The following is a 57,084-nucleotide window of genomic DNA, read 5'->3' as shown; positions in this document are numbered from 1 at the left end:
GACAGGCCGGCGAACCCTCGCTTGCCCTCCCTCTTGCGCTGCACGTAGCCGAGGTGCTCCATCCGGGTATAGAAGCGGTCCCGGGCCAGCGGGTACTTGACCCCGGCCTCGTTCGCCCACCGGCTGTACGCCGTGTACAGAGCAGTGCGCTCCGTCCACTCCCCCTCACCGACCAGAAGCTTCCCGTCGTCAGCACCGTCGCCGATGAACCGCGCAACGCCGTCGGAGTCCGAGCGGAACCTCTCGGTGGCGAGTCGGACCGCGGCCGGGTCGGCGAGTCCCTCCTGGCGGTACAGCCGCAGCCCTTCGACCGCCCAGGCCAGTACGCCCTCCAGCTCGCTGGCGACGATCTTCGCCTGGAGCTGGTCGTCGCGCCGGGGGTCGCCGGCGAGGAACTGAATGTCGAACGGGATGACCTTGATGCGGGTCCAGATCGCGTCGTCGTCGCCGGTGATTCGCGGCAGCTGGTTGGAGCAGACCATCAGCAGCATCTCGGGCGTCCACGACTCGTTGCCTCGGGCGTAGTTGCCCCGGCTCCGCTGCCCGTCACGTCCGGTGAGCGCCTTGACGAGCGCCTCATCCATCGGCTCACCGGGGCGCGACTCGGAGGTGGTGACGAGGCGAGTGCCTGCCATGTCGTGCCGGTCAGGATCTCGGCCGTCGTCTCCGTGCCCCCGCGGGGCGAGGACCCCCTTGGCGGCAGCGAGTGCGTAGTCGGGTCCGAGCATGGCCAGCAGCACGGCGACGAACAGGGACTTGCCGGTGTCGCTGGGCCCGTAGAGGTAGGCCATCAGCTTCTCGTTGGCCTTGCCCGTGAGCATGTAGCCGGCGAGCTTCTGGAGGTACCGGCGGGTCTCGGCGCCGGCGCCCTGGTCGCCGTCCTTGTCGGGCAGGTTGTCCTTGAGGAACTTCTGCCACATCGGCGCCCGGGCGTGGGGGTTGTACTTGATCGGCGCGACCTTGGTCAGCATGTCTCCGCGTGCGTGTGGTCGCAGCTCGACGGTGTTGGTGTCGAGGGTGCCGTTGAGGACGTTGAGTAGCCCGGTCCCGGGCTGGTCGAAGGCGTCGCTGCTGGTGGCCAGCGCGGGGATGGAGCTGGCTGCCTTGACCATGGCGTTGAGCCGGGGCATGTCCCGGCACTTCTTGGCGAACTTGCGCAGCGCACCGGCAGCCTGGTCGGCCGCGTGCCATTTCCACCAGGCCGCTGCCCAGCTGACCCGGGCAGAGTCCTCGGCGATCCAGCTCAGAGCGTCGCCCGGCTCGGTCTCCATCCAGACGTTGAGCGGTCCGACGAGCGCCTTGGGGTATCCCTCGGGCGCGCTTGGCTGGTCGGGGTCGGAGGCCACCAGCTGCTCGACTTCGTGGTCGACCATGTACTGGGCGACGCCCTTGGCGGCTTCCTGGACTCGGTTGTGCTGGTCGGTGTCCCACCGGTGGCCGTCCCAGATGCGCCACACCTGGTCGTCGGTGACGTACCGGAACCTGTGCCCGTAGAGGTCGAGCAGCCGGTTGCCGTTGCCGATGTCGTCGTGGGTTCGGTACTCGGTGTTCGGCTTCTCGGTGTCCGGGGTGATGCCGCCGGCATCACCGGTGGACCCACCGTCGCCCGAGGCTGCCGCCGGCGCGTCGGTGGTGTCCGCGTCTTGCCAGGCGCTGGGGTTGCACCCGCATCGCGGTCGCGGCGTGGGGTGCTTCTTCGCGGCGAGGCGGATAGCGCCGGAAAGGGCTCGCGCCCACTCTGACGCCACCGCCCGCCGGGGGTCGTCGCGGGCCGCATTGAGGAAGATGCGTCGCAGGTCGGCGAGCGCGGGGATGGAGCCGAGGTGGCCCTCCGCGCCGAGCATGACGAGCGCACGGCTGCCCTGGAGCATGGCGTCGTGGCGTCCACCGCCGGAGCGCACGGCGGTGATCCACCGCCCGGCGGTGCGGCTGACGATGCGGCATTGCTCGCCGCTGGGCAGGGCACGGAGCCAGTCGCTGGCCGCCTCGTCGTCGAGGTCTTCCTTGGCCGCGGGCGGCTGGTTGGAGCCAAGTTCATGTGACCACGCGTCGGGAATTGCCGGCAGCTCGTCGACCGCAGGCACTCGGTCCGCTGGCTGCCCGTCTGGGGTTACCCAGCGGTAGGTCTTGCCCGTGGTCTCGTGGAACGACGGCGCCGCGACCATGTACCGCCAACCGGCGTGGATGATCTCGATGCTGCTGCCGGGGTTGACCCAGGAGACCAGTTCCGCCGGTGCCCGGAACAGCCGGATGCCTGAGGTGCCATCGTCGCGGCTTGTCGAGATCCAGGTGGCCGGCAGGGGCCCGAGGCGGACCTCAAGGTTGGCCAGTTCCTGCCCGCCACTCTTCGTGCCGTAGTCGTCGACGTCGATACCGATGACGCCGGGGGGCAGCCGCAGGCAGATATTGCCGTTCGGCCGGATCTCGGTCCACGTCATGACGTCGGGGTAGGACGGGTCCTCGCCGGCGTACCCGGTGTACCCCGCCGGCGGGTTCGACTTCCGCCGCGCAGGCAGTGGCAGGACGCCCCGCCAGCCAGCGGCCCAGTAGACCGCTGCTGCTGCCTTGTAGGGGCGCAGGTGCGGCCCGGTAGTCCACGACTGCTCCGGGGCCTCGACGTGGTCGAGATCGTCGAGCGTGGCGGTTTCCAGATCGTCGGTATCGATGCTCACGCGGCGACCCCCTGCACTGATGCGCCGCTCACGCGGTACCGGTTGACGAACTTCTCCGCCTCGTGCGCGCTGATCGCAGCCGAGGCCTCACCGGAGGTCCCGGGCACCGGCAGACCGAGCCGGGTCAGCACCCGCTTCTGCGGATCGGTGACCGGCCGGGCGAGCCACTGCGCCGCTGAGGACGCGAAGGCCCGAGCCCTCTCCCCCACCCGCTCTTCGGCGACGCTCTTGGCGCTGTCGAGGTCTAGCCCAGACACGAGGGGCCAGATGCCGGAGGTGCTCATCTCGCTGCTCGCGGCCAGCACCGCCCACCCGTCCGCTTCCTCGACGAGCAGGGCGTAGACGTTCTTCCTCACGGGCAGCGCGAACGCGCCGTCGCCGACCGGGGTCCAGCGCAGCGTGCTGGTCAGGGTTACGGTGCCGGAGTAGCGGGCGAGCTTGAGCGTGGGCTCGTCACCGCCGCCGTCGCCGACGGTCCGTTCCGGTGCCCCGGCCGCGGTGACCTGCTTGGGCGCCAGGCCGAGCGACACCGCGGTGACGATGCCGTGGGAGCCGGAGACGCCGACCACGTCGAGGAGCAGACAGCTGGCCTTGCCGGGAGCGCGCCGCAGGCCTCGCCCGACGCATTGGGTGAACAGCCCGGCGCTCTTCGTTGGCCTGGCCATGACGACCAGGTCGAGCTCCGGCAGGTCGAAGCCCTCGGTGAGGATGGCGCAGTTGGTGACCATCTGGGTGTCACCGCCGCGGAGCCGGCCGAGGATCCCGGCCCGCTCGTCGCGGCCCATGCCGCCGTGCACGGCCTCGGCGGTGACGCCCTGGCCGCGCAGTTCCTCGGCGAGGTCTTCGGCGAGGGCGATCGACGGCAGGAACGCGACACCGCGGCGCTGTTCGGCGTGGGTGGTGATCGCCTTGGCAATAACCGGGATGACGCCGGCCTCTTCCATGGCGTCGGCCAGCTGGCTCTCGACGAAGTCCCCGCCTCGGGTGGTGACGCTGTCGAGGTCCATGTCGGTGCCGACGACGCGGACCTCAAGGTCGGACAGGATGCCCCGGGTGATGGCCTCGGCGATGTCGAGGGTGTAGCAGGCACTGTCGAAGGCAGCGCCGAGGTTCCCGTCGAGTCGGCTCGGGGTGGCGGTCATCCCGATGGTCGGGGTGCCGGCGAACCCTCCGAAGTGGTTGATGATGCTGAGCCAGGTCGGGGCCGCCGCGTGGTGCGCCTCGTCGAGGATGATTAGGTCGAACCGGCCGAGACGGTTGCGCCGGTTCTCCACGCGCAGGGTGGCGTCGGAGGCAATGACCACGTCGGCGTCGCACTCGTCGAGGTCGGCGACGACCAGGCCGACGGTGCGCTCGGGGGTGACGAGCCGGATCTTCTCGGCGAGCTGGTGGAGCAGCTCGATCCGTGGCGCGACGAGCAGTACCCGTCCCTGCGTCCGGGCGACCGCGTGAGCGGCCACAACGGACTTGCCGGTGCCGGTTGGCAGGACGATGAGCGCCCGGTTGTCGCCGGTCAGGATCTGCGTGAACGCTGCGTCGAGCGCGGCTGCCTGGTAGTCGCGCAGCGGGAGCGCCATGGTCGCCGTGCTCATTCGGTGTCCCCGTCGACCGGAGGGGCGCTCATGGCCTGGTCGACGTCAGCGGCGAGCGCCATAGCGGCGAACACCTCGCGGGCTCGCTCGGGGCTGCCGTACAGCTCGACGGCGAGGGAGTACGCGGTGGTGGCCAGTGCGCCGACCAACTCGATCGGCGTGTACGCGGCGAGCAGATCGAAGAACTGCTCGATGTCCTGGTCGGCTGCGGCGAGCAGGATCTTCGGCGAGAGGCCGGGGATGTGGCTCATCGCGACACCCCCAGCTCGGCCTTGCGGGCGACCGCGACCGCGGTGAGGTGATCAGTCCACTGGCCGAGCCCAGCGGCCTGCTCCCAAATGGCGACCAGATGTTCGTAGGTCGGCGCGGCCCTGATGCGGAGATCCCAGAGCGACCCGCCCCAGGCGCGCTCGGTGAGGAACCCCGGTTCGCCGGGGGCCAGGGTTCGGGGGTCAACGGCGTCGGCCGGTGCGCTGTGCTTGTACCGACCGTCGTCCTGGGCGGCGCCACGGTCGTACGGCTTGACGAAGAAGACCCGCCGCCGGTGCAGGTGGGGGCACGCCGACTTGCTGAGGTCGCGCCGCACGGTCGTCCAGCCAAGGATCATCCCCGGTGCGACTTCGTCCCGGATCCGGCCGACCTTGCTGCCCTGGTAGATGTCGAACTGGCGGACGTAGTCATACCGCTCTGGTTGCCGCCGAGGCAGCCAGAGGATCCCGGATTCTTCGCCGATGGCCTCGGAGAAGCCCAGCCGCGCCGACCGCATGGGGCCGACAGCGGCGACCGCGGCCGTGTAGACAGCGTGTCGCTCTCCTGCGTCCATCTTGAGGCCGCCACCGCGGAGCAGTTTGACGTAGGGGTACGGGTCGAGCTGGTTCTGCTGGAGGAACTCGGCCTCAGCCTTCGCGGCCACCGCGTGTGCGTTGTGCCCGCAGCTTGGGCCGACGCCTGTATCGCGGCCCCACGATCCACAGGTGCCGCACCAGACGTGGTCGCACCAGTTGCGCTGGCACTGCTCGTTCGGGCCGATGCACCGGCGCGTGTCGCCCGGCGGTGGTGTAGTGATCCATCCGTTGTCGCTGCCCATCTCGTTGGGCATGCTGTCGTTGGCTGGGAGGGTCTCCTGCTGTAGCATCAATTCACCGCTTTGGATAAATCACCCCGGTCTGGCGCCCACCGCCACCGGGGTGATGGCGTTATGGGGGCAGGTTCAGGCGGCCTGGCGCACGAGGGTGCGCAGGCTGGCCTTACCGGTGGTGTTGGCCCTCTTCGGGGCGGCCAGGACCCGGACGGCGCGGGTGCGCTGCTCGTCGGTAGTCGCGGGCAGGATGTTCAGGGTCGCGTTCACCCAGGCGTCGATCTGCTCGTCGCGGCTCATGCGACGCCGGCCTTGGCGTAGGCGTTGATCACCGCGGCAGCGGCCTGCTCGGCAGCGGCCAGGGCCTCGCGCCGGATTGCCATGGTCAGCGCCTCGCGCTGGAGGCGGTTCCGGCGCCGGGCAGCGTGGCTCGCGCGGGCCATCTCGGAGTACCGGGCGCTCCGGAGCTCGGTGACACGCCGGGCGAGTTCGTCAGGGTCGGCGACGGCGAGGGTGCCGTTCGGGTCGACCTCGCGGATGAGTTTGTTGAGCTGGGCAGCGCGGGCGCGCTTGAGCGCGTCTACCCGCTTGTCCTGCTTCGGAGCAGCCATGGTGGCCCCTTCGAGTGGGGCCCCGGCGACGTGTGACACTTCACGACCTCAATGGGGTCGTTCTTGATGCCACTTCTGCAACGGGATACGGTTGCAGTTGGTCGGCCATGCGGGAACATGAGCCGGCTCTGTTGCCGCCGAGGCGGTGACTGGATTCAAGAGGTCCGATGGGGTCAGCCGGTTGGCTGGCCCTATCGGCGTTTTGGTACCCGTCCGGGAAGACGGTAGAGCTGACTTCCGTGGCTGTAGTTAGCCGTGGTTGCTGTGGGGAAGAGTAGCACTCACGGGACCAATGTTCACGCTGCCACCATCACGCACCGTATTTCGCAGACGAACGCTGGACTTCGCCAATCTTCGCTGCCTCCCATTGCTTCCCGTTCCGTCCCGATGCGCTTGCCGGGTGCCAGCTGAGCCCAGCGGAGCCCAGCTGATTCCAGCTAACACCGGAGCTCCGTTCTCCCCGGAACGAGCGGCCACAAGGCAAAACGTTGCACCCATGCAACCGGGTGCAGGGTGATGCAGGCGTATGCAGTCAGCTTCAGTCCGACCCAGTCCGACCCAGTCCGACTGGCCCACTGAGGCCCACTAGGCCCCACTGAGCCCCACTGAGCAGAAACGCTGTAGCTATACGGAGAGTCACTGTTGATCATTGGTTGGCCCCCTCGGCTAAGTTGCACTGCACACGTATGAGACATTCACTCTGTTCGCTATTCCCAGCGTCGACAGGATGTGAGGCGCTGCCGATGTATCACTAGTGGTACGCGCCCCATGATCGCCGGGTAACGCGCCCTGGTGACGGTCGGTAGATCATGCGTACGTCAGGGCTAATACGTAGCGCTGTAGCCCTCTTGACCTGCACAGACCCTCCGGGCTGGCCCGGGGGGTCGTGGGGGTCAACACTCTTGCTGGCGTGTCGCTCATGACCCCTCCTGCACGTGTGCACGTTTTGCCCCGGCGGGCACGACCTCGACCCGCCGGGGATCGAACCGCCCGAGCCCTCGGACAGCCGGGTGGATCAGGATGTGGCTCACGAAGAGCTGGAGCAGGTTCCGCTTCTGGTCAAGGTCGAGTTCGGGCCACCGAGCCGCCAGGTCTGGCAGATCCTCCTGCGCCGCGGTGGGCATCCCCGTGAGCCGCCCCAGCTCCACGCGGGCATCCCTCAGCCGGCGTCGCACCTGCCTGACGGAGCTGACCACCTCCGGCAGTTCTTCCTCGTCCTCGTCGTCGAGCGCGGCCTTGAGCACAACCAGGCGCCGCTCGTCCGCCTCGATCCGCTCCAGCACGGTCGCCGTCGCGCTACTGGTGTCCGCCTCGCGGGCAGCCAGCTGGCGTAGCGTCGTGGGGTCGGAGAGCTTGGCGACCATCAGCCGGCCGATGAGCTCCTCCAGGTCGGCGAGCCCGACGGATCGGCCGTTGCAACCGCCGGTATCGGATAGGCACTTGTACCGCAGCTGGCCGCGCTGCGGACACACCCTCATCTTCACGGCCTTGTGGAAGCAGTCGGAACAGTAGACGAACCCCGATGGGTAGTGGACACGCACTCGGGAACCGGGGGCTCGCTGGTTGCTGGCGAGCAGTGCCCGGAGTTGCTCGTGTTCCTCTTCGGTGATGATCGGATCCCAGACCGCCTTGGCGACGACCTGGCGGCGGTGTTCCCGGAGGCCGGCGATGCGGCCGGACATCAACATGGCGCGCAGGCCCTGCTGTGACCAACTCCGGCCAGTGCTGGTGGTGATCCCGCTCCGGTTGAGCCACCCGACCAGGGTCCGGAGGGTGTCGCCGGCGAGCGCGCGGCGCGCTAGCTCGCGGACGACCTCGGCCTCCTTGTCGTTCACCTCGTCGCGCAGGATCTTGCGCCGGGGACCGGTGCCGTCGTAGATCCGGGTGTAGCCGAATGGGCGGGCGCCGCCGCCGTAGATGGCGCCGGCCCCGGCCAGCTCTTCCACCTTGCGTCGGATGCGCTCGCTCTTGTGCTCGGACTCGTGGCGGGCAACGGCGCAGTGCACTCGCGCGGTCATCCGCCCGGACGCGGTGGATAGGTCGATGATGCCGGCCTTCACCGTCTGGACCGGCGCGCCAGTGGCCTCGATGAGGTCGATGAAGTCCTCAAGCTCGCGAGGTGTGCGGTGCAGGCGGTCGGTGTGCCACGCGATGACTCCCCGCCGTCCGGGCCGCGCGCGGAGCAGGTCGCAGAGCTGTTCGTAGTCGGGTCGGGGCTTGTAGCGACCCGATCGGTCGTAGGCAGTGAGGTCGTTGTCTACGAGGATGCAGAGGATGCGACCACCAAGGTTGGCTCGCTTGTGGAGGTCGCGTCCGTCCTGCTCCTGCCGCTTGACGCCGAGGCCGGCCCCTTCCCGGTCGTCCGAGATGCGGGCGTAGATGATCCATTCGAAGTCTTCGTCGACCTCCGGTCTTGTGCCTCGTGCTTGAGCCCTGGGCCGGGGTCCAGTTTGGGGGGTGGAGGCATGTGCATTCGGCGTCACGCCATGTATGCTAGCGGAAGAACCGGATGCGCGACCTTCAACACGTCCGCCCGCAACTGGCCGGGCGTGGTCCGCGTCAGCAACGCGTGCTGCTCCTCGGTCTCGGCGTCCCCGGGCAGCAGGATCCGCACTCCACCAACCGTGGCGCGCAACACCAGCGAGTTGTTGTTCGGGTCGGACCTGGTCCCCGCCAGCGGGTACGGCGGGCCGAGCACCAGCAGGTCGACGCCCCCGATCGGGTGGCGCGCGCCGGCCACGGTGGTGAGCAGCGCGGCCCGCCCGACAGTCGCCGCCTCCCGGACCAGGTCCCGGCCGCTCTCCGGATCCGTCGAGGACGGCACCAACACGGCGCCCACCCGTCGCCCCCGGAACACCCCGGCCACTCCACCCACGTGGTCGGCGTGGAAGTGGCTGACCACCAGCAGTGGCACCTCGCGTACGCCGAGTCGACGCAGACAACCGTCCACCGCGCTCGGCTCCGGCCCGGCGTCGATCACCACCGCCCGACCGGGGGCGACCGGCAACACCACGGCGTCGCCCTGGCCGACCGCGCAGACCACCACGACCCAACCCGGCGGCGGCCAGCCGGCGAACACCAACCGCACCGGAAGCGCGCCGAGCACCGAGGCCACGCCAACCACTGCCACCAGCCGGCGCACGAGGGGCCGTCGCACCGCGACCAGCAGCGCGACGGTCAACACCGTCAGCAGCAGGGCGCCCGGCAACCCACCCGGCCAGGGCAGGGTGCCGCCCGGCAACCGCGCGCCCTGGCGGGCGATGACCACCAGCCACCAGGCCGGCCAACTCGCCAGCCATGCGACGAACTCGGCACCCGGCGGCCAGATCGGCGACACCATCGCCGCGAGCACGCCCAGTACGGTCGCGGGCGCGATGGCCGGCACCGCGAGCAGGTTGGCCGGCACCGCGACCAGGCTGACCGTGCCGGAGATCCCGGCGACGACCGGCCCGCAGGCAAGTTGCGCGGCCGCCGGCACGGCCAGCGCCTCCGCCAGGCCGGGCGGCACGCCCCGCCGACGCAACCCGTCCCGCCAGGGTGTGGCCAGCAGCAGCAGGCCACCGGTGGCAAGCACGGAGAGCGCGAATCCGGGATCCCCGGCCAACTCCGGGTCCACCAGCACCAGGACGGTGACGGCGGCGGCCAACGCGGGCAGTGCGGCGCGGGGACGACCGGCGGCCAGCGCGGCGAGCCCGATCGCCCCCATCGTCGCTGCTCGTACGACGCTCGGTGACGGACGGACCAGGATGACGAAGCCCACCAGCGCGACCCCGCAGAGCCCGACGGCGAGCCACGGACCGGCCCGACCCCAGCGGGCCAGCAACAACACCGCACCCACCACAATGGCGACATTGCTCCCAGAAACGGCATTGAGGTGTGTCATCCCGGTGGCCTGGAAGTCCTCCTCGACGGAGGGTGGCAGTCGGCTGGTGTCCCCCACGACCAACCCCGGCAGCAGCCCGCCCGGGTCGTCGGGCAGCGGCGCACAGGCCCGTTGCAGGCCGGCACGCAGGGTGCCGGCGGCGCGCTGCGGCCAGGAGGACGTGCCGTGCCGCTCGGGCGGGTCGTTGGTGCTGAGCACCGCCGCGGTGAGGTCACCACCGCGGGGGACGCCGAGTCGGCCCTCGGTGGTGACGCGCTGCCCGGGCAGCAGCCCACGCCAGGCCGGGTCGGTGGCCAGCACGAGCAGCCGCACCGACGCGTGGAGTCGGCGGCCGTCCGGGCCGGTGAGCCGGACCAGCTCGCTCGGCACCAGCAGCATCCCCGGCCGACCGGCAGAGCGGATCGGGCGTGGATCGTCCCGGACAACCACCTCAGCGGTGACCGGTGCACGCTGCTCGGCCAGGGCACGGATCGGTGGCGTGTCCCGGATGGCGAGCCGGGCCGCGGTGGCCGCCCCCGCGCAGACCACACCGAGGCCGACCGCGACGGCGATCCAGCCGTAACGGCGCGCGGCGGCCCGGGGACGGCCGAGGCGATCGAGCAGGTGCAGGGCGCCGCAGGTGGTCAGGACGGCCGCGATCCCGGCCACCAGCAGAAGCGATCGGGTGCCGAGATGCAGGCCGGCGAGCGCGGTGAGCCAGGCGGCCACGGCGAGCCCGGCGAGCCGCAGATCCGGTGGCGAGGTCTGGTGCCGGGCACCGCTCAACCCGTCGGCGGGCGGCGACGGGTTGCCGGTGGCAGGGCGGCGGTTCACACCGTCACCAGGTCTTTGAGCTGCTCGTACCGCGCGTCGCCGATCCCGTCGACCTGACGCAGGTCGCCGACCGCCTTGAACCCGCCGTGCTGGTCCCGATGGTCGAGGATGCGCTGGGCGAGCACCGGCCCGACGCCGGGCAACGCGTCGAGCTGCGCCAGTGTGGCGGTGTTGAGGTTCAGTGGCCCGACAGCCGGTGCCGTCCCGCCCGCCGCTGGTCCGCCCGGCGGCGGCGTCACCCCGACCACGATCAGCTCGCCGTCGGTGACCTTGCGGGCGGGGTTGAGCAGCGCCACGTCGACCCCGGGGAGCGGGCCGCCGGCCGCCTGCACCGCGTCGGCGAGCCGGGACCCGGCCGGCAACCGCACCAACCCGGGCTTGCGGACCTTGCCGGCGACCGCCACCACCAGCTCACCGGAGCCGGACGCGCTGAGGTCGCCCGCCGGAGTGGCCGCCACGGCCTCGCTGCCCAGCGGGGCGACCGGCTCGGCGTGTGGCCGGGACCGCCAGGCCCATCCGGCGGCAGCCAGCACCACCACCGCCGCGACGACAGCCAGCGCCCGCACACCGCGTCGCCCCGGGTCGAACGCGCCAGGCCCGGACAGCCGCGGGGGCACCGAGCCGTCCACGGCAAGGGGTGTGCCCGCTTCCGGCTCCGCCAACGGCACCCCGGCCCGCGGCGGCAGCACCCCAGCCAGAGGTACGCCCGCGAGCGGTGCCCCGGCCGGGGGTGACGACACGTCCAGCGACGCGTCCGTCAGCCGGCGCAGGCGCTGGCGTACCTCGGTCTCTTCGTTCTGCGACACAGGGCGACGCTAGGGCGACGGCGATGGCGGCGGGGTGTGGCGGCGCGGCCCTGTGGATAACGGATGCCACTGTGGACAACTCCCTGATCAAGCGCAGGTCTGCTAACGGGCTCAGCAGCACCCGGAGCTGGCAGGCCGCGACACGAGGACCGACCCACGGCTACGCCGTCTCAGTCGGGCATTGCCGCCGCGCGACTCACCGCCAGGCTCAGGAGCCGTTGCCGGTCGGCGTCCGGGTCGAACGCGTCCCACAGTGAGATGTCCCGGCTGGCCCGGGTGACTGACCGGTCAAGGGCCGGGACGTCGAGGCCGCTGCGGCGGACCAGCACGAGTGCGGTCGGCAGGTATCCCTCGATCATGGACTTGAGGATGGGGTGGTTCGTCGACAGGTACCGCGCGGTCAACACGTCGACGAATGCCGCGAAGGTGTCCGGGTCGATCTGGTACTCGTCCCGATCGACATCCGGATCGACTCCAGACGGGCACTCGGCAACCGGCGCCATCGCCTCGGTCATGCGGAAGAACAGTTGCGCGACGGTGTTGGACGGGTTCCACAGCACCAGATCGCCGACCTGAAAGCATTGACTCACCGCGCCATGATCGCAGGCGGCCGGAGTGACCGGTCGCGTCCGAGCGGTCCGGGAGCATCACCGTGAGCAGTGATGGTCCTATCTAGACTGGTGCCATGCGGCAGGCGTGGAAAGACCTGACCTTCTCCGAGCACTCCGAGTGGTTCGGCTTGGGTCCGCTGGCGCTCGCCGTCCTGGCCGGCATCCGGGCTTTCGTGGCCGACGAGCCCTTCGCCCGCTGGGCCTGGACCGCCATCGCCGCCCTCATGCTGGTCACCTGCGCCGTCTACGTGGTCTGGACCACGAAGAAGCGCTCCTGAGCCCGGCATGGAGTGCAGCCACAGGCACAGACCGTGGGGCGGGTGGTGCCGGCCCGATGCAATGCGCACCAGGGCCGACACCCTTCCTCGACGAGCGGGTGCGCCGCCGCCGACCTCGGTCACTACAGGTACGGCCGGGTGATGACCTCGATGGCGTGGCCGGCCGGGTCGAAGAAGTAGAAGCCCCGCCCACCGTGCTCGGTGTTGGTCTCCCTCTCCCGCTTCAACTGCGGGTCGGCCCAGTACGTGATGCCGCGCCCCTCGACGAACGCCAGGCACCGCACGAACAACTCGTCGTCGACGAGGAAGGCGTAGTGCTGCATCTGGATGTCCACCGGTGGCTCGGCGAACTGGAGCAGCTGCCCCTCGTCCAGTTGCACGTTGGCGAACGGCCCCCACGAGGGCGCCTCCGGCAGCTCGAACAGATCCCGGTAGAACGCGGCCGACGCGCTCTTGTCCTTGCTGGCGATGATTGTGTGGTTGAACGTGACTGTCATCCGTACCGTCTTCTTCCCGGTCGATCCGTTGACCCGACCGGAGGCCCAGAGCCCTCCGCAGCCACAGCGATGACAAAGCCCCGAGGGCACCGACGCCCCGGATCCCGCACGAGAGACGCGGACATCGCGTCGATCTCGGCGTGGTGGCTGAAGTAGCCAGAACCTCCGGGGGGGTAGGCCCATCTGGGGCGCAAACGGAGGCTAACACAGCGGCCCGGACTGGATCATTCATCGTCGCCGACTAGCGTCGAGCGCGGCACCCGTGTCCCACGGGCGGTCAGCGGGCCTCCGGGTCGAGGCCGAGCACGGCTCGTCCCCCGTCCACCGGCAGCGTCACCCCGTTGACGAAGCTCGCCGCGGGCGACAGCAGGTACGCGACCGCCTCGGCCACCTCCTCGGCCCGCCCGATGCGGCCCACCGGGTGCAACCGGGTCAGCTCGGCGTCGATCCACTGGGCCTGGGTGGGCTCCTGAGTGGCCAGGAATTCGGTGTGCCGTTCGGTGGCGATCGAGCCGAGCGCGACCGCGTTGGCGCGGATGCCGTGCTTCCCGTACTCCACGGCCAGTGCCCGGGTCAGCCCCTCCACGGCGGCCTTCGCCGTCGCGTACGGCAGGGCGCCGGACACGGGCCGGCGGGCCTGGTGCGACGAGACGTTGACGATCGCGCCGCCGGCGGCGCGGGCCAGGAACCGGCGGACGGCCACCGCCGCGCCCACCACGGCCGGGCGCAGGTTCAGCCCGATCAGGTCCAGGACCGTGTCGGCCGACGCGGAGTGCAGCGCGGCGTCGCGGAAGACCGCCGCGTTGTTCACCCAGCCGGTCAGCGGCGCCGCGCGTTCGGCCAGCTCGGCGGCGTGCTCGGCCACCCGCTCGTCGCCGGCGTCGCCGAACACCGCGACGAGCCGGTCGGCGGCCGGGTGCCCGGCCAACCAGTCGGCCGCATCGGCGTCGCGCTCCAACACGACGACTGTGGCACCGGTCGCCACCAGACGTTCCACCACGGCCCGACCGACGCCGCGACCACCGCCGGTCACCACACACGACGTGAGCACCGCTCAGCCCCCCGGTCGGCGGTGGACGACCACGCAGGCCAACCCCGGACCGGCGTGCGCGCCAACGACCGCGCCCGCCTCGGAGACGTACGTGTCGTGCAGCCGTGCACCGAGCCGTTCGGTAAGCGCGGTTCGCAGCGCCTCGGCCCGTTGCGGCGCGGCCAGGTGGTGCACCCCGAGATCCACGTCGTCGTCCCCGGCCGCCTCGACGGCCAGGTCCACGAGCCGGGCCACTCCCCGGCTGGCGGTGCGGACCTTCTCGCGCAGCACGATCGCCCCGTCCGGCATGTGCATGATCGGCTTGACGGACAGGGCGGTGCCGAACAGCGCCTCGGCCGCGTTGATCCGGCCACCTCGGCGGAGAAACTCCAGCGTGTCGACGTAGAAGTAGACGTCGGTGCGGGCGACCGCCGCGAGCGCCGCGTCGCGTACCCCGGCGAGGTCGACGCCGCCCTCGGCGGCGGTGGCGGCCGCGATGGCCGGGAAGCCCAGCCCCATGCCGGCGGAACGGCTGTCCACGACCTCGACCCGGCCGTCCAGGTCGGCCGCGGCCAGGCGCGCGGCCTCAACCGTGCCGGAGAGCGCGGCGGAGAGGTGCACCGAGACGATTCCGTCCGCGCCGGCGTCGAGCAGTTGACGGTACGTCCGGGCGAACTGGTCGGGCGCCGGGCGGGAGGTGGTGGCCGTGACCCGCCGGGCACTCAGCGCCACGGTGGCATCGGCCGGCTGGGTTTCCACCCCTTCCAGCCCCTCCGCGCCGTTGAGCACGACCGTCAGCGGGACCACGGTCAGCCGGTGCGCCTGCAACAGCTCAGGCGGAAGATAGGCGGTGGAGTCGATGACGACCGCGACGGGCATGCTCGGCACGCTAGCCGATCGAGAGCCCCGACGCCGAAGCGCGAGCGCTCAGATCGCGTCGATGGTGACCGGCGCGGTGACCAGGCCGACGTTGTGCGCCCGCAACTGCCAGCCACGGACGTCCTGCGGACGTCCGATCGCCGGCGCGCGGTCGTCGTGCCGTAGTTCGCTCCAGTGGCAGTTGGCCAGGGAACCGATGGTGCGCAGCACGCCGGTGTCCCAGCCGAGCAGGTGACCGATGCCCTGGCGGGAGCCGCCACCGTGGGTGGCGATCACCACAGTGCCGCCGGGTGCCGCGTCGGCTGCTTCCCGCAACGCGGTGCCGACCCGCTCGCCGAGGTCGTGCAGGGGCTCCAGATCCGCGCCCGGATCGGGGTCGCCGGCCCGCCAGCGGGCGTACTCCTCGGGGAAACGCTCGGCGACCTCGGTGAGGTGCAGACCCTGCCACTGACCGAAGTGCCGCTCGCGCAGCCGGGCGTCGGTGCGCACCGGAAGCCCCGTCAACGCGGCGAGCGCGGCGGCGGTCTCCACGGCGCGGCTCAGGTCGCTGGCCACGATGGCGTCGGGCCGCAGCGCCGCGAGCAGCGGCGCGGCGGCGCGAGCCTGGTCGCGACCCAGCTCATTGAGGGGTACGTCGGTCTGTCCCTGGACACGGTTGGCGGCGTTCCAGTCGGTGTTGCCGTGCCGCCAGACGATCAGTCGGGTCATTCGGCGGCGGCGGACCCGCTGGCGTCGGCCTCGACCAGGTCGCGATCGACGAACGGGATGGTGGGGCAGTCCTTCCAGAGACGGTCGAGCGCGTAGAACTCGCGCTCCTCCGTGTGCTGGACGTGCACCACGATGTCGACGTAGTCGAGCAGCACCCAGCGGCCACCACGCTCACCCTCGCGCCGGACCGGCTTGGCCTTGTCCGGCAGCTCGAGCAGGCTCTCCTCGATGGCGTCCACGATGGCCAGCACCTGACGCTCGTTGGGGGCGGCGGCGAGCACGAACGCGTCGGTGATGGCGAGCTGGTCGCCGACGTCGATGATCGTGATGTCCTGCGCCTTCTTGTCAGCGGCGGCCTGTGCGGCCGCCATTGCCAGCTCGTGGGCGCGTTCGGAAACTGTCACCGTTCTCCTTCGATCAAGCGTGCGATCCTCCAAGCGTCTCATACCCGGCGACGCCCCGACCGTGCAGTTCTGGTCGGTTAAATGCACAAAACCGCCGGAATCCGGCGTGGTCAGCGCTGATAGAGGCTCCGCTTGGCGATGTACTGCACCACACCGTCGGGCACCAAATACCAGACCGGCTCACCTCGGGCCACCCGGGCGCGGCAGTCGGTCGACGAGATGGACATCGCGGGCACCTGGATCAGGCTGACGGTGTCCGCCGGAAGGTGCTTGTCGGTCAGCGGAAAGCCGGGCCGCGTCACCCCGATGAAATGGGCCAGCTCGAAGATCTCGTCCAGATCCTTCCAGGACAGGATCCGTTGCAGGGCGTCCGCGCCGGTGATGAAGAACAGCTGCACCTTGGGGCCGTACTCGGCCTGGAGGTCGCGCAGCGTGTCGACGGTGTAGGTCGGCCCACTGCGGTCGATGTCGACCCGACTGACCTGGAAGCGGGGGTTGGAGGCGGTGGCGATGACCGTCATCAGGTAGCGGTCCTCGGCCGGGCTGACCGGCTCGTCGGCCTTCTGCCACGGCTGCCCGGTCGGAACGAAGACCACCTCGTCCAGGCCGAACCGGTCCGCCACCTCACTGGCCGCGACGAGGTGACCGTGGTGGATCGGGTCGAAGGTGCCACCCATGATCCCGATCCGCCGGATATCTTCCTCCACCCGATGATCGTAGGCCGACCGCCGGGCCAGTCAGCCCCGGCCCGGGTGAGGGCCTCGCCACGTCCCGGCCGAGCACCCACCCCGGCCGAGCGCCCCGCCCTGACCCGGCCAAGGGCCTCGCCGACCCGAGCGCCCACCCCTGCCCGGCCGAGGGTCCCGCCCCGACCCGAGTTGAGCGCCCGCCCCGACCCGGCCGAGCACCCACCCCGACCCGACTGAGCGCCCGCCCCGACCCGCCCGAGCACCCACCCCGGCCCGGCTGAGCGGCCCCGCCCCGACCCGGCCGAGCGCCCGCCCTGGCCCGCCGGGACACCGCGACATGCCGGAATCGGCGCCCCCGACGGCGGTGGTCAACTCGCGTTTCAGGAAATCGGTGCGTCGGACCGGCCTTGACACCCCCACTTCGAGGAAACCGAGTCGATCGCCGCGCGTGGGGGGCCGCGGCGCGCGGGATCAAGGCACGAGGACGCAGCACGCGCAAGATCACGGAACGCGCAAGGACACGGCACGCACGAGGACGCGGCACGCGCGAGGACACGGAACGCACAAGGCACGGCACACGCGAGGACACGGCCCGCGCAAGGACACGGAACGCGCGAGGACACGGCCCGCGCAAGGTCACGGCCCGCGCAAGGTCACGGCCCGCGCAAGGTCACGGCCCGCGCAAGGTCGCGACGGGCTACTCGCGTGCATATACTCGTAGACGAGTATTTGGATGCGAGCGAGTCTGGAGGGCACCGTGCCGAAGCGGCGCAAGGTCAGCAACCTGCTCGGGTTGGCCGTGCTGTCCGCCCTGGTCCAGCGGCCGATGCACCCGTACGAGATCGCCACCGCACTGCGCGCCTGGGGCAAGGACCAGGACATGGAGTTCAAGTGGGGCTCCTTCTACACGGTGATCCGCAACCTGGACAAACACCACCTGATCGACGCGGTGGAGAGTGTTCGCGAGGGCCGACGCCCGGAACGCACCGTCTACCGGATCACCGACGCGGGACGGGCCGAGCTGGTCGACTGGGCCCGCGAGCTGGTCTCCACCCCGATGCCGGAGCATCCCCGCTTCCGGGCCGGGTTGTCCGTCCTCGCCGCGCTGCATCCCGACGAGGCCACCGACCTGCTCCGTCAGCGGCTCGACCTGCTCGACGACGCGCTCCGGCGGGACCGCGAGACGCTCGACGCGCACCTGCGGGAGATCCCGCGGCTGTTCCTGGTGGAGTCGGAGTACGACCTGGCCCTGCGGGCGGCGGAGGCGACCTGGCTGCGGGCACTGCTCGCTGAGCTGACGTCGGGCAGCTATCCGGGCCTGGACACCTGGCGGGCCTTCCACGAGACCGGCGAGATGCCGGCCGAGCTGACCGGGCTGGCCGAGAGGACCAGCACCCCGACCGCGGAGACCACCGACTGACAAAGCGGCTCCGGCGGGGTGCGCCAACACCCCGCCGGAGCCCTTACCTCGAACCGACACCTGGGAAGGCACCCGGCCCGAAGCGGCAACCAGAGGATAGCCGGGCTCCCTCCCAGGTCGGTTCGCACGCGCACGAACCGACCACACCCAGGGAGAGACCATGACCACGGTACGAACCGCGATCGTCATCGGCGGCGGCATCGCCGGACCGGTGACGGCGCTCGCGCTGCGCCGAGCCGGCATCACCGCCACCGTCTACGAGGCGTACCCCGCCACGGCCAGCGGAGTCGGCGGCATCGGCGGCACCCTCGCCCTCGCGCCCAACGGCGTGGCGGCCCTGCGCCTGGTCGGCGCGGACGAGGCGGTGACGGCGGCCGCCACCCCGATCGAGCGCAGCGCGATGGCCGTGGGCCGTCGCCGCATCGACCTGCCCACGCTGGCCGGGGTGCCGCCGCTGCGGGTGGTGCACCGGGCCGAGCTGCACCGGGCGCTGCACGACCGGGCGGTCGCCGAGGGCGTCCCGTTCGCGTACGGCAAACGGCTCGTCGACGCCCAGCAGAGCGACAGCGGCGTGACGGCCCGGTTCGAGGACGGCAGCACCGCCACCGCCGACATCCTCGTCGGCGCGGACGGCATCCGGTCCACGGTCCGCGGACTCATCGACCCGGCCGCGCCCGGCCCCCGGTTCACCGGGCTGCTCAGCTTCGAGGCGGTCGCCCGGCACGAGGTGGACGTCGCGCCGGGCACGATGACCTTCGCGTTCGGGCAACGGGGCTACTACCTGTACTGGCCGGAGCCCGGCGGCGGCACCCGGTGGGGCGCGAACCTGCCGCAGCAGCGGCCGATGAGCCTCGTCGAGGCCCGGGCGGTACCGGCGCGACAGTGGTGGGAGACGCTGCGTACCAGCTACGGCGACGACGACCCGGGCCGGGAGCTGATGGCGACGAGCGACGCCGACGGGCTCCAGGTGGCCGGCTCGTTGCAGATCATGCCGCCCGTGCCGCACTGGCACCGGGGCCGGATGGTGCTGGTCGGCGACGCGGTGCACGCACCGTCGAACAGCTCCGGTCAGGGTGCCTCGCTGGCCATCGAGAGCGCGGTGCAGCTCGCCCGCTGCCTTCGGGACCTGCCGGATGTGGCGGCGGCGTTCGACGCGTACGTGCGGCTGCGCCGGGCCAGGGTGGAGAAGGTCGCCGCCCGCGCGGCCCGGATCAACCACGCCAAGGCGCCGGGGCCGGTTGCCCGGACGCTGATGCCGCTGCTGATGCCGCTGATGGTGCGCACGGTGATGGACCCGGAGAAGACCACCGCCCACGAGCAGCGCTACGTCATCGACTGGGACACCCCGGTCACGACGGAGCTCGCGCTGCGCTGAGCCGAGGGCGCGGGGTGCCACCCGCCACCCCGCGCCCGGCCGCACCCGCCCCTACGCCGCCGCGGCCGCCACCGCCGTGCGAGCGACCAGCGCACGGCGCAGGTCGTCGTCGGAGTCGGTGACCACCCGACGCAGGCCGGGAGTCAGGTCGTCGCGGGCCAGCAGCGCCGCGGCCGCCTCCCGGGTCGGCTGCGCCACGGCGTAGCGGGGAAACGCCAGCTTCGCGACCCGGTCGGCCGTCCACGGAGTACGTCGGCGCGCGGCCGCCGGCATGTCGGTGAAGTACCGCTCGACGTACGCGGCCGTCAGCTCGACCTGCTCGGGCTGCCAGAACCCCTCGGCGGTCGCCTCCAGCAGTCGATTGGACAGCTCGGCGTCCCGCACGATGATGTCCCAGGCCGTCTTCTTCGCGACCGGGTCGGGCAGGGCGGCCCGGCAGCGGGCGGCCCGTTCCGCGCCCGTGGAACTGTTGTCGGCGGCTACCTCGACGGCGATTTCCGCCTCGCCGGCGGCACCCAGCACCACCAACCGGTGCAGCACCGCCCAGCGCAGCTCCGCGTCAACCCGCAGCCCGGCTGGCACGTCCCGACCGGCGAGCCAGCCGACGAGCAGGTCCGCGTCGGTGGTCGCGCCGATCCACCCCCGCGCGGCGGCCAACTGCAAGGACTCTCCCGCCGGCGCGCTGTCGAGCAGCCGCTGGCACGCCCCGGCGGCCCGGGCCAACGCCGTGGACCGGGCCAGCGGGTCGAGGTAGCGGTCCACCAACGACCGGCTGAGCGTGAGCACGTCCTCCGCGATGATCACTTCGGTCTCGGTGGGCAGCGCGGCGGCCATCAGGTCGACCAGGCCGATGACGGGCCGCTCCCCGTCGGTCGCCGCGTCCAGTGCCTCGCCCCAGAGGAGCGCGCGGGTGAGCGGGTCGGCCAGGCGGGGCAGCAGCAGCGCGACCGCCTCCGCCGACGCCGGGTCGAGGCGCACCTTGGCGTAGGTGAGGTCACCGTCGTTGAGCAGCAACAGCCGGGCCGCCGGCGTGCCGGCCAACGCCCCCAGCACGGTCCGGCCACCGTCGGCCGCGGGGTCGATGTCGAGGTCGTCGCGGTGCACCGTGCCGTCCGCCGCGTAGCGGCCCACGCCGATCCGGTGCGGGCGCAGCACCGGGTGGGACTCCGGCGCGGTCTGCACCACGGCCACGTCGGTGTAGCGGCCGTCGGCGTCGACGGTGACCTCGGCGCGCAGGGTGTTGACCTGCGGTCGCCGCAACCACACGTCGGCCCAACCGGACAGGTCCCGGCCGCTGGAGGTGGAGAGGCTGACCAGCAGGTCGGCGAGCGTGGCGTTGCCGAAGCGGTGCTCGGCGAAGTGCGCGTTCAGGCCGGCGAGGAACGCCTCGTCGCCGAGCCACGCGACCAGTTGCCGCAGCACGCTGGCACCCTTGGCGTACGAGATGCCGTCGAAGTTGAGCAGGCCCTCGTCGGCGTCGGCCACCTCCGGCGGGGCGACCGGGTGGGTGGAGGGCCGCTGGTCGGCCGCGTATCCCCAGGCCTTGCGGCGCATGGCGAAGGTCGTCCAGGCCTGGTCGAAGCGGGTCGCCTCGGCGGTGACCCGGGTGCCCAGGTACTCCGCGAAGGACTCGTTCAACCACAGGTCGTCCCACCAGCGCATGGTGACCAGGTCGCCGAACCACATGTGCGCCATCTCGTGCGCGATCGTGGTGGCCCGCGACTCCCGCTGCGTGTCGGTGACCGCCGAGCGGAACACGTAGTCGTCGCGGAAGGTGACGATGCCCGGGTTTTCCATGGCACCGGCGTTGAACTCCGGCACGAACGCCTGGTCGTACTTGCCGAACGGGTAGCGCTCGGTGAAGAGCTGGTGGAACCGGTCCAGGCACTGCCGGGTGACGGTGAAGATCTCCTCGGCGTCGGCGTCCAGGTGCTCGGCGAGCGACCGGCGACAGTAGATGCCCAGCGGCACGCCGTCGTGCTCGGCCCGCCGCACGTGGTAGGGACCGGCGATCAGCGAGAAGAAGTACGTGGCCAGCGGCGCGCTGGGGGCGAACTCCCACCGACCCGGGGCCGGCGTGGCAGCCACCTCGGCGTTGCCGGAGACCGTCCACTCCGGCGGCGCGGTCACCGACAGCACGACGGGAGCCTTGAGGTCGGGCTGGTCGAACGCGGCGAAGATGCGCTGCACGTTGTCGAGGAAGCTCACCGCGTAGAGGTAGGTCTCGCCGTCGGCCGGGTCGACGAAGCGGTGCATCCCCTCACCCGCGTTGGAGTACGCCATCTCCGCCTCGACGACGAGCGTGTTGTCCGCGTCGAGGTCGGTGAGCGGCAGCCGGTTGTCGGTCAGCAGGTCGGCGTCGAGATCGCGGTCGTTGAGGCGTACCGCGAGCAGTCTGGCGGGCTTGAGCTCGACGAAGGTCGCGGTGCCGGGGGTGGCCCGGAACCGGATCTCGACGTGCGAGCGGAACAACTCCGCGCCGACGGTCAGGTCGAGGTCCACCTGATAGGACTCGACAGTAATCGCCGCGCCACGCGCGGTCGCCTCTACACGGGTCAGGCTCGGCATCCGCTTATCCTGCCCGATGGGGATCGACTCACGGTCACCACACGACCCTCGGCACTGGAGGAAAGAACAATGGCGCAGCACCCCAAGGGCGACTTCGACCTCTCTCGGGCGGTCTGGCAGCGGGCCGAAGGGGACACCTCCGACAGCGCCGTCGAGGTCGCCTTCGTCGACGACCTGATCGGGATGCGCAACTCGGCCGAGCCCGAGGGGCCGGTGCTGGTCTTCACCCAGGCCGAGTGGGACGCGTTCGTGGCCGGCGCGCAGGACGGTGAGTTCGACCTGGACTGATCGCGCCGACCGGTGTGCGGTGGCCGCCGACCCGGGACGGGTGAGCCGGGTTGGCGGTCAGCCACGGACGGGGCCGTCGCCGTCGCCCCAGCCGAGCCCGCCGGGCCCCGGGGCGTGGTGGAAGCCGGGATGACCGGCCACGTCGACGCAGCGTTCGCCGTCCGGGCCGACCGCACCGCAGAACAGCCGCTCGGCCCGCTGCCAGGCGTCGGCCGGCGACAGGGCCGCCGCGCCGAGCGCCACCTCCGGGCGGAGCAGGGTCAACGCCTCCGCGTACGCCACGGCCAGCTCGCGGGCCTCGACCACGGTGGGCGCGGTGAAGCCCAGGTGCACGGTGAAGAATCGGTGCGGCCGATCGGGTCGCCGAGGCGGCCCGATCAGAGGCCGCCCGTCCCGGCCGCCGCCCGGTGCCCGGACCGTTCGCCGCTGCCGCCAGTGCGGCGATGTGTTGTCGCGCATCCGCCCTCCCCGTGGTTGTCCCACCGGCAGCCAACCAAATTCCGCCGCTCCTGGGAGGGGCCAGCCGGCGTGCCGTCGGCGCGGGGATTCAGCGGCGGCGACGGGGGTACCCGCATCCGGCCCGGCGGTGCCCGGCCGCACCCGCGCGTGAGGAGACCCGATGGCGACCATGCCGGCTGACCGCAGCCCGGACAGCACTCTCGCCCTGCTCCGCGCCGGCTACCGGTTCATCGGCGAACGCTGCGAACGGTACGGCAGCGACGTGTTCCAGACCCGGATCCTGCTCGCCCCGACCATCTGCCTGCGCGGCCGGCCGGCGGCGATGCTGTTCTACGACACCGAACGCTTCCAGCGCGCGACCGCCATGCCGCTGCGGGTGCAGCGGACCCTCACCGGGCGGCGGGGTGTGCAGGGGCTGGACGGCCCGGAGCACACCGACCGCAAGGCCATGTTCATGTCGATCATGACGCCGACCGCCATCCGGCACCTCGGCCAACTCTTCGACGACGAGTGGCAGGCCCGGATCCCCGCCTGGGCGGCTGCCGGACGGCTACCGCTCTACGACGAGCTGGGCCGCCTGCTGACCCGTGTGGTCTGCGCCTGGGCCGGGGTGCCGCTGCCCACGTCGCAGGTCGAGCGACGCGCCGTCGACCTGCACGCGATGATCGAAGGGCCGGCGGTGGTCGGACCCCGGCACTGGCGGGGAAGGCTCGCCCGGCACCGCGCCGAACGCTGGCTCGCCGGCCTCATCGAACGCACCCGGGTCGGTCTCTTCCCGGCGCCGTCCGGGAGCGCCCTGGCCGTGATCGCCGAGCACCGGGACCGGCGGGGCCAGCTCCTCCCCCGGCGGATCGCGGCGGTGGAGCTGCTCAACGTGCTGCGGCCGGTGGTCGCCGTGGACCAGTACATCGCGTTCGCCGCGCTCGCCCTGCACGACCATCCGAGCTGGCGGGACCGGGTCCGCGGCGACGACGAGGCCACCGGGAACTTCGTCCAGGAGGTACGCCGTTACTACCCGTTCTTCCCGTTCGCGGCGGCCCGGGTCAAGCACTCCTTCGAGTGGCAGGGCCACCACTTTCCGCAGGGTCGACGGGTGCTGCTCGACCTGTACGGCACCAACCACCACCCGACCCTCTGGCCGCAACCGGAGTTGTTCCGCCCGGAGCGGTTCGCCGGACGACGCGTGGACCCGTTCGAGCTGATCCCGCAGGGCGGCGGTGACCACTGGGCCGGTCACCGGTGCGCGGGCGAGTGGATCACCATCGACCTGATGAAGCGGGCGGTCACCAACCTGACCAGCGCCATGCGCTACGACGTACCCGTCCAGGATCTGGCCCTGGACCTGCACCGGATGCCGGCGCTGCCGCCCCTCGGCCTGACCCTCAGCAACGTCCGGCGCACCACCTGACCTGCGCCTCGCCGATCGTTCCGGGGTGACCGGCGAGGCGGCTGCGTGCGGCGGGTCAGGGGTGCAGGACGCTGCGAAGACAGCCGTCCTGCTTCTTCTCGAACAGCTCGTAGCCGTGTGCGCCCTGCTCCAGCGAGATCGGGTGGGTGGCCAGGTAGCCGGGGTCGATCTCGCCGGCGGCGAGCCGGTCGAGCAGCATCGGGATGTAGCGCTGCGCGTGCATCTGCCCCATCCGCAGCACCAGGGCCTTGTTCATGGCCGCGCCGAGCGGGAACTTGTCGACCAGGCCGGCGTACACGCCGACGATGCTCACCGTGCCGCCCTTACGGCACGCCATGATCGCCTGGCGGACCGAGGTCGGGCGGTCGGTCTGCGACCGCGTCGCCTGCTTCGCCCGGTCGTACGCGTAGGTCGGCCCGACGTCGTGCGACTCCATGCCGACGGCCTCGATGCACGCGTCCGGCCCGCGCCCGGCGGTCAGCTCCCGCAGCGCCTCCAACACGTCGGTCTCGGCGTAGTTGATCGTCTCGACCCCGACCCGCTCGGCGGCGGTGGCGAGCCGGTCCGGGAATCGGTCGATCATGATGACCCGCTCGGCGCCGAGGAGTTGCGCCGACCGGGCCGCCATCTGACCGACACCGCCGGCACCCCACACGGCCACCACCTCGCCACCGGTGAGCCCACAGAAGTCCGCCGCCATCCATCCGGTGGGCATGGCGTCGGAGGCGAACACCACCGAGTCGTCCGGCACCCCGTCGGGCACCCCGAACGCGCCGATGTCGCCGAACGGCACCCGGATGTACTCGGCGTGCGACCCGGAGTAGCCGCCGGCCGCGTGCGAGTAGCCCAGAATGCCGGCCGGTGAGTGCCCCCACAGCTTCTCGGTGAACACCGGCTGGGGGTTGGAGTTGTCGCAGAGCGAGTACTGCTCGGTGCGGCAGTACCAGCAGCCACCGCAGGCGACCACCGACCCGACCACCACCCGGTCACCGACCTGGTGCCGTCGTACGCCGGGACCGGTCTCCACGACCTCGCCCATGAACTCGTGGCCGAGGATGTCGCCCTCCCGCATCGCCGGCAGGTACCCGTTGATCAGATGCAGGTCGGAGCCACAGACACTGCTGGCCCGGACCCGGACGATGATGTCCCCCTCGGCACGGATCTGCGGCTCCGGCACGTCCCGGACCGCCAGCTTGCCGACACCTTCCCAACACAGTGCCCTCACGCCCGGCCTCCCGTCATCAACTTCTCCCGCACCTTGTCGGTCGCCCTCTCCTGCCTCGGGCTACGGCCGGACGGGTCGTCCCGGGTGTCCATCAGCTGGCCACACTCGATCAGCGCCTTCACCCGCCGCAGGGTGTCGCGCAGCGCCAGATCGGGGTCGTCGCCGCCGATCAGGCCGAACACGCGGCGCACCGGGCCCGAGCGGTACCGCAGCTCGGCCCGGATCTCGGTGCCCCGCCCCTGGGGGGCGTCGGCCAGCTCGATCCGCCCCTCCTGCGGTGCCGGCCCGTCGTCGACCCGCCACCGCAGCGCGCCCGGTCCGTCGACGGTGATCTCCGCGCGCCACTCCGTGTCGCCGCCGGCCCGGTCGCGGGCCACGCACCGCCAGCGCCGGTCGTCGAGCTGCGCCAGCGTGGCCCACCCGGCCAGTGCGCGGTCCAGCCGCTCCCGGTCGGTCCAGAACCCGATCACGCCGTCCCGGGACCGGTCCACCGTCACCCCGCGACGTACCACGTACCAGCCGTCCTGCCGCTCCGGCTGATGCCGGTGCCGACGGCGAGCCACCGCCCGTCCCACACCGACCGCGGTGACCGCGGTGACGCCGAGCACCGCCCATCTCGTTCCGCTGTGTGTCATCTCGTCTCCTCCACCCGGACATCCGGGCATGGACAGCTCTTTCCGGCAGCGCTACCCGGCGACCGGCGGTCGAAACAACATGTCCGTTTGATCGGCGGGAATGCGGGCAGGTGCTGCTCGACCACCGACACACAGCTGTCCTGGTGAGGAGGGACGTCGATGTCCTTGTTCAGCCCACCTGGTGACGCCCGGCCCGCCGCCCGCGGGTGCGGCGTCGCAGACGACCGTGCCGGCACGACGCCGGCCCACCTGCCGATGACGTACGTGCTGCCGCTGCGCTGGCACGCCGACACCGGCCTGACCGAGCTGACGGGTTACCTGCGCTGGCTGGCCGACCGGGTCGAGGTGATCGTGGTCGACGGATCCGCACCGGACGTGTTCGCGCGGCACGCCGACGCCTGGCGGGGACTGGTCCGGCACCTCCCGCCCGACGCCACCGCGCGCGGGCTCAACGGCAAGGTGCTCGGCGTACGCACGGGGGTGCGCGCGGCGGCCCACGAGCACGTGGTGATCGCCGACGACGACGTCCGGTACGACGAGGCCGGGCTGAGCGCCGTGCACCGGCTGCTGGCCCGGGTCGACCTGGTCCGACCGCAGAACTACTTCGACCCGCTGCCCCGGCACGCCTGGTGGGACACCGGCCGGACGTTGCTCAACCGAGCGCTCGGGGATGACTACCCGGGCACCCTCGCGGTGCGGCGCAGCACCTTCCTCGCCATGGGCGGGTACGACCCGGACGTGCTCTTCGAGAATCTGGAGCTGATCCGTACCGTCCGTGGGTACGGCGGTGTCGAGGCCAAGCCGGCCTGGCTGTACGTCCGCCGACTGCCGCCGGACGCCGCGCACTTCCGCGGTCAACGGGTCCGTCAGGCGTACGACGATCTGGCCCAGCCGGCTCGCCTGCTGACCGCGCTCGCGGTCCTGCCGGGGCTGGCGGCGGCGGTCGCGGCGCGCCGGCCCAGGTTGCTGCTCGGCGCGGCGGCCGGGGTGGTCGCGCTGGCCGAGGCGGGCCGCCGGCGCGCCGGCGGGGACCGGGTGTTTCCGCCGACCACGGCCCTGGCGGCCCCACTCTGGCTGGTGGAGCGCGGGGTGTGCGGTTGGCTGGCGGTAGCCCAGCGGGTCCTGCGCGGCGGCGTCCGCTACGGCGACGCCCAGATCCGCCGAGCCGCCAATCCCGCCCCGCACCGCGCACTGTCCCGCGCGATCGCGCGCTTCCGGTCGGGGCAGGACAGCCGGTAGTCGACAACGGCCCAGGCCGATCGGCGCGGCATGGGATGGAGCGCGACAGCTCGCGGGCACCGGGACGGTGGCCGCGAGCTGTCGGCGTGGTGGTGGTGAGGTCAGGGGCTGACCTGGTGCCGGGCCTGCTGGGCCTGGTCCTTGACGTCGTGCGCGGCCGACCTGCCGTCGTCCTTGACCGCGTGCACGGCGTCCTGGGCGGTGGACCGCACCGACTGGGCGGCCTGCTGGGCGGGCTCGCGCAGCTCCTCCTTGAGCTCGCTGGCCACCTCCCCCAGCTTGTCCTTCACCGCACCGGTGTGCTCCCCGACCCGCTCCTTCAGCTGGGTCGCGGCCTGCTGCTCGCGGCGGGAGGCCGGGATCAGCGAGGAGGCCAGCCAGCCGACGCCGAACGCGATCAGACCGGCGGCGAGAGGGTTGCCCTGGGACTTCTGCCGGATCACCCGCGGGGCGCTGTGCGCGGCGTCGCTGACAGTCGTCGCCGCCGAGTGCGCGGCGTCGCTGACGCTGGACGCCGCCGACGAGGCGCGGTCGCCCACCGAGTGAGCCGCCTGGCCGGTGCCGTGGCCGAGGTCAGACGCGGTTCCCATGACCTTGTCCCTCACATTCTGCAGAGCGGAACGGGCCCGCTGCTTGCGGTCGTCGACGATGCGGCTGGGGCTGACCTTGTACGCCAGCGCGTCCACATCGGAGCTGAGGCTGTTACGGGTGGCTTCGATCTCCCGGCGGATCTGATCGGGATCGGTGCTCATCGGGTGACTCCCTCCGGGTGCGGCTTGAGCGCGTCGGGGATCCGCTGCACGCTGTCGTTTGTCTGCTTGAGCCCGCGGACGTGCTGGGCGTTCTTCTTCGCCATGGAGTAGAGGACGGCGCCGATCGCGGCCCAGACGACGGCCACGATCAGTGCGGCCAGGCCGGAGTCCATGACGTTGTCCAGGAACTGCCACACGGCGATGGACACGAAGAGCGCCACCATGTAGCCGCCGAAGCCGGCCCCGCCGAAGAGCCCGGCGGCCTTGCCGGCCTTCTTGCCCTCCTGGCGGATCTCGGCCTTGGCCAGCTCGACCTCCTGACGCATCAGCGTCGACAGGTCACTCGTCACCTGGCGCATCAGCTCACCGATGGAGCTGCCCTTCACCTCCGCAGCGGTGTGCGGGGCACCCGCGTCGGGTTGGTATCCGGAGCCCAGGCCGGACCCCTGCGTCGGCGTGGTCATGCCGTCGCCTCCCTTCGGATGACTCGGCGGCTCACGGACGGGGGGTGCCGCTGGACGGAACGCCCGGCAGCGGGTCGGTCTGCTGTACCGGCGGCAGTGGCTGCCCGGTGCCGGAGTACTCCGAGGCACCGTCCCGGCTCGGGTCGGCATAGCCGCCGGGCGTCGGGTCGGCATAGCCGCCGGAGATCGGCTCGGTGCGCGTGCCGGGGGTCGGGTCGAGGTAGCCACCCGGCGGGACGGCGTCCGGCACCGCGCGGGGCGCCGGCGGCGGCGTCGGGATGACGGCGGTCTGCTCCGGGTCGTACGCCCCCGCACCCCGGTAGGTCGAGGATCCGTTGCCGGAGTCGTGGCCGGCGGCGGAGACGCTCCGGGTCAGCCGGCCGGCCAACACACCGAGAACGGCCGCGCCGACCAGGAAGGTGCCGGGATTGCGCCGGGCGTAGTCGCGTACCTCGGTGATCAGGTCGCCGGGCTCGCGCTGCTCGAGCCAGCCGGCGACGCCGTGCACCCGGTCGGCGGCCTGACGGGCCAGCTCGGTCACCGGGCCGGCCTGACCACCCTGCTCGGCCATCGAACGCATCTCGTCGGCAAGCGAGCGCAGTCCACCGGCGGCCCGACGCTGCTGCTCACCGGCCTGGCTGGCGAGTTGGGTGCGAGTCTCGCCGTACAGGTTGCGAGCCTGCCGGGCCGCCTCGCGGCCGACCTCGGTGCCCTGCTCCTTCGCGGTCTGCGCGACCGCGCCGCCAGCCTGCGCGGCTTCGGAGCCGACCTGGCGCACCTGGTCGCGAACGCCACCGCCGTTCGTCGACTCCTGCCCGTACGTGGAAGACGTGGGTGAAAGATCGTAAGACATGATTTCCCTTCCGCTCAGAAAGTCGTCGCGGTTGTGCTGGGGGATGCGGCGCGTTGCCGCCGCCGCTGACCATTCACCTACCCTGCGTTTCGGCTTCCATACCTCTTCGTGCATTTCTCTGCGCGGCCCACCGGTTGGTCTTCAAAATGGAGGATCGTCGGGCTGCGTCATGTCGCCGCTGCGGACAGTGCGGTTCGCGAGGGCCGGCAGAGCCACGGAGGGGGCAGCGATGGCACGAGACGTGCGAGGTGGCCGACGGGCGGGTCCTCGACCCCGGGTCCAGGTGGCCGCGCTGGTCGTGGCCGGGGTCTTCCTGCTGATCGGCGTGCTCGGCTTCGTTCCCGGCGTCACCACCGACTACGGCGAGCTGAGATTCGCCGGGCACCACTCGGACGCGCGACTGCTCGGGCTGTTCCAGGTGTCGATCCTGCACAACGCGGTGCACCTGCTCTACGGGCTGGTGGGCCTGGTGCTGGCGCGCAGCGTCGCCGGCGCCCGGGTGTTCCTGGCCGCCGGCGGGGCGAGCTATCTCGCGCTCTGGCTGTACGGCCTGGCCATCGAGGCCGTCGACCCGGAGAGCGGGGCGAACATCCTGCCGGTGAACGACGCCGACAACTGGCTGCACCTCGCACTCGGCTTCGGGATGCTCGCGCTCGGGCTGCTGCTGTCGAACCAGGCGGGCACCGGCGGACGCCTGGACAACCCGGCCGACCGCCACTGAACTGGACTTTTGTGGTTTCGCGGTCACGCCCGCCGGGGTAAGTCGACAGGCGGATGGAGGTGCGATCATGCCCTCGTTGGCTACGTGACAACGCCCTGGCCATCGCCATGCTGGGCGCGTTCCTGATCTTCCTGGTGTTGCAGAGCGTCTTCGGCTGGCAGACCCACAACGAGGAGCTGACCGAGTTCGGGGCCGCGCCGCTGAGCTGGCCGGCGTACCTGGGCAGCGGGCACTTCGCCGAGTCGGTCTTCGAGAACTGGGAGTCGGAGTTCCTCCAGATGGGCGGCTACGTGCTGCTCACCGCGTACCTGGTGCAGCGGGGCTCGGCCGAGTCGAAGCCGGTGGACCAGACCGACCGGCCGGAGGACGACGAGCGGCGGGCCACGCCGCAGTCACCCTGGCCGGTGCGCGTCGGCGGCCTGCCGCTGGTGATCTACCGCAACAGCCTCTCCCTCGCGCTGCTGCTGATCTTCGCCGGTTCGTTCGTCGGCCACCTGTTCGGGGGCACCGCCGCGTACAACCAGGAGCAGGCGCTCCAGAGCGGCGCGCCGCCGATCGGCGTGTGGGAGTTCCTCGGCACCAGCGACTTCTGGTTCCAGTCCATGCAGAACTGGCAGAGCGAGTTCCTCGCCGTCGGAGCGCTGATCCTGCTGAGCATCGTCCTGCGCCAGCACGCCTCACCCGAGTCGAAGCCGGTGACCGTCGCGCACGCCAGCACGGGCGCGTAGGCGTCAGGCCGCGACCGGCAGCCGCTTCGCGAAACAGATGCTGTACGGGTTGCCCACGTACTCGCCGTAGACCGGGATCTGGTCATAGCCGGACGAGGTGTACAGCGCGATCGCGGCCGGCAGGTAGGTGCCCGTCTCCAGGCAGACCACCGACTGCCCCTGCCGGAACGCACACTCCTCCAGTGCGGCGAGCAGTTGACGGGCGATGCCCCGACCCCGGTAGGCGGGCCGGACGTACATTCGCTTGATCTCACCGGTGCCGGCGTCGATCGACTGGAGCCCGCCACAGGCGACCGCGCGACCCTGCACCACCGCCGCCAGGTAGCGGACGTCGTCGTGGGGGACGAAGACCTGCCCATCCAACCCGCCATCAGCCGTGAGCAGCTCACGCTGCTGGGCGACGAGCAGGGCGGCGATCTCCGGATCGATGACGGGCCGAGACTCGATCAGCATCACCCCACGCTAGGACGGGTGGATTTCGCGAAGGTTTCCGGAAATCAACCCGATCACAGAGCGCAACGGACTACTCGGCGTCGTCCTCGTACTCGTCGTCGTCGAGATCGTCGGACGAGTCCGCGCCCACCTCGTCCGATCGCACCCGGCGGGCCTTGCGGGCGGCGAGCCGGTCCGCCGCGGAGAGCCGGTTCGACTTCTCCTCCAGCCGGACGTCGGTGCCCCGGTTGCCGGGTACGAAGTCCACGCCGGCGTAGAGCGTCGGCTTCCAGTCGAACTCGCGCTCGCCGATCCGCACCAGATCACCGGGCGCCGCGCCGGCCTTGGCCAGCTTGTCCTCCACTCCGAGCCGGGCGAGCCGGTCAGCGAGGTAACCGACCGCCTCGTCGTTGTCGAAGTTGGTCTGCTTGACCCAGCGCTCCGGCCGGACACCGCGAACGGTGAACGAGCCGTCCGCCTCGGCGGTGATGGTGAAGCCGTCGTCGTCCACCGCGATCGGCCGGATCACGATCCGGGTCGGCTCGGCGGGCGGCGCGGCCTTACGCTGCGCCTCGACCAGATCGGCCATCGCGTAGGTGAGCTCCTTGAGCCCCTCCCGGGTGGCCGCGGAGACCTCGAACACCCGGTAGCCGCGCTCCTCCAGGTCGGGGCGCACGATCTCGGCAAGGTCCCGGCCGTCCGGCACGTCGACCTTGTTGACGGCGACCATCCGTGGGCGGTCGCTCAGCCCGCCGTACTGGCTCAGCTCGGCCTCGATGGCGTCGATGTCGGCGACCGGGTCACGGCCGGGCTCCAGGGTCGCCGAGTCGATGACGTGCACCAGCACGGCGCAGCGCTCGATGTGCCGCAGGAACTCCAGGCCCAGCCCCTTGCCGCTGGCCGCGCCGGGGATCAGACCGGGCACGTCGGCGACGGTGAAGGTGTGGTTGTCCATCCGGACCACGCCGAGGTTGGGCACGAGGGTGGTGAACGGGTAGTCGGCGATCTTCGGCTTCGCGGCGGAGATCACCGAGATCAGCGACGACTTGCCGGCCGACGGGAAGCCCACCAGGCCCACGTCGGCGACGCTCTTCAGCTCCAGCACGACGTCCAACTGGTCACCGGGCTCGCCCAGTTCGGCGAAGCCGGGCGCCTTGCGCTTGGCGTTGGCCAGCGACGCGTTGCCCCGCCCGCCGCGGCCGCCCCGAGCCACCTCGAAGGTGGTGCCGGCGCCGACCATGTCGGCCAGCACGGTGCCGTCGGTGGTCTGCACCACCGTGCCGTTGGGCACCTTCAGCATCAGGGTGCGGCCGTTGGCGCCGTCCCGGTTCGACCCGGCGCCGCCCTTGCCGTTGTCGGCCTTGACGTGCGGGTGGAAGTGGAAGTCGAGCAGGGTGGTGACCTGCGGGTCGACGACCAGGGACACGCTGCCGCCGTGCCCGCCGTTACCGCCGTCCGGCCCACCGAAGGGCTTGAACTTCTCGCGGTGGATCGAGACACAGCCGTGCCCGCCATCGCCGGCCTGCAGGTGCAGAACGACCCGGTCAACGAACGTCGCCACGGCGTCAATCCTTCCAGCGAGGTCCGACCCCGCACTTCGAAAAAAGCTAAGCGGGCCGGGACCCGGAGGTCCGCGGCCCGCTTAGCCGGAGAACTACTGCTGCGGAACGATGCTGACGGTCTTACGACCGCGCTTGGTGCCGAACAGGACCGCACCGGCCGACAGCGCGAACAGCGTGTCGTCGCCGCCACGGCCGACCAGGTCACCGGGGTGGAACTTGGTGCCACGCTGCCGGATGATGATCTCACCGGCGCTGACAACCTGACCACCGAAGCGCTTCACGCCGAGTCGCTGGGCCGCGGAGTCACGACCGTTACGCGAGCTGGACGCACCCTTTTTGTGAGCCATTGGAGGACGACCTACTTCCCGCTGGAGATGCCGGTCACCTTGACCTGGGTCAACGGCTGGCGGTGACCCTGGCGCTTGTGGTAGCCGGTCTTGTTCTTGAACTTGTGGATCCGGATCTTCGGGCCCTTGGTGTGCGCGGCGATTTCGCCGGACACCGCGACCTCGGCAAGCTTCGCCGCGTCGGTCACCAGGTCGTCACCGTCGACGAGGAGCACCGCGGTGAGCTTCACCGCGTCACCGGGGGCACCGGTGAGCTTCTCGACCTCGATCACGTCGCCCTCGGCGACCTTGTACTGCTTGCCGCCGGTCTTGACGATCGCGTACATCGGAGGCGGACTCCCTGTCGTTGAGGCTGCTGGCGGTCGTCCCCGCGGCGGCTCGCCGGGTAGCAGTGCACGGCGGCGCGGGCACACGGGAACTCGGCACACCAAAGGTGGGCCGCAGGCAAGAGTACGCCATTGCCGGCCCGGACCCCAAACCGGCCTGCCCTGGTCAGCGCGCGCAGAGCTCGTCGAGGCGCTGCTGGAGCCTGTCGAGTTCGGTCTCGTCGATGGACTCGACATCGGCGCCGAGCGCGGCGACCTCGGTGCCGAGATCGGTGAGCAGGGTCTTGAGCTGCGGATCGGTGGCCCGCTCCGCCTGTTTCCGCAGCTCGCTCCGCCAGCCGGCCAACGCCCCCTCGGCCCGTACGCGGGCAGCCTCGGCCGTGCCGCTGTCCCCGGCGCCCACCGCCGCGACCATCTGGCCCAGCTCAGCCACATACGTCCGGACGGCGGTGGTGCTGGCCTGCTGGGCGGCGACACAGACCTGCGTGGCGCCGCCCGCCGCGGCACCACTGGCCGGAACGCCGCTCGGCCCGGAGGCCGTGCCACCGGTGGTCACGCCGGCCGGACCGGACCCCACGCCCCCCGGCCGGTCGGCGGCACAGCCGGACACGTCGAAGAGCACAGTGCCAAGCGCGATGAGGGCGAGCAGACGACGCATCTTCTTCTCCTGACCAGGGACTGTCGATCCTGGGCCGGAGTGGCACAACGGCGAGGTCCCTCCCCCGTCACTTTGCCGGAGAAGGGACCTCGCCAAACACTTGGCCGGTCAGGCGGTCAGGGGCGCGTCCGCCGGCGTGCGCCACCCCGGCGTGAACGGCGGCGACCGGCACCACCCTCGGTGCTGTCCTCGTCGCCCTCACCGTCGGCGAGCGCGTCCGGGTCGTCCGCCGCGGCCAACCGGGCCGACTCCCCCTGCTGAGCGTCGGAGATCGCCGGTGCGGCGGCCGTCTCCGACTCGTAGCGGGACAGGTCGTAGCCCATGGTGTCCTGGTAGTCCGCGTCCGGCTCGGCGCTGGTCTCGGTGTCGACGACCTCGACCACGGCCCGCTCGGCCGGTGCGTTCTTGCGCGCCCGGCGACGGGACGAGGTGCTGCCCTGCTCGGCGGCGGCCGGAGCGACGGCCACCGAGGAGGCGACCGCCTTGACCTTCTCCCCCGCACCGGCAACGCGCGCCTTCTCCGGCACCGGCTCGGTGTGCATGATGACGCCCCGACCCTTGCAGCACTCACAGGTCTCGCTGAACGCCTCCAGCAGGCCCGCGCCGATCCGCTTACGGGTCATCTGCACCAGGCCGAGTGAGGTGATCTCGGTGACCTGGTGCTTGGTGCGGTCCCGACCCAGGCACTCGGTGAGTCGGCGCAGCACCAGCTCACGGTTCGACTCCAGCACCATGTCGATGAAGTCGATCACCACGATGCCGCCGATGTCCCGCAGCCGGAGCTGGCGGACGATCTCCTCCGCCGCCTCCAGGTTGTTGCGGGTGACGGTCTCCTCCAGGTTGCCCCCGGAACCGGTGTACTTACCGGTGTTGACGTCCACCACCGTCATCGCCTCGGTGCGGTCGATCACCAGCGAACCGCCGGAGGGCAGGAAGACCTTGCGGTCCAGGCCCTTGATGATCTGCTCGTCGATCCGGTACTCGGCGAAGACGTCGCTCGTGCCGACGTGCCGCCGCACCCGGTCCACCAGGTCCGGAGAGACGTGCGACAGGTACGACTCGACGATGTCGTACGACTGCTCGCCCTCGATGACCAGCTCGCGGAAGTCCTCGTTGAACAGGTCCCGCACGACCCGGATGACCAGGTCCGGCTCCCCGTAGAGCAGCGCCGGAGCGCCACCCTCGGCGGCCTTGGCCTGGATGTCCTCCCACTGCGCCTGGAGCCGCTTGACGTCGCGGGCCAGCTCGTCCTCGCTGGCGCCCTCGGCGGCGGTGCGGACGATCACGCCCGCGCCGTCCGGGACCAGCTTCTTGAGCACGTCGCGCAGCCGCTTGCGCTCGTTGTCCGGCAGCTTGCGGCTGATCCCGGACGCGTTGCCGTTGGGCACGTAGACCAGGTGCCGGCCGGAGAGCGCGATGTGGCTGGTCAGCCGAGCGCCCTTGTGCCCGATCGGGTCCTTGGTGACCTGGACCAGCACCGAGTCGCCGGAGCGCAGCGCCTGCTCGATCGAGCGGGCCCGCCCTTCCAGACCGGAGGTGTCCCAGTTGACCTCGCCGGCGTACAGCACCGCGTTGCGACCCCGGCCGACGTCGACGAACGCCGCCTCCATGCTCGGCAGCACGTTCTGCACCTTGCCCAGGTACACGTTGCCGGCCATCGTGCCGGAGGAGTTGCGGGTGACGTAGTGCTCCACGAGCACCCCGTCCTCCAGAACGGCGATCTGCGTACGGTCACCGCGCTGGCGGACCGCCATCACCCGGTCGACCGCCTCCCGGCGTGCCAGGAACTCCGACTCGCTGAGAATCGGCGGCCGCGTACGCCGCTGCTCCCGGCCGTCCCGGCGGCGCTGGCGTTTGGCCTCCAGCCGGGTCGAACCGGACACGCCCTGCACCTCGTCGACGGTCCGGCGCGGCTCGCGGATCTTCACCACGGTCGGTACGCCGTCGTCGGCGGCACCCTCCGTGTCGCCCGCGCCCCGGCGACGACGACGCCGGCGACGGCGGGTCAGGCCGTCCCCGCCCTCGCTGTCCTCGTCCTCGTCGCCCTCGACCTCGGCGGTCTCTTCCTCGTCGGCCTGCGCCGCCTCCTCGGACTCGTCGTCCTCGGCGTCGTCGGCCCCGCCCTTGCCCCGGCCCCGGCCCCGGCGACCACGCCGGCGGCGGCGGCGCGCGGCGGCGCTGTCCTCGTCGTCCTCATCCGCCTCGGCGGACTCGTCGGCCTCCTCGGTCGGCTCCTCCTCGGCCTCGATCGCCTCGATCGGCTCCACCGGCTCGACCTCGCGGCGACCACGCCGACGGCGGCGGGACGGCTCCGCGGCCTCCTCCACCGCCGGCTCCTCGGCGACGGGAGCGGGCTCGACCGGCCGGGTCACCGGCACGGCGTCCGGCTGGGGAGCCATGAACAGCACGGTGGGCGCGGAGAGCGCGGCCCGCCGACGACGGGTACGCGGCTGCTCCGGCTCGACCTCGGCCGGCTCAATCGGCTCAGCTGTCACACCGGAGACGGCGACACCAGGTGACACCTCGCCGGCGCTGGTCCAGGGCGACTCGGCGGGGGTCGCCGTGGGGATGTCGTTCAGCTCGGCCTCGGCCTCGCGAAGGTCGGAGGCCACCGGTTCCTCGGCGGCGACCGGCTCCTCGACGACCGGCTCCTCGACCGCGGGCGGCTCCTCGACGGCCGCCGGGGTGGCCTTCTTGCGCCGGGTACGGGTCACCTTGACCGGCGGAACCACGTCGGCCGGGGCCACCTCCGCGGAGGACGCGACGAGCGGCTCCTCGGCGGTCGTCTCGACCGGGGTGGCCTTACGACGGCGCCGGGGGGTCTTGGGCGCGACGTCCTGGTCGCCGGAGATCGGGGCGAAGACCTCCGCCTGCGGCGACTCGGTACTGGCGGCCTCGCTGGTGGACGCCTCGGCCGGAGCGTCGGTCTGCTCCGGCTGGCTCAGCGGGGCGGCGCGACGTCGGGTCGCCCGGGCGCGCCGTACCGGCGCGGCGGGCTCGGCGCTCTGCGCGCCGTCCGGCTCCACCGAAGCCGAACCGACGGCCGTGGTGGGGGTCGCGACGGCAGCGCCGTCGGCCGTGGTGCTCTGGTCGGCGGTCTCCCCGGCCGGCTGTGAACCGGTCCGTTCGCCGCCCTCGGGCTCGTTCTCGAGCATGGACGTTCTCCAGTTCTGGCTACCCCGGGCGCGGGTGAGCGCTGCCACGCAGGGTCGCCGCAAAAGTGTTTCCGCCGGGCGCGCGTGGTGCGCGACCGCCGAAGTCTGCCTGCCAGAACACCAACCGTCGGTCAGTGCCCAACGATGGTTGCCCCGTCGCGATCCGCATCCAACGGATCCACGATCGCACCCTGCGCGGTCAACGTGCCCTGAGCCAGCCGGGTCACCCTCGGCGAAACCGGCGGCTCCAGGTCGGCCACCACGCGGAGGCCGGAAAGGACGTCATCGGGCCGTACGGACGGGGTGACCTGCCGTACGACCAGTTCGAGTATCGCACACGGTACGGCCGGCGCCCCGGAAGGCGTCGGCGTTGGTGCGAGGACATCGATCGATATCACTGCGGCGCGGGCGTCGAAGGTGCGTCGACCCTGCTTGGTCATCCGCTCCACCAGCACCTCGTCAGCAGCGAGGAAGGCGTCCACCGCGGCGCGGAGCACCTCGGTCTCGACCTCGGGCAACTCGATGTGCCAGTGCGACGCCTCGATCCGGTCCGGGAGGTTGCCCCCCTCGGCGATCACGGCGTCCAGGACGTCCAGCCCCGGCGAGAGCGCGGCGTCCAACGCGGCGCGCAGCGCCTCCGGGTCGACCTCGGCCTGAAGGGCGATCTCCAGGTACTCCGCCTCGCTCGCCACCCCGGTGGGCGCGGCGCTGGCATAGGAGATCTTCGGGTGCGGGTGGAAACCCTGGGAGAAGGCGACCGGCACGGCGGCCCGGCGCAGCGCACGCTCGAACGCCCGGGCGAAGTCCCGGTGCGAGGTGAACCGCAGCGGCCCGCGCTTGGCGTACCGGATGCGGACGCGCTGGACGACCGGTGCCTGGCCGCCCTCGGGTTGAGGCTTCTTGGCGATCGTGGGCTCCTCGGGTGTACCTGCGTGTCCGACCATCCTGGCCCAGCGCCACCGACGGTACGCAGCCGGGGCGGTCGGAGCGCCCGGACAGGTGGGTACGAACCGCCCGACTGGGTCGTGACCACCCGTCCGCGAAGCCTGATGGCCGGCCGGCGGCCCCGGAAGGTCACCAGCCGGCCATCACGATCAGAACCGGTTACCGCTCTTGCGGCCCAGTGGGCGGAGCTCCGCCCGGCGGGCCGTACCCGGGAGGCAGAAGGTGGCCGGGCGCCGAGGGATGACCGGAAGCTGGGGGGTCGGCGGGAGGCGAGCCGCTACCGGGAGGCGTGGGGTAACCGGGAGGCGAGGGGTAACCGGGAGGCGTGGGGTGGCCGGGGGGCGGGGCATACCCGGGAGGCTGCGCGTAACCGGGAGGCTGCGCGTAACCGGGAGGCTGCGCCTGACCCGGAGGCTGGGTGCACCCGGAGGGCGGGCCGTGACCGGGAGGCGGAGGGTAGCCGGGCGACGCGGCATACCCGGGAGGCGGGCCGTAACCGGGAGGCTGGGCGTAACCGGGAGGCTGGGCATACCCGGCAGGCGGGCCGTACCCGGGAGGCGGAGGGTAGCCGGGCGACGCGGCATACCCGGGAGGCGGCGGGTAGCCAGGAGGCTGGGTATAGCCAGGAGGCTGGGTGTAGCCGGGGGGCGGGCCGTAGCCCGGCGGCGGGGGCGGGTAGCCGCCGGAGATCATCTGGTCCAGCACCTCGTCCGGGATGTCGGCGGCGGCCCGGACCGCCTCCCGCCGGTAGCGCCGGCGGTTCCAGATGAGGAACACCACAAGCGCCAGCAGCAGCACCAGCGCGACGGCGATACCGATGACCACGACCATGACCTGCTGGTCGGTGGGACCACCGCGATCGCCGTGCTGGGAGAGGTCGAACTCCTTCGCGGCCTCGGTGATGATCGGGCCCGGGCTGGGGGTCGCCTCTGGGCCGAGCAGCGGGTTGGTGGTGACCGGCGGTACGTTTGCGGTCAGCGCCTTCAGCGGGTCGATCAGCCCGAAGCCGAACTGCGGATCTCGCCCGGCCCGGCCGGAGTCCCGTGCGGTCCGGATGATCCGGTTGATCACGTTCGGGGCGTTGAGATTCGGATATTTCGCCCGGATCAGCGCGGCCAGGCCGGAGACGATCGCCGTGGCGTCGGAGGTCCCGTCGCCCCAGCCGTAGCCCCCCTCGTTGCTGGCGTTGTAGATGCCGTCGCCCGGAGCGGCGACCACCGCCTCCGGCCCCTGGACCGAGCCGGACCAGAATCTGCCGCCCTTGGTCGTCCCGGTAACCGCGATCACACCGGGGGTGTTGGCCGGTTGCGCGACGCTGACATCGCCCTTGGCCGTGTTGCCAGCGGAGGCAACCACGACGACGTCGTGGTCCAGCGCGTACCTGATCGCGCTCTCTTCCTCCGGGCTGACGACGCCCGGCCCACCGACGGACAAGTTGATCACCTTGGCGCCACCGTCGACGGCCATCCGGATACCGAGAGCGATCACCCCGTCGCTGAAGGTCCCGCTGCCCTTGCCCATCTTGATCGGCAGGATCTTCGCGCCGGGGGCGATGCCGTCCACCCCGTCGCGACCGCCGCTCTTCGCCGCGATGATGCCGGCCATGTGCGTGCCGTGGCCGTTCTCGTCGGCCCGACCGTCTCCGGAGGCGCCGTAGCTGCGACCACCGGCAAGGACCTGACCCCGCAGGTCCGGGTGGCTGGCCTCGACACCGCTGTCGAGCACGGCCACGATCACGCCCCGCCCGGTCGAGATCTTGTGCGCCTGGTCGATCCGGAGCTCGTCCAGATACCACTGCTCGGCCCGCCGAGGCGCGGCGGCCGCCGGCTGGGCCGCACCTACCACCAGGAACCCCGCCAGCAGGCAGGCAGCGGCCGGCCGGATCGCTCCGACGTTCATCCTCATCCGTCTGTCCTCACCGCAGGATGCCCGGGAAGTGCCAGCGTTCATGGAGAAACCGGACATCGCGCTATCCCCCGTCAGCGCCAGTCACCCGCCGAGCACGAGGCCCGGCGGGTGTGGTGTCGACTGTGGAGGCTAGCGGTCACCGCCGCCGGGTGCTGCCCCGGCGGCGGGCGGTCAGGCCGGGTGGTCGGCGGCCGGGACCTTCATTCCGTTGCCGCCCAGCGGCGTGAGTGGCAGCAGCTTCTTGCCGGTCGGGCCGATCTGGATCTCGGTGTCCATCGATGGGCAGACGCCGCAGTCGAAGCAGGGCGTCCACCGGCAGTCGTCCTGTTCGAACTCGCTCACCGAGTCCTGCCAGTCCTGCCAGAGCCAGTCCTTGTCCAGGCCCGAGTCGAGGTGGTCCCAGGGCAGGACCTCCAACTCCTCGCGCTGCCGGGTGGTGTACCAGTCGAGGTCGACCCCGAACGCGGGCAGCGTCTCGGCCGCCGCGTCCACCCAGCGCTGGTAGGAGAAGTGCTCGCTCCACCCGTCGAACCGGCCGCCGTTCTCCCAGACCTTGCGGATCACCGAGCCGACCCGGCGGTCACCCCGGGACAGCAGTCCCTCGATCAGCGACGGCTCACCGTCGTGGTACCGGTAGCCGATGGCGCGGCCCAGCGAGCGGTCCGAGTTGATGGCCTGCTTGAGGATCTTGAGCCGGTGGTCGATGACCTCCGGACGCTCCATCGAGGCCCACTGGAACGGGGTGTGCGGCTTCGGCACGAACCCACCGATGGAGACCGTGCAGCGGATGTCCTTGGAACCGGTGGCGGCCCGACCGGCCCGGATCACCTCGTGGGCCATCTCCGCGATCTCGAGGACGTCCTCGTCGGTCTCGGTGGGGAGGCCACACATGAAGTAGAGCTTCACCTGCCGCCAGCCGTTGGTGTACGCGGTGACGACGGTACGGATCAGGTCTTCCTTCGTCACCATCTTGTTGATGACCTTGCGAATCCGCTCCGACCCGCCCTCCGGGGCGAAGGTCAGGCCGGTCCGCCGCCCGTTGCGGGACAACTCCTGCGCGAGGTCGATGTTGAAGGCGTCCACCCGGGTCGACGGCAGCGACAGCGAGACGTTCGTGCCCGCGTACTGCTCGGCGAGGCCCGAGCACATGTCACCGATCTCGGAGTGGTCGGCCGAGGAGAGCGACAGCAGGCCCACCTCGTTGAAGCCGGAGAACTCCAGGCCCTCGCGGACCATCTGCCCGACCGTGGTGATGGACCGCTCCCGCACCGGACGGGTGATCATGCCGGCCTGACAGAACCGGCAGCCCCGGGTGCAACCCCGGAAGATCTCCACCGCGTACCGCTCGTGCACCGTCTCGGCCAGCGGCACGAGGGGCTTCTTCGGGTACGGCCAGGCGTCCAGGTCCATCGTCGTGCGCTTGTGCACCCGGAACGGCACGTCCGCCCGGTTGGGCACGACCCGCTGGATCCGCCCGTCCGGGAGGTAGTCGACGTCGTAGAAGCGCGGCACGTAGACGCTCTCGGTGCGCGCCAGCCGCAGCAGCAGCTCGTCGCGGCCCCCCGGGGAACCCTCGGCCTTCCACTCCCGCACGATCGCGGTGATCTCCAGCACCGCCTCCTCGCCGTCGCCGAGCACCGCGGCGTCGATGAAGTCGGCGATGGGCTCCGGATTGAACGCCGCGTGGCCACCGGCCACGATCACCGGGTCGGCGTCGGTGCGGTCGGCGGCCAGCATCGGGATGCCGGCCAGGTCGATCGCGGTGAGCATGTTCGTGTAGCCCAGCTCGGTGGAGAAGGAGATGCCGAACACGTCGAAGTTACGCACCGACCGGTGCGCGTCGACGGTGAACTGCGGCACGCCGTGCGTGCGCATCAGCGTCTCCAGGTCCGGCCAGACCGCGTACGTCCGCTCGGCGAGGGTGTCGGGCAGCTCGTTGAGCACCTCGTAGAGGATCTGCACGCCCTGGTTGGGCAGGCCCACCTCGTACGCGTCGGGATACATCAACGCCCAGCGCACGGTCGCCGCGGCCCAGTCCTTGGTCACCGCACCCAACTCGCCCCCGACGTACTGGATGGGCTTGGAAACCTGGGGCAACAGCGGCTCGAGCTGGGACCAGACGGACGGCTCCAGGTCACGGCTCGGCGTCGGAGCCGCCGAGCTGGAGTCGTCGCGAGAGTTGGTCGCGGCCGCGCGCGGCGTCGTGGACGGGGCACTCATGATGCCCAAGGGTACGCGCCCACCCGGCGGTGGCGACGCGGTACTAACCTCGGACCGGCGCGAGAGGAGATTGCCGCCATGCCCGAGCCCCAGCCGGGAGCACGGCCGGCCGACGGGAGCACCCCGGGCGCGGAGCCGGACCGGGTTCCGGCGGCCGCCGATCAGCCGGCCTCCCCACCCGTACCGTCGGACCAGCCGAAACCGTCGGACCAACCGGACCCTCCGACGCAGCCGGAAGCGTCAGACCAACCGGAACCGTCGGACCAACCGGAACCGTCAGACCAACCGGCCCCTCCGACGCAGCCGGAAGCGTCGGACCAGCCGGCACCTCCGACGCAGCCCCAGTCTCCGGATCAGCCGGCAGCCTCGGGCCGGCCCGAGCCCGCCACCACCCCGGAGCCCCCCGCGCCCAGGTGGAGCGGCTCGGCGCCGGTGCCACCCCCGCTGCCACGCCGACCGGTCTGGGGCGAGTCGGCCGAGCCGACCCCGCTGCCACCCCTGCCCGTGGGACCGCCGGAGCACCAGACGCCTGTCGACCCGTGGGCCGGCGTGGACACCGGCGGCTGGGACCTGCCCTCCGCCGAACTGCCGTCGCTTACCCCGCTCCCCCCGACGATGCCGCATCCGACCCCGCCGGCGACGAAGCAGTGGCCCAGCCAGCCTGCTCGCTCGGTCGGGTCGCACCCGGTGTCTCCGGCCGCGGCCCCGAGGCCACCGCAGGCGACCGGACCCAGGATGCCGACCCGGCCGACGCCGCCGCCCACGCCACCGCCCAGCGCGCCGAAGCAGCGCCGGGGCAAGCGGTCCGCCGCGCCGCCCGTGGCGCCGCCGGCGGGGCCGCCGCCGGGCTGGCAGGCCCCCAAGGGGTACGTGCCGGTGCCGGTTCGCCGTCGTCGCCGCTGGCCCTGGTTGCTGCTGCTCACCCTGGCCTGCTGTTGCGGCTGCCCCGCCTACTACGGATTCCCGATCTCAGCCCAGTACCCGGTGCAGGCCGCGCTGCCCGCCCAGGTCGACGATCTGAAGCTGCGGCAGGACGGCCGCAGCGCGGAGGCCGCCCGACAGTTGGAGAAGGAGGTACGCGGGGAGCACCTGCTGGCCGAGGGCACCTTCGCCGGTGTCTACTCCACCTCGGGCGGCAAGCAGGTGACGGTCTTCGGCGGAACGGGTTTCCGGTGGAGCCCGGAGTCGGACGCGGAGGCCGAGATCAGCCGGCTCACCGAGCGGTACGCGCTGGACGCACCCGAGGTTGTGGACACCGGTGTGCGGGGCCGGCACGAGCGATGCGCGGTCGGCCGGTCCAACGGCGGTGACGTGGTGGTCTGCACCTCTGTCGATCACGGCAGCATCGCCACCGGAGTGTTCACCCGGCTGTCGGTCGCCGACAGCGCCGCCCTGTTGAACACCCTGCGGGCCCAGATCATCCAACCCAAGGCCTGAACGCGACCCACCCAGCGTTGATCAGGAGGTCTCCCGCCCCACGAAGGCGGTGGACTTCCTGGTCAACCGGGGTGGGGGTCAGGCCTCGCGAGTCGCGTCCGGGTGGGCGCGCGGCGGGGCGTAGCGGGGGACGTACTCCTGGCCGGTGAGCTTCTGGATCTCGCTCATCATCTCGTCGGTCATCTGCCGCAACGAGGTGCGGTCGGTCGGCCGCCCGGTCAGGTCGATCGGCTTGCCGAACCGAATGATGATCTCGGCGGCGCCGGGCCGGGGCACCCGGGCGCCGATCGGCTGCGCCTTGTCCGTGCCGATCATGCCGACCGGGATGATCGGCACGCCGGTCGAGGTCGCCAGCCGAACCGTGCCGGTCCGCCCCCGGTAGAGCCGGCCGTCCGGCGAGCGGGTGCCCTCCGGGTAGACCACCACCAGGTCACCGTTCTTGAGCACCGGGATCGCCGCGTCGAACGCGGACAGCGCGGCTCGACCGCCGCCCCGCTCCACCGGGATGGCACCCAGGCCGGTGAGGACGAACTTGGAGATCGCGCCCTTCACACCGGTGCCCTTGAAATACTCCGACTTCGCCCAGAACGCCAGGTGCCGGGGCACAACCGTGCCGAGGAACAGCTCGTCGGCCACGGACAGGTGGTTGCCGGCGAAGATCGCCCCGCCGCTCCTCGGCACGTTTTCCAGCCCCTCGACGGTCGGGCGGAACGCCAACCGCAGCGTGGGCCCCACGGCGAGCTTGCCGATGGTGTAGAGCAGGGGCACTGGTCCTCCGGCAGATCAGGTGCGAACAGGCGGTGTCACGGTAGCGGACGCCCGCACACCCCTCGGACGGAGGTGGCGCGGCGCCCGCTACCTGACGATCGTCGCTAGACCCGGCGGACGGAGACCGTCACCCGGTCGCCCTCGCCGACCTCACCGGCGAAGCCGTCGATGCCCTCGGCGAAGTCCACCGAGTCGGCCAGCACCTCCCCGGACACGAAGTCCAGGTACCCGGCCACCGCCGCGCGCACCTGCTCGGAGGCCGACACCGACACCACGATCCGGTCCGACACATCGAGGTCGGCGTCCCGGCGAGCCTGCTGCACCACCCGCACCACGTCGCGGGCCAGCCCCTCGGCCGCCAACTCCGGGGTGACCTCGGTGTCCAGCACCACCACACCCTCACCGCCGGGCAGCGGCGCGGAGTTCTCCGCATCGGCGGCGACCAGTCGCAGCTCGTACTCGCCCTCGGCGAGGGTGACGCCGGCGGCCACCGGGGCGCCGTCGACCAGCTCCCAGTCGCCCGCCTTGACCGCCTTGATCACCTGCTGCACCTGCTTGCCGACCCGCGGACCGAGCGCCCGGGGCACCACCGTCAACACCTGCTCGCAGTACGCGGACAGCTCGGCGCTGAACTCGACGGCCTTCACGTTGACCTCGTCGGTGACCAGGTCGGCGAACGGACGCAACTGCTCCGCCGCCGGGGAGGCCACGGTCAGCTTGGACAGCGGCAGCCGTACCCGCAGACCCTTGGCCTTGCGCAGCGACAGCGCCGCCGAGGCGACCGCCCGGGTGGCGTCCATCGCGGCGACCAGGTCGTGATCGGCCGGGAAGTCCGTCGCCTCCGGCCAGTCGGTCAGGTGCACCGACCGCTCCCCGGTCAGGCCTCGCCAGATCTCCTCCGCGGTCAACGGCGCGAGCGGCGCCACCACCCGGCAGAGCGTCTCCAGCACCGTCCAGAGCGTGTCGAACGCGTTGACGTCACCGGACCAGAACCGATCCCGGGAGCGGCGCACGTACCAGTTGGTCAGGGCGTCCAGGTAGGACCGGACGGTGGCGCAGGCGCCGGAGATGTCGTACGCGTCCATCTGCGCGCCGACCGTGGCCACCAGCTCGTTGGTCTTCGCCAGGATGTACCTGTCGAGCAGGTGCGTCGAGTCGGTGCGACGACTCGCCTGGTGCCCGTCGGCGTTGGCGTAGAGCGTGAAGAAGTACCAGACGTTCCACAGCGGCAGCAGCACCTGCCGGACGGCGTCGCGGATGCCCGCCTCGGTGACCGCCATGTCCCCACCGCGCAGCACCGGCGAGGACATCAGCATCCACCGCATCGCGTCCGAGCCGTACGCGTCGAAGACGTGGTAGACGTCCGGATAGTTGCGCAGGCTCTTGGACATCTTGCGCCCGTCCGAGCCGAGCAGGATGCCGTGGCTCAGGCAGTTGCGGAACGCCGGCCGGTCGAACAGCGCGGTGGCCAGCACGTGCATGGTGTAGAACCAGCCGCGGGTCTGCCCGATGTACTCGACGATGAAGTCGCCCGGGTAGTGGTGCTCGAACCAGTCCGCGTTCTCGAACGGGTAGTGCACCTGGGCGAACGGCATCGACCCGGACTCGAACCAGCAGTCCAGCACCTCCGGCACCCGGCGCATCATCGACTGTCCGGTCGGGTCGTCCGGGTTGGGGCGGACCAGGTCGTCCACCGCCGGCCGGTGCAGGTCGGTCAGGCGTACGCCGAAGTCCCGCTCGATGTCGGCCAGCGAGCCGTAGACGTCCAGGCGCGGGTAGTTCGGGTCGTCGGACTTCCACGCCGGGATCGGCGAACCCCAGAACCGGTTCCGGCTGATCGACCAGTCCCGGGCGTTCGCCAGCCACTTGCCGAACGAGCCGTCCTTGATGTGCCCGGGCGTCCAGTTGATCTCCTGGTTCAGCTCGACCATCCGGTCCCGGAACTGCGTCACCGCCACGAACCAGGAGGACACCGCCTTGTAGACAAGCGGGGTGTCGCAGCGCCAGCAGTGCGGGTACGAGTGGGTGTAGGTGTCCTGCCGGAGCACCACCCCCCGCTCCTTCAGCTCCCGGATCACCGGCTTGTTGACGTCGAAGACCTGCTCACCCTGGTACGGCGGGACCAGCGCGGTGAACCGGGTGTGGTCGTCCACGGTGACGATGGTGGGGATGCCGGCGGCGTTGCAGACGTTCTGGTCGTCCTCACCGAAGGCGGGGGCGAGGTGCACGATCCCGGTGCCGTCCTCGGTGGTGACGAACTCCGCGCCGAGCACCTGGTACGCGTTGTCGCCGGCCTGCTCGACGAGGAAGTCGAACAGCGGCGTGTAGCGGCGTCCGACCAGGTCCCGGCCGTACACCGTGCCGACCTGCTCGAAGCCGTCCAGTTCCTTGGCGTACGCGGCCAGCCGCGCCGCGCCGACGACGTACCGCTCCCCGTCGCGTTCCAGCACCGCGTACTCGATGTCCGGGCCGACGGCGAGCGCCAGGTTCGACGGCAGGGTCCACGGCGTGGTGGTCCAGACGCCCAGCCGGACCGGCCCGCGCACCAGCTCCGGCGCGGACTCGTCAGCGGTCAGCCCGAACCACACCGTCAGCGTCGGGTCGTGCCGGTCCCGGTAGACGTCGTCCATCCGGGTCTCGGTGTTCGACAGCGGCGTCTCGCAGCGCCAGCAGTACGCCAGCACCCGGAAGCCCTCGTAGATCAGACCCTTGTCGTGCAGGGTCTTGAAGGCCCACATGACGCTTTCCATGTAGTCCAGGTCGAGGGTCTTGTAGTCGTTCGTGAAGTCGACCCAGCGGGCCTGCCGGTTGATGTACCGCTCCCAGTCCTGGGTGAACTCCAGCACCGAGGTGCGGCAGGCCTCGTTGAACCGGGCCACGCCCAGGTCGATGATCTCCGCCTTGCTGGTGATGCCGAGCTGCTTCTCGGCCACCACCTCGGCGGGCAGGCCGTGGCAGTCCCAGCCGAAGCGCCGCTCCACGTGCCGTCCGCGCATGGTCTGGTAGCGCGGCACCACGTCCTTGACGTACCCGGTGAACAGGTGGCCGTAGTGCGGCAGACCGTTGGCGAACGGCGGGCCGTCGTAGAAGACGTACTCGTTCTTGCCGTCGTCGCCGGCCGGGCGGGCCTCGACGCTGGCCTCGAAGGTCTGGTCGGCCGTCCAGTGCTCCAGCACCCGGCGCTCGACCGCGGGCAGGTCCGGGCTCGCCGGGACTCCGGCGGCGGTCGGGTCGTGCAACGGATAGGCCATCGGGGGTCGCTCTCCTCATGCAGCTCACTCAACGTGGGTCTGCGAGGACGAACCGTCCCAGGGGTACGCCTCGACGGCGCTCCCGGGTGATCCGCGGTACCACCCCGCTTGGCGGTCACGATCGACCGCCCGCTCATTGACCGGCTGTGACGGGCCGCACCCGTCCGGTTCTACTGGGCCGGTGACCCGGCCGTTCTTCCGGAGGCTCACCGGTGATAGCCGGATCATCGCCAGTCCCAACGATACAAGACCCACCCACCACCACACCGCCGACCAATCCACCCCCACCCCCGACCCACCCGCCCCCAGCCCGACCCCAGCCCGACCCCAGCCCGTTGATCATGAGGTTATTGCTGGCCGCCCCGGCGTGTCGTGACGATAACCCCATGATCAACGGGCTGGGGAGTGAGGTGGGGTTGGTGGGTGGCATGACTGGGGTCACAGGTTTGGCTGTCACGGTGCGACCTCTCCCATCCGTCGTGTCGGTGTCCAACCGATCAGGGGAGGTAGTCATGCAGCGGATGAATCCCGGCGCGGTGGCGCCGAAGGCGTACCAGGCGGTCATGGGGCTGGAGAAGTACGTCCAGTCGAACGTCGACCAGACGGTGCTTGAGCTGGTGAAACTGCGCGCGTCGATGATCAACGGATGCGCGTACTGCGTCGACATGCACAGCCAGGACGCGCTCGCCAAGGGTGAGTCGAGCCGGCGGCTGTTCGCGGTGGCTACCTGGCGGGAGTCGCCGTTCTTCGACGAGCGGGAGCGGGCCGCGCTGGACCTCACCGACGCGGTCACCCGGCTCGGTGAGCACGGCGTGCCGGACGAGGTGTGGGACGCCGCCGCGAAGGTCTGGTCGGAGAAGGAACTGGCCGACCTCGTCGTCGCGATTGCCACAATCAACGTGTGGAATCGGATCGGAGTGACCATGCGGTTGGAGCCTCCGGCCCACGCATGACCACTGAGGCAACAGACGCGGCCGGTGCGCTCCAGGCGCACCGGCCGATGCTGCTCGGGCTCGCGTACCGGCTGCTCGGCAGCCGACACGACGCGGAGGACGTGCTCCAGGAGGCGTACCTGCGCTGGCACGGCGTGGACCGGTCGGCGGTCGAGGAGCCCCGCCGGTACCTGTCCCGGGTGGTCACCCGGCTGGCCCTGGACCGGTTGCGGGCCCGGCAGGCGGCCCGCGAGACGTACGTCGGCACCTGGCTGCCCGAGCCCGTGCCGACCGCGCCCTCGCCGTTCGGACCGTTGGACCGCGCGGAGTTGCGCGACTCGCTCTCCACCGCGTTGTTGCACGTCCTGGAGCGGCTCACCCCGCCGGAGCGTGCGGTGTACGTCCTGCACACCGCCTTCGACCTGCCGTACGCCGAGATCGCCGAGATCCTGGAGCGGACCCCGGAGGACTGCCGCCAACTCCACCACCGGGCGACCAGCCGGGTCCATCAGGAGCAGCGGCGCTTCACCGCGAGCCGGGCCGAACGGGAACGGTTGCTGGACGCGTTCCTCGCCGCCGCCCGCGACGGTGACCTGGCGACGCTCACCGGCCTGGTCGCGGCGGACGCCACGGCCTGGAACGACGGCGGTGGTCGGGTCCGGGCAGCCCGCAACCCGGTCACCGGCGCGGACCGGATCGCCCGGTTCTACGCCGGGATCTACGGCCCGGGCCGTCCCATGACCGTGCATCCGATCGAACTGAACGGGGAACCCGCCGTGTTGATCACGCGCGCGGACGGCAGTCGGTACACGCTCACCATCGCCGCGGCCGACGGACGGATCACCGGGATCTACGTGGTCGGCAACCCGACGAAAGTGCCGCCGGTCGACTGAACCCTCCGGTGCCGTCGGCCGGTCCGGACCGCAGAGCCGGCCCGGACCGCGCAGCGTCAGCCCAACTCGGGAGCGTCAGCCCAGCTCGGGGAACCAGAGCGCGATCTCGCGCTTGGCGCTGTCCGTCGAGTCGGAGGCGTGCACCAGGTTTTCCCGGTTGGACAGCGACAGGTCGCCCCGGATGGTGCCGGCGGCGGCCTTGCGTCCGTCGGTGGCGCCGACCAGCCCGCGGACCACGTCGATGACCTGGTCGCCGGAGAGCACGAGCGCGACAAGTGGACCGCTGGTCATGAAGTCCTTCAGCGGCGGGTAGAACGCCTTGTCCACGTGCTCGGCGTAGTGCTCGTCGGCGAGCGTCGCGTCCATCGTCCGGTGCACCATCGCGTCGATTCGCAGCCCCTTGCGCTCGAAGCGGGAGAGGACCTCGCCGACCAGGCCGCGGCGGACCGCGTCGGGCTTGATCAGAACGAGGCTGCGCTCATCCGGGCTGTTGCTGGACACGCTGGGTTCCTCCTGTGCACGCTGGACGCCTGGGATCGGTACGGTCAGCGTAGCGACCCGGTCCCGGCGCCGGCGCGGCGGCCGGCCTTTCGCCCGGTGGCCGATCCGGCCTAGCCTGGCCCTGACCCCGGGAGGTCCACTGTGGCGAATGGCGGGAACCGACCCATCGCGCCGGTACGCAAGCTGGTCGGCGTGGTGCTGGGCACCGTGGCCACCTTCGTCGTCGTCTTCGGGCTGGGCATGCCCAGTTGGGCCATCGTGGCTCTCGGGGTCGCCCTGCTGGTGCTGGCGATCGCGCTGGCGACCGTACGCGGTGGTGGGCGCACCTGGGTGGTCGGTGTCGGGCACGTGCACAGCGCCTCCGAACCACCCACCCAGTACGCGTTCGGCCGCTGCGAACTGCAACTGGTGCTCGACGCGCCCGGTCTGCCGCCCCGGTCCAAGAAGATCATCGAGCCGAGGGTGCCGGTCTCCAAGTGGCCGTCGCTGGGCCAGACCCTGCCGATCCGGGTCGCGTTGGACGACCAGCGGCACGTGAAGGTCCTCTGGGACGAGGTGCCGACCCACGCCGAGACCGCCGCCGCGGTCGCCGACCTCCCGCCGGAGTTCGCCGAAGCCGAGGCGATGGACGAGGTACTGATCCAGCAGGATGCCCCGCCGTGGGCCGGCCGAGGGCCGGACGACGATTTCCGGGAAGATTTCCGCGACCCGCTCGGCGACCCCTACCGTGACCCGCTCGGCCCCGACCCGGTGCGCGCCGACCCCCTGCGCGATGATCCGCTGCGCGACGACCCGGGCGTCGTGCCCGAGGAGCGCAAGCCCGTGGTGATGCACCAGAGCCCGGGCGGCCCGGTGGTGTTGGAAGGCGTCCTCGTCGAGCAGCAGGCCAGTGGTGGACTGCCCCGGCGGGCCACCCCGGCACCACGCCCGCCCGCCGAGGAGCGCTTCGACGAGCGGTACGACCTGCCGGAGGACGACCGGGCAACCCCGCCCGCCGGAGACGCCTTCGACCCGCCGGCCCAGCGCGTCGACCCGCCGCCCGCCCAGCGGTCCGGGCCGGGCGCGACCGACCCACTGGACCCCCTCGACCTCCCGCTCGACGACCCCTCCCCTGCCGGGGCGGGACGCGAGACGGTCACCGACGAGGAGTTGGACCAGGCGATCTTCGGGTTCGAATCGGGCGCGACCGCCGATCCGGGCGCGCCGATCAGCGGGGTCGGTCTCACCCTGCTGGTGACCGACCTGTCCCGTTCGCTCGACTTCTACCGCGACGTGCTCGGCTTCACCGAGGTCGACCGGGGCGCCGGCAACGCCGTACTCGCCTCCGGCACGACCCGGCTCGTCCTGCGCGAGGTGACCGGCGCGGCGCCCATCAGCCGCCGCCTGGTGCACGTCAACCTTGAGGTCAACGACATCGAAGCGGCGTACGAACGGTTACGCGGGTCGGGCGTCCGATTCACGTACGCGCCCCGGGTGGTCAACCGGGGCTCGAAGCTGGAGGTGTGGGCGGCGGCGTTCCGCGACCCGGACGGCCACGGCATCGCGCTCACCCAGTGGCGCGAACGCGCCGAGGCCTGACCCGGCCCGCCGACCGGTCCGGCGTCAGCCGAGGATGACCCGGCGGACGTGCAGCGCGTACGCCCAGACCAGGGCGAAGATGATGCCCAGGGCGAGCAGCGACCAGTGCAGCAGACCGCCCAGCATCAGCAGGCCCTGGAGCACCGTGCCGGCGTGCCATGCCCAGGGGCGGCGCATCATGCCGGCGACCACGATGGCGGCCACCGCAAGTGCCACCACGGCACCGATGGCGGCGCCACTGAGATCACCGCCGACCACACGGATCGGCTGGATGGCGAGCAGCAGCACCAGCGCCTCCAGGCTGAGCGTGCCGGCCCCGAGGCCGCGTACCGCCCGCTCCGGGTTGCGCAACCCGGAGCGTCGCGGCTGCCCGGCGACGCGCTCCTCCGATACGGACTGATCGGCCGGCGAGCCGGCCGCGCCCTGGTCGGCCGGGTCATCGGTGGCGGAGGGGTCCCGCTGCGGCTCGGTCATCGCTTCAGCAGCCGACGAGCATCGGCGACCGTCACCACCGAGCCGGTGACCAGCACCCCGACCCCGCTGAGCTCGCCGGGGACGTCCTCCTCGGCCAGCGCCACCGCCAGCTCGATGGCGTCCGGCATCTCCTCGGCCAAGTCCACCCGCTCCTCGCCGAAGATCTCGGCGGCCAGCGCGGCGAGTGCCTCGGTCGGCATCGCCCGTGGCGAGCTGTTACGGGTGACCACCACCTGGTCGACCACCGGCTCCAGCAACTCCAGCATGGCCTCCGCGTCCTTGTCGGCGAGTACGCCGACGACCGCCACCAGCTTGCTGAACGCGAACTCCTCCTGGAGCGCGGTGACGGTGGCCTTCATGCCGTGCGGGTTGTGCGCGCCGTCGAGCAGGATCGTCGGCGCGTTACGGACCCGCTCCAACCGACCCGGGGAACTGGTCGAGGCGAAGCCCTCCCGGACCGTCTCGACGTCCAGCTGACGTCGAGCCCCGGCGCCCAGGAACGCTTCCACCGCCGCGAGAGCCACCGCGGCGTTCTGCGCCTGGTGGGCGCCGTGCAGCGGGATGAACACGTCGTCGTAGACGCCGCCCAGGCCCTGCAGGCTGAGGACCTGACCGCCGACCGCGACCGCCCGACCCAGTACGCCGAACTCGGCGCCCTCCCGGGCGATGGTGGCCCCGACCTCGGCGCTGCGATCGAGGAGGGGACCGGCGGCCTCCTCCTCCTGTGCCGCGGCGATCACCGTGGCGCCCGGGTGGATGATGCCGGCCTTGGCCAGGGCGATGTCCTGAAGGGTGTCACCCAACCACTCGGTGTGGTCCAGCCCGATCGGGGTGATCACACAGACCCCGGCCTGGATGACGTTCGTCGCGTCCTCCGCGCCGCCGAGGCCCACCTCGACCACCGCGATGTCGACAGGCGCGTCGGCGAACGTGGCGAACGCCAACGCGGTCGTCATGTCGAAGTACGTCAGCGGCTCGTCCGACCGCGCGTCCACCAGCTCGGCCAGCGGTTTGATCTCCCGGTACACGGCCGCGAACCGTTCCTCGCTCACCGGCTCCCCGTCCAGGCTGATCCGCTCCCGGACGGTCTCCAGGTGCGGGCTGGTGTACCGCCCGGTGTGCAGCCCGTGCGCCCGCAACAGCGAGTCGATCATCCGTGCGGTGGAGGTCTTGCCGTTGGTGCCGGTCAGGTGGATCGCCGGGTACGCCCGCTGGGGGCTGCCGAGCAGGTCCAGCAGCGACTCGATCCGGCCCAGCTCGAAGACCATGCGGGTGAAACCACGGGCGTTGAGCTCGGCCTCGACGGCGGCGAATTCGGTACGGTCGGTCACGAGGAAAGCGTCTCCAGAGCAGCGTCGATCCGGACCAGGTCGGCCTCGGCGGTGGCGAGCCGGTCGCGGATCTTGGCGACCACCGGCTCGGGGGCCTTACCGATGAAGGCCGGGTTGTCGAGCTTCGCCCGAGCCTGCGCGACCTCCTTCTCGGCCGCCGCGCGGTCCTTCGTCAGCCGGGCCCGTTCGGCGGCCACGTCGATCGACCCCCGGGTGTCCAACGCGACACCGACCGCGCCGGGCATGGCCAGCGTGGCGCTGGCCTGGAAATCGTCTCCGGCCGGGTCCAGTCGGACCAGGGAGCGGATCAGCGGCTCGTGGGCGTCGATGCCCGCCCCGGCCAGCCCGTCCAACCGGGCGGCCACCCGCTGGGTCGGGCGCAGCCCCTGATCGGAGCGGAACCGCCTGATCTCGGTGACCACGCGCTGCACACCTGCCAGCTCGGCCTCGGCGGCGTCGTCGACGAGCGACCGGTCGGCCACCGGCCAGGCGGCGGTCTGCACCGTCTCGCCACCGGTCAGCGCGAGCCACAGCTCCTCAGTGACGAACGGGATGACCGGGTGCAGCAGCCGCAGCAGCTGGTCCAGCACGTGCCCGAGGACCCGACGGCTGGTCTCGGCCCGCTCACCGCCCTCGGCGAGCACCGGCTTGCTCAGCTCCACGTACCAGTCGCAGACGTCGTCCCAGGCGAAGTGGTAGAGCAGGTCACACACCTTGGCGAACTCGTACGCCTCGAACTGCTCGTCGACCTCGGCGGTGACGTGCGCCAGCCGGGACAGGATCCACCTGTCGACGGTGGAGAGCCGCTCGGCGGGCGGCAGGTCACCCGTGGTGTGCGCACCGTTCATCAGGGCGAACCGGGTGGCGTTCCACAGCTTGTTGCAGAAGTTGCGCGAGCCCTGGCACCACTCCTCGCTGACCGGCACGTCCTGACCGGGGTTGGCGCCCCGGGCAAGGGTGAACCGGGTGGCGTCGGCACCGAACCGGTCGATCCAGTCCAGCGGGTCGACGACGTTGCCGAACGACTTCGACATCTTCTTGCCGTGCTCGTCGCGGACCATGCCGTGCAGGGCCACCACGTCGAACGGCTGCTTGCCGTCCATCGCGTACAGGCCGAACATCATCATCCGGGCGACCCAGAAGAACAGGATGTCGTAGCCGGTGACCAGGACGCTTGTCGGATAGAACTTGGCCAGGTCAGGGGTCTGCTCCGGCCAGCCGAGCGTGGAGAACGGCCAGAGCGCGCTGGAGAACCAGGTGTCCAGCACGTCCTCGTCCTGCCGCCAGCCGTCGCCGGTCGGCGGCTGCTCGTCCGGGCCGACGCAGACGATCTCGCCCTGCGGGCCGTACCAGACCGGGATCCGGTGCCCCCACCACAGCTGGCGGGAGATGCACCAGTCATGCATGTTGTCGACCCAGGCGAAGTAGCGCTTGGACAGCTCGGCGGGCTCGATGCGGACGCGACCGTCGCGCACGGCGTCGCCGGCGGCCTGGGCCAGCGGTCCGGTGTTGACGAACCACTGCAACGACAGCCGCGGCTCGACTGTCGTCTTGCACCGCGAGCAGTGCCCGACCGCGTGCACGTACGGCCGCTTCTCCGCGACGATCCGACCCTGCTCGCGCAACGCCGCCACGATCGCGGGCCGCGCCTCGAACCGGTCCAGCCCCTCGAACGGGCCAGGCACGGTGATCACGCCACGCTCGTCCATGACCGTGATCGCGGGCAGGTCGTGCCGCTGGCCGATCTCGAAGTCGTTCGGGTCGTGCGCCGGGGTCACCTTGACCATGCCGGTGCCGAACGACGGGTCGACGTGCGCGTCGGCGACGATCGGGATGCGCCGGCCGGTCAGCGGCAGCTCGACCTCGGTGCCGATCAGGTGCTGGTAACGCTCGTCGTCCGGGTGGACCGCCACCGCCGTGTCGCCCAGCATCGTCTCAGCCCGAGTGGTGGCCACCACGACCTCGTCGCTGTAGCGGATCGAGATCAGCTCACCGTCGTCGTCGGTGTGCTCGACCTCGATGTCGGAGAGCGCGGTCAGACACCGCGGGCACCAGTTGATGATCCGGTTGGCCCGGTAGATGAGACCCTCGTCGAAGAGCTTCTTGAAGATCGTCTGGACGGCCCGGGTCAGCCCCTCGTCCATGGTGAAGCGCTCACGGTCCCAGTCGACGGAGTCGCCGAGGCGCCGCATCTGCCCCAGGATCGCCCCGCCGGACTCGGCCTTCCACTGCCAGACCCGCTCGACGAACTTCTCCCGGCCGAGGTCGTGCCGGGACAGGCCCTCCGCGGCGAGCTGACGCTCCACCAGGTTCTGGGTGGCGATGCCGGCGTGGTCCATGCCCGGCAGCCACAGCGCCTCGAAGCCCTGCATCCGCTTGCGCCGCGTCAACGCGTCCATCAGCGTGTGCTCGAACGCGTGGCCCATGTGCAGTGAGCCGGTCACGTTCGGCGGTGGGATGACGATGGCGAACGGGGGCTTGTCACTGTCGGCGGAGGCCCGGAAGTGCCCGGCGGCTACCCACTGCTCATACCGTCGCTGCTCTACCTCGCCGGGCTGGTACTGGCCGGCAAGGGTCGGGGCGTCGGGGCGTCGGGCATCCAGTCTCTCGGTCACCTGACAAGTCTACGGAGGGCTTCCGCGGACCTGACGTGCGCCACCTGTGGTTCGCGTACGGTGTCGGCTATGTCCGACGCACATCTCACCGAGCGGTCGCTCGACGGCGGCCGCGAGCCGGTCGAGCTGACCGAAGAGCCGATCCAGCTGAGCACCCGCGACTCCGGGGGCGACCCCGACGAACGCCCCAGCGGCTGGTCGAGACGGCGCAAGATCGCTTGGACGGTCGCGCTGGTGGTCGGCCTGGCGGGCGCCGGGGTGCTGGGTGCCGCCGGGTGGCGGGTGGCGCAGCAGAAGGACACCGAGCTCACCTCGCCTCCGCAGATCGCCGGCCTGAGCCGGGACGACAGCGAACGAGCGAAGAGCACGGCCGACTACCTGCGCAGCGGCCTGGCGGCGGACATCGAGTTGGACCGCAGCTTCGGCACGGTCTACCGCGACCCGGCCGACGAGAAGCGCTCCGTGCTCATCTTCGGCGGCACCACCCTGCTCTGGCAGCCCGAGCGGGACCTGGAGAGCCTGTTCCGCCTCATGTCCGACGAGACAGGTGCGGTGACCGGCCTCCGCGAGATGCCCGCCGGCGACCTGGGCGGCGTGCTGAAGTGCGGTAGCACCAGCGGCGAGGGTGGCGACTTCGCGGTGTGCGGGTGGGCCGACCACGGCAGCGTGGTCATGGCGATGTTCCCGGGCCGGTCGGTCAGCGACGCCGGTGGCCTGCTGCGCAACCTCCGCGCCGGCATGCAGTCCCGCAACTGACCCCACCCGACCGGCGCCCCCGCCCAGACCAGCGCCCGGCCGCAGGCCGCAGGGTCGCGCAACATCCTGGTTGTAGTGGGGTCAGCACGTCGGGGACAGCACGACATCCTGGTTCGAGCGTGACCTTGCCTCCGGCGCGAGGAACCCGGGTCGGTGAACCCACCAATCGGCAGACGCAGAAAAGGCCACCCCGTGATGGGGTGGCCTTTTCTGGAAGATTGTCCGGCGGCGTCCTACTCTCCCACACCCTCACGAGTGCAGTACCATCGGCGCTGGAGGGCTTAGCTTCCGGGTTCGGAATGTAACCGG

At 71.5% G+C, this 57,084-nt stretch carries 50 protein-coding genes, 1 rRNA gene and 1 pseudogene (1 of these 52 only partly in view); 13 read left to right on the top strand and 39 right to left on the bottom strand.

Annotated features, from left to right (window positions below; genetic code table 11):
* The 10 genes and pseudogenes from AB0A90_RS09285 to AB0A90_RS09240 all read right to left on the bottom strand — a co-directional run.
* A protein-coding gene (locus tag AB0A90_RS09285; RefSeq protein WP_357244273.1) for a phage/plasmid primase, P4 family crosses the window boundary here: on the bottom strand, positions 1-2,672 show its 5' portion. 52 nt of this gene lie to the left of the window's left edge; 2,672 of the gene's 2,724 nt are visible here — the first part of the coding sequence; it begins with the start codon at positions 2,670-2,672; the stop codon falls past the left edge of the window.
* A complete protein-coding gene (locus AB0A90_RS09280) occupies positions 2,669-4,264 on the bottom strand; it encodes a DEAD/DEAH box helicase (RefSeq protein WP_357244270.1) in 1,596 nt (531 codons plus the stop codon). The genes AB0A90_RS09285 and AB0A90_RS09280 overlap by 4 nt, the downstream gene beginning before the upstream one ends.
* Positions 4,261-4,515 (bottom strand): hypothetical protein, encoded by a 255-nt coding sequence (locus tag AB0A90_RS09275; protein WP_357244267.1) that lies wholly within the window; start codon positions 4,513-4,515, stop codon positions 4,261-4,263. The genes AB0A90_RS09280 and AB0A90_RS09275 overlap by 4 nt, the downstream gene beginning before the upstream one ends.
* Positions 4,512-5,399 (bottom strand): DUF6009 family protein, encoded by an 888-nt coding sequence (locus tag AB0A90_RS09270; RefSeq protein WP_357244264.1) that lies wholly within the window; start codon positions 5,397-5,399, stop codon positions 4,512-4,514. The genes AB0A90_RS09275 and AB0A90_RS09270 overlap by 4 nt, the downstream gene beginning before the upstream one ends.
* 75 nt (positions 5,400-5,474) lie before the next feature.
* Positions 5,475-5,642, bottom strand: a complete 168-nt coding sequence (locus tag AB0A90_RS09265; RefSeq protein ID WP_357244261.1) for a hypothetical protein — start codon at positions 5,640-5,642, stop codon at positions 5,475-5,477.
* Positions 5,639-5,953 (bottom strand): hypothetical protein, encoded by a 315-nt coding sequence (locus AB0A90_RS09260; protein ID WP_357244258.1) that lies wholly within the window; start codon positions 5,951-5,953, stop codon positions 5,639-5,641. Before AB0A90_RS09260 ends, AB0A90_RS09265 begins: the two co-directional genes overlap by 4 nt.
* Positions 5,954-6,870: 917 nt before the next feature.
* On the bottom strand, positions 6,871-8,436 hold the full coding sequence (locus AB0A90_RS09255) for a recombinase family protein (protein ID WP_357244256.1): 1,566 nt from the start codon (positions 8,434-8,436) through the stop codon (positions 6,871-6,873).
* A 26-nt stretch (positions 8,437-8,462) separates the two neighbouring features.
* A pseudogene (locus AB0A90_RS09250) lies at positions 8,463-10,601 on the bottom strand (ComEC/Rec2 family competence protein); the annotation flags it as partial.
* Positions 10,602-10,645: 44 nt separating this feature from the next.
* Positions 10,646-11,455, bottom strand: a complete 810-nt coding sequence (locus AB0A90_RS09245) for a ComEA family DNA-binding protein (RefSeq protein WP_357244253.1) — start codon at positions 11,453-11,455, stop codon at positions 10,646-10,648.
* A 170-nt stretch (positions 11,456-11,625) separates the two neighbouring features.
* Positions 11,626-12,045 (bottom strand): DUF6086 family protein, encoded by a 420-nt coding sequence (locus tag AB0A90_RS09240; protein WP_357244250.1) that lies wholly within the window; start codon positions 12,043-12,045, stop codon positions 11,626-11,628.
* A gap of 95 nt (positions 12,046-12,140) precedes the next feature.
* Here AB0A90_RS09240 and AB0A90_RS09235 point away from each other — a divergent pair, with 95 nt between their 5' ends.
* Positions 12,141-12,344 carry a hypothetical protein gene (locus tag AB0A90_RS09235; protein ID WP_357244247.1) on the top strand — a complete coding sequence of 68 codons (204 nt, stop codon included), beginning with the start codon at positions 12,141-12,143 and terminating at the stop codon, positions 12,342-12,344.
* Between the two features lie 122 nt (positions 12,345-12,466).
* Here the strand turns inward: AB0A90_RS09235 and AB0A90_RS09230 are convergent, their stop codons facing one another.
* The 6 genes from AB0A90_RS09230 to nadD form a co-directional block, all read right to left on the bottom strand.
* Positions 12,467-12,841 (bottom strand): VOC family protein, encoded by a 375-nt coding sequence (locus AB0A90_RS09230; RefSeq protein WP_357244245.1) that lies wholly within the window; start codon positions 12,839-12,841, stop codon positions 12,467-12,469.
* 277 nt (positions 12,842-13,118) lie between these two features.
* Positions 13,119-13,892: an SDR family oxidoreductase gene (locus tag AB0A90_RS09225; RefSeq protein ID WP_357244242.1), complete on the bottom strand. Its 774-nt coding sequence runs from the start codon at positions 13,890-13,892 to the stop codon at positions 13,119-13,121.
* 3 nt (positions 13,893-13,895) lie between these two features.
* Positions 13,896-14,750, bottom strand: coding sequence for a DegV family protein (locus AB0A90_RS09220; RefSeq protein ID WP_357244239.1), 855 nt, complete (start codon positions 14,748-14,750; stop codon positions 13,896-13,898).
* A 48-nt stretch (positions 14,751-14,798) separates the two neighbouring features.
* Positions 14,799-15,458, bottom strand: coding sequence for a histidine phosphatase family protein (locus tag AB0A90_RS09215; RefSeq protein ID WP_357244236.1), 660 nt, complete (start codon positions 15,456-15,458; stop codon positions 14,799-14,801).
* Complete coding sequence (gene rsfS / locus AB0A90_RS09210; RefSeq protein ID WP_357244233.1) at positions 15,455-15,862, bottom strand: ribosome silencing factor; 408 nt, start codon at positions 15,860-15,862, stop codon at positions 15,455-15,457. The genes AB0A90_RS09215 and rsfS overlap by 4 nt, the downstream gene beginning before the upstream one ends.
* 110 nt (positions 15,863-15,972) lie before the next feature.
* Complete coding sequence (nadD, locus tag AB0A90_RS09205) at positions 15,973-16,569, bottom strand: nicotinate-nucleotide adenylyltransferase (protein WP_357244230.1); 597 nt, start codon at positions 16,567-16,569, stop codon at positions 15,973-15,975.
* Positions 16,570-17,284: 715 nt separating this feature from the next.
* Here nadD and AB0A90_RS09200 point away from each other — a divergent pair.
* Together AB0A90_RS09200 and AB0A90_RS09195 are read left to right on the top strand one after the other, a co-directional pair.
* Positions 17,285-17,971 carry a PadR family transcriptional regulator gene (locus AB0A90_RS09200; RefSeq protein WP_357244227.1) on the top strand — a complete coding sequence of 229 codons (687 nt, stop codon included), beginning with the start codon at positions 17,285-17,287 and terminating at the stop codon, positions 17,969-17,971.
* Positions 17,972-18,131: 160 nt separating this feature from the next.
* Positions 18,132-19,346, top strand: a complete 1,215-nt coding sequence (locus tag AB0A90_RS09195) for an FAD-dependent monooxygenase (protein WP_357244224.1) — start codon at positions 18,132-18,134, stop codon at positions 19,344-19,346.
* A gap of 51 nt (positions 19,347-19,397) precedes the next feature.
* Here the strand turns inward: AB0A90_RS09195 and pepN are convergent, their stop codons facing one another.
* Positions 19,398-21,914: an aminopeptidase N gene (pepN, locus tag AB0A90_RS09190; protein WP_357244221.1), complete on the bottom strand. Its 2,517-nt coding sequence runs from the start codon at positions 21,912-21,914 to the stop codon at positions 19,398-19,400.
* 69 nt (positions 21,915-21,983) lie between these two features.
* Here pepN and AB0A90_RS09185 point away from each other — a divergent pair, with 69 nt between their 5' ends.
* Positions 21,984-22,202: a DUF397 domain-containing protein gene (locus AB0A90_RS09185; protein WP_030491749.1), complete on the top strand. Its 219-nt coding sequence runs from the start codon at positions 21,984-21,986 to the stop codon at positions 22,200-22,202.
* Between the two features lie 57 nt (positions 22,203-22,259).
* Here the strand turns inward: AB0A90_RS09185 and AB0A90_RS09180 are convergent, their stop codons facing one another.
* Complete coding sequence (locus AB0A90_RS09180; RefSeq protein WP_357244218.1) at positions 22,260-22,661, bottom strand: hypothetical protein; 402 nt, start codon at positions 22,659-22,661, stop codon at positions 22,260-22,262.
* Positions 22,662-22,821: 160 nt separating this feature from the next.
* Here AB0A90_RS09180 and AB0A90_RS09175 point away from each other — a divergent pair, with 160 nt between their 5' ends.
* Entirely contained in the window at positions 22,822-24,069 is a 1,248-nt protein-coding gene (locus tag AB0A90_RS09175) for a cytochrome P450 (RefSeq protein WP_357244215.1), read from the top strand.
* A gap of 55 nt (positions 24,070-24,124) precedes the next feature.
* Here AB0A90_RS09175 and AB0A90_RS09170 read toward each other — a convergent pair whose 3' ends face one another.
* Together AB0A90_RS09170 and AB0A90_RS09165 are read right to left on the bottom strand one after the other, a co-directional pair.
* Complete coding sequence (locus AB0A90_RS09170; protein WP_357244212.1) at positions 24,125-25,294, bottom strand: zinc-dependent alcohol dehydrogenase; 1,170 nt, start codon at positions 25,292-25,294, stop codon at positions 24,125-24,127.
* Positions 25,291-25,929 (bottom strand): cyclase, encoded by a 639-nt coding sequence (locus AB0A90_RS09165; RefSeq protein ID WP_357244209.1) that lies wholly within the window; start codon positions 25,927-25,929, stop codon positions 25,291-25,293. Before AB0A90_RS09165 ends, AB0A90_RS09170 begins: the two co-directional genes overlap by 4 nt.
* 159 nt (positions 25,930-26,088) lie before the next feature.
* Between AB0A90_RS09165 and AB0A90_RS09160 the strand changes: the two genes are divergently transcribed.
* Positions 26,089-27,168, top strand: coding sequence for a glycosyltransferase family 2 protein (locus AB0A90_RS09160; RefSeq protein WP_357244206.1), 1,080 nt, complete (start codon positions 26,089-26,091; stop codon positions 27,166-27,168).
* A gap of 101 nt (positions 27,169-27,269) precedes the next feature.
* Here the strand turns inward: AB0A90_RS09160 and AB0A90_RS09155 are convergent, their stop codons facing one another.
* The 3 genes from AB0A90_RS09155 to AB0A90_RS09145 are packed head-to-tail and all read right to left on the bottom strand — an operon-like array spanning position 27,270 to position 29,237.
* On the bottom strand, positions 27,270-27,920 hold the full coding sequence (locus AB0A90_RS09155; RefSeq protein ID WP_357244203.1) for a DUF3618 domain-containing protein: 651 nt from the start codon (positions 27,918-27,920) through the stop codon (positions 27,270-27,272).
* Positions 27,917-28,384, bottom strand: a complete 468-nt coding sequence (locus AB0A90_RS09150; protein WP_357244200.1) for a phage holin family protein — start codon at positions 28,382-28,384, stop codon at positions 27,917-27,919. Before AB0A90_RS09150 ends, AB0A90_RS09155 begins: the two co-directional genes overlap by 4 nt.
* A gap of 31 nt (positions 28,385-28,415) precedes the next feature.
* Complete coding sequence (locus AB0A90_RS09145; RefSeq protein WP_357244197.1) at positions 28,416-29,237, bottom strand: hypothetical protein; 822 nt, start codon at positions 29,235-29,237, stop codon at positions 28,416-28,418.
* A 229-nt stretch (positions 29,238-29,466) separates the two neighbouring features.
* Between AB0A90_RS09145 and AB0A90_RS09140 the strand changes: the two genes are divergently transcribed.
* Positions 29,467-29,958, top strand: a complete 492-nt coding sequence (locus AB0A90_RS09140) for a DUF4383 domain-containing protein (protein ID WP_357244194.1) — start codon at positions 29,467-29,469, stop codon at positions 29,956-29,958.
* 53 nt (positions 29,959-30,011) lie between these two features.
* Complete coding sequence (locus AB0A90_RS09135; protein ID WP_357244191.1) at positions 30,012-30,686, top strand: DUF6766 family protein; 675 nt, start codon at positions 30,012-30,014, stop codon at positions 30,684-30,686.
* A gap of 3 nt (positions 30,687-30,689) precedes the next feature.
* On the opposite strand, the gene AB0A90_RS09130 is transcribed toward AB0A90_RS09135, so the two are convergent.
* The 9 genes from AB0A90_RS09130 to AB0A90_RS09090 form a co-directional block, all read right to left on the bottom strand.
* Positions 30,690-31,139, bottom strand: coding sequence for a GNAT family N-acetyltransferase (locus AB0A90_RS09130; RefSeq protein WP_357244188.1), 450 nt, complete (start codon positions 31,137-31,139; stop codon positions 30,690-30,692).
* 70 nt (positions 31,140-31,209) lie between these two features.
* Positions 31,210-32,679, bottom strand: a complete 1,470-nt coding sequence (obgE, locus tag AB0A90_RS09125; protein ID WP_357244184.1) for a GTPase ObgE — start codon at positions 32,677-32,679, stop codon at positions 31,210-31,212.
* 93 nt (positions 32,680-32,772) lie between these two features.
* On the bottom strand, positions 32,773-33,027 hold the full coding sequence (gene rpmA / locus AB0A90_RS09120; RefSeq protein WP_007464062.1) for a 50S ribosomal protein L27: 255 nt from the start codon (positions 33,025-33,027) through the stop codon (positions 32,773-32,775).
* A gap of 11 nt (positions 33,028-33,038) precedes the next feature.
* Positions 33,039-33,353, bottom strand: a complete 315-nt coding sequence (gene rplU, locus AB0A90_RS09115; RefSeq protein WP_007464063.1) for a 50S ribosomal protein L21 — start codon at positions 33,351-33,353, stop codon at positions 33,039-33,041.
* Between the two features lie 166 nt (positions 33,354-33,519).
* Positions 33,520-34,011 carry a hypothetical protein gene (locus tag AB0A90_RS09110; RefSeq protein ID WP_357244180.1) on the bottom strand — a complete coding sequence of 164 codons (492 nt, stop codon included), beginning with the start codon at positions 34,009-34,011 and terminating at the stop codon, positions 33,520-33,522.
* Positions 34,012-34,127: 116 nt separating this feature from the next.
* Complete coding sequence (locus tag AB0A90_RS09105) at positions 34,128-37,166, bottom strand: Rne/Rng family ribonuclease (RefSeq protein ID WP_357244178.1); 3,039 nt, start codon at positions 37,164-37,166, stop codon at positions 34,128-34,130.
* Positions 37,167-37,297: 131 nt separating this feature from the next.
* Positions 37,298-38,110, bottom strand: coding sequence for a TIGR03936 family radical SAM-associated protein (locus AB0A90_RS09100; protein WP_357244175.1), 813 nt, complete (start codon positions 38,108-38,110; stop codon positions 37,298-37,300).
* A 160-nt stretch (positions 38,111-38,270) separates the two neighbouring features.
* Positions 38,271-40,016 carry a type VII secretion-associated serine protease mycosin gene (gene mycP / locus AB0A90_RS09095; protein ID WP_357244172.1) on the bottom strand — a complete coding sequence of 582 codons (1,746 nt, stop codon included), beginning with the start codon at positions 40,014-40,016 and terminating at the stop codon, positions 38,271-38,273.
* A gap of 174 nt (positions 40,017-40,190) precedes the next feature.
* Entirely contained in the window at positions 40,191-42,239 is a 2,049-nt protein-coding gene (locus tag AB0A90_RS09090; RefSeq protein ID WP_357244169.1) for a TIGR03960 family B12-binding radical SAM protein, read from the bottom strand.
* 432 nt (positions 42,240-42,671) lie between these two features.
* Between AB0A90_RS09090 and AB0A90_RS09085 the strand changes: the two genes are divergently transcribed.
* A complete protein-coding gene (locus AB0A90_RS09085) occupies positions 42,672-43,676 on the top strand; it encodes a hypothetical protein (protein WP_357244166.1) in 1,005 nt (334 codons plus the stop codon).
* A 78-nt stretch (positions 43,677-43,754) separates the two neighbouring features.
* Here AB0A90_RS09085 and AB0A90_RS09080 read toward each other — a convergent pair whose 3' ends face one another.
* On the bottom strand, positions 43,755-44,444 hold the full coding sequence (locus AB0A90_RS09080; protein WP_357244162.1) for a lysophospholipid acyltransferase family protein: 690 nt from the start codon (positions 44,442-44,444) through the stop codon (positions 43,755-43,757).
* 104 nt (positions 44,445-44,548) lie between these two features.
* Positions 44,549-47,695: an isoleucine--tRNA ligase gene (gene ileS, locus AB0A90_RS09075; protein WP_357244159.1), complete on the bottom strand. Its 3,147-nt coding sequence runs from the start codon at positions 47,693-47,695 to the stop codon at positions 44,549-44,551.
* Between the two features lie 512 nt (positions 47,696-48,207).
* Between ileS and AB0A90_RS09070 the strand changes: the two genes are divergently transcribed.
* Together AB0A90_RS09070 and sigJ are read left to right on the top strand one after the other, a co-directional pair.
* Positions 48,208-48,648, top strand: a complete 441-nt coding sequence (locus AB0A90_RS09070) for a carboxymuconolactone decarboxylase family protein (RefSeq protein WP_357244157.1) — start codon at positions 48,208-48,210, stop codon at positions 48,646-48,648.
* Positions 48,645-49,520: an RNA polymerase sigma factor SigJ gene (gene sigJ, locus AB0A90_RS09065; protein ID WP_357244154.1), complete on the top strand. Its 876-nt coding sequence runs from the start codon at positions 48,645-48,647 to the stop codon at positions 49,518-49,520. Before AB0A90_RS09070 ends, sigJ begins: the two co-directional genes overlap by 4 nt.
* Before the next feature lie 75 nt (positions 49,521-49,595).
* On the opposite strand, the gene ndk is transcribed toward sigJ, so the two are convergent.
* Positions 49,596-50,021: a nucleoside-diphosphate kinase gene (gene ndk, locus AB0A90_RS09060; protein ID WP_357244151.1), complete on the bottom strand. Its 426-nt coding sequence runs from the start codon at positions 50,019-50,021 to the stop codon at positions 49,596-49,598.
* Positions 50,022-50,162: 141 nt separating this feature from the next.
* Here ndk and AB0A90_RS09055 point away from each other — a divergent pair, with 141 nt between their 5' ends.
* Complete coding sequence (locus AB0A90_RS09055; protein ID WP_357244148.1) at positions 50,163-51,599, top strand: VOC family protein; 1,437 nt, start codon at positions 50,163-50,165, stop codon at positions 51,597-51,599.
* A gap of 24 nt (positions 51,600-51,623) precedes the next feature.
* Here the strand turns inward: AB0A90_RS09055 and AB0A90_RS09050 are convergent, their stop codons facing one another.
* From AB0A90_RS09050 to AB0A90_RS09040, 3 genes are read right to left on the bottom strand one after another with little or no spacing between them, the layout of a single operon-like run.
* A complete protein-coding gene (locus AB0A90_RS09050) occupies positions 51,624-52,073 on the bottom strand; it encodes a DUF4233 domain-containing protein (protein WP_357244145.1) in 450 nt (149 codons plus the stop codon).
* Positions 52,070-53,404 (bottom strand): folylpolyglutamate synthase/dihydrofolate synthase family protein, encoded by a 1,335-nt coding sequence (locus AB0A90_RS09045; RefSeq protein ID WP_357244142.1) that lies wholly within the window; start codon positions 53,402-53,404, stop codon positions 52,070-52,072. The genes AB0A90_RS09050 and AB0A90_RS09045 overlap by 4 nt, the downstream gene beginning before the upstream one ends.
* Positions 53,401-56,019 carry a valine--tRNA ligase gene (locus tag AB0A90_RS09040; RefSeq protein ID WP_357244139.1) on the bottom strand — a complete coding sequence of 873 codons (2,619 nt, stop codon included), beginning with the start codon at positions 56,017-56,019 and terminating at the stop codon, positions 53,401-53,403. Before AB0A90_RS09040 ends, AB0A90_RS09045 begins: the two co-directional genes overlap by 4 nt.
* A 69-nt stretch (positions 56,020-56,088) precedes the next feature.
* Here AB0A90_RS09040 and AB0A90_RS09035 point away from each other — a divergent pair, with 69 nt between their 5' ends.
* Complete coding sequence (locus tag AB0A90_RS09035) at positions 56,089-56,775, top strand: hypothetical protein (RefSeq protein ID WP_357244136.1); 687 nt, start codon at positions 56,089-56,091, stop codon at positions 56,773-56,775.
* 220 nt (positions 56,776-56,995) lie between these two features.
* Here the strand turns inward: AB0A90_RS09035 and rrf are convergent.
* Positions 56,996-57,084 (bottom strand): 5S ribosomal RNA (gene rrf, locus AB0A90_RS09030); the annotation flags it as partial.

It is taken from the genome of Micromonospora sp. NPDC049204, from assembly GCF_040647935.1.
In the GTDB taxonomy this organism is placed as follows: Bacteria; Actinomycetota; Actinomycetes; order Mycobacteriales; family Micromonosporaceae; genus Micromonospora.
The sequence above is the reverse complement of the archived record's forward strand: the minus strand, read 5'-3'. Positions and strand labels throughout refer to the sequence as shown.

Coding starts and splice junctions, on each gene's coding strand:
- AB0A90_RS09260 (WP_357244258.1), bottom strand. CDS start 5,953: ATGGCTGCTCCGAAGCAGGACAAGCGGGTAGACGCGCTCAAGCGCGCC.
- AB0A90_RS09100 (WP_357244175.1), bottom strand. CDS start 38,110: ATGGTCGGACACGCAGGTACACCCGAGGAGCCCACGATCGCCAAGAAG.
- AB0A90_RS09270 (WP_357244264.1), bottom strand. CDS start 5,399: ATGCTACAGCAGGAGACCCTCCCAGCCAACGACAGCATGCCCAACGAG.
- AB0A90_RS09280 (WP_357244270.1), bottom strand. CDS start 4,264: ATGAGCACGGCGACCATGGCGCTCCCGCTGCGCGACTACCAGGCAGCC.
- ileS (WP_357244159.1), bottom strand. CDS start 47,695: ATGGCCTATCCGTTGCACGACCCGACCGCCGCCGGAGTCCCGGCGAGC.
- AB0A90_RS09110 (WP_357244180.1), bottom strand. CDS start 34,011: ATGCGTCGTCTGCTCGCCCTCATCGCGCTTGGCACTGTGCTCTTCGAC.
- AB0A90_RS09160 (WP_357244206.1), top strand. CDS start 26,089: ATGTCCTTGTTCAGCCCACCTGGTGACGCCCGGCCCGCCGCCCGCGGG.
- AB0A90_RS09145 (WP_357244197.1), bottom strand. CDS start 29,237: ATGTCTTACGATCTTTCACCCACGTCTTCCACGTACGGGCAGGAGTCG.
- AB0A90_RS09090 (WP_357244169.1), bottom strand. CDS start 42,239: ATGAGTGCCCCGTCCACGACGCCGCGCGCGGCCGCGACCAACTCTCGC.
- AB0A90_RS09185 (WP_030491749.1), top strand. CDS start 21,984: ATGGCGCAGCACCCCAAGGGCGACTTCGACCTCTCTCGGGCGGTCTGG.
- AB0A90_RS09195 (WP_357244224.1), top strand. CDS start 18,132: ATGACCACGGTACGAACCGCGATCGTCATCGGCGGCGGCATCGCCGGA.
- AB0A90_RS09175 (WP_357244215.1), top strand. CDS start 22,822: ATGGCGACCATGCCGGCTGACCGCAGCCCGGACAGCACTCTCGCCCTG.
- AB0A90_RS09165 (WP_357244209.1), bottom strand. CDS start 25,929: ATGACACACAGCGGAACGAGATGGGCGGTGCTCGGCGTCACCGCGGTC.
- AB0A90_RS09035 (WP_357244136.1), top strand. CDS start 56,089: ATGTCCGACGCACATCTCACCGAGCGGTCGCTCGACGGCGGCCGCGAG.
- AB0A90_RS09275 (WP_357244267.1), bottom strand. CDS start 4,515: ATGAGCCACATCCCCGGCCTCTCGCCGAAGATCCTGCTCGCCGCAGCC.
- AB0A90_RS09070 (WP_357244157.1), top strand. CDS start 48,208: ATGCAGCGGATGAATCCCGGCGCGGTGGCGCCGAAGGCGTACCAGGCG.
- mycP (WP_357244172.1), bottom strand. CDS start 40,016: ATGAGGATGAACGTCGGAGCGATCCGGCCGGCCGCTGCCTGCCTGCTG.
- sigJ (WP_357244154.1), top strand. CDS start 48,645: ATGACCACTGAGGCAACAGACGCGGCCGGTGCGCTCCAGGCGCACCGG.
- AB0A90_RS09105 (WP_357244178.1), bottom strand. CDS start 37,166: ATGCTCGAGAACGAGCCCGAGGGCGGCGAACGGACCGGTTCACAGCCG.
- rplU (WP_007464063.1), bottom strand. CDS start 33,353: ATGTACGCGATCGTCAAGACCGGCGGCAAGCAGTACAAGGTCGCCGAG.
- pepN (WP_357244221.1), bottom strand. CDS start 21,914: ATGCCGAGCCTGACCCGTGTAGAGGCGACCGCGCGTGGCGCGGCGATT.
- AB0A90_RS09150 (WP_357244200.1), bottom strand. CDS start 28,384: ATGACCACGCCGACGCAGGGGTCCGGCCTGGGCTCCGGATACCAACCC.
- AB0A90_RS09140 (WP_357244194.1), top strand. CDS start 29,467: ATGGCACGAGACGTGCGAGGTGGCCGACGGGCGGGTCCTCGACCCCGG.
- AB0A90_RS09155 (WP_357244203.1), bottom strand. CDS start 27,920: ATGAGCACCGATCCCGATCAGATCCGCCGGGAGATCGAAGCCACCCGT.
- AB0A90_RS09180 (WP_357244218.1), bottom strand. CDS start 22,661: ATGCGCGACAACACATCGCCGCACTGGCGGCAGCGGCGAACGGTCCGG.
- AB0A90_RS09200 (WP_357244227.1), top strand. CDS start 17,285: ATGCGAGCGAGTCTGGAGGGCACCGTGCCGAAGCGGCGCAAGGTCAGC.
- AB0A90_RS09130 (WP_357244188.1), bottom strand. CDS start 31,139: ATGCTGATCGAGTCTCGGCCCGTCATCGATCCGGAGATCGCCGCCCTG.
- rpmA (WP_007464062.1), bottom strand. CDS start 33,027: ATGGCTCACAAAAAGGGTGCGTCCAGCTCGCGTAACGGTCGTGACTCC.
- AB0A90_RS09220 (WP_357244239.1), bottom strand. CDS start 14,750: ATGCCCGTCGCGGTCGTCATCGACTCCACCGCCTATCTTCCGCCTGAG.
- AB0A90_RS09235 (WP_357244247.1), top strand. CDS start 12,141: ATGCGGCAGGCGTGGAAAGACCTGACCTTCTCCGAGCACTCCGAGTGG.
- AB0A90_RS09230 (WP_357244245.1), bottom strand. CDS start 12,841: ATGACAGTCACGTTCAACCACACAATCATCGCCAGCAAGGACAAGAGC.
- AB0A90_RS09135 (WP_357244191.1), top strand. CDS start 30,012: ATGGAGGTGCGATCATGCCCTCGTTGGCTACGTGACAACGCCCTGGCC.
- AB0A90_RS09265 (WP_357244261.1), bottom strand. CDS start 5,642: ATGAGCCGCGACGAGCAGATCGACGCCTGGGTGAACGCGACCCTGAAC.
- AB0A90_RS09215 (WP_357244236.1), bottom strand. CDS start 15,458: ATGACCCGACTGATCGTCTGGCGGCACGGCAACACCGACTGGAACGCC.
- AB0A90_RS09050 (WP_357244145.1), bottom strand. CDS start 52,073: ATGACCGAGCCGCAGCGGGACCCCTCCGCCACCGATGACCCGGCCGAC.